Origin of the sequence: Geotalea sp. SG265 (assembly GCF_022808985.1) — a bacterium.
Classification (GTDB): domain Bacteria; phylum Desulfobacterota; class Desulfuromonadia; order Geobacterales; family Geobacteraceae; genus Geotalea.
In genome coordinates, this window is record NZ_JAKZFT010000013.1 from 1 (window position 1) to 57671 (window position 57671).

The window sequence follows — 57671 nt, forward strand, 5'->3', positions numbered from 1 at the left end:
AGTAAAATGGCTGTAGGACATGGTGGGTTCCTTTCCGTAGTGAGTGTTGGTCGCGCTTCACACACTACCAGAAAACCATCATGTCCTGCTTTTTTATCACGTGGTGCACTTACGAATAGAATCTACCGAAGACTAAGGGAAAATATGGGGAGTGTCCCTATTTTTTCCCTATTTTTTCCTAAGTGTTGAGAAAATAACTATAGAGAAAGCTCACAGTTCAGTTCAAAAGCAAGCTAATGTCTGTATTAATATCTTCCATCGATATTTGCCCAACATGCACCTCGATGAAAGTCTTATCAAAGAACAATGTTCCGAAATTTGTCAATTTATCTCTGCTAAAGATGCCATTATTGAACTCGCAGGTACAAGCACAGATATCTGCAGATTTCATTGCATTTTTCTTAATTCAGCCTACCGTTCTTTTTTTGAAGAAATTCAATTTCTGAATAACTATTTCCAGGGAAAGAATATCCCTGTACGATTATCACTTAAAATCAAACTATCTAAACGGGCTACCAATGACCTTCTAATTGTCTCAAACCGGAATGAGAAACTTTGGGCACAGGAATTCATGCGAAATTATTTTTTGCAGTGAGGCCAGCCCCTGTTGGTAGGGCTTCGGTAAGAAAAGTGATGCCAGGCTTGCAACAGTGCATTTAGCTGGAGGAGGCTAACGGATGTTTCGATTACTTGATTTTGTCACCATAACCTCACGCCAATGCGATTGAAAAGCCGGTACTGTCTCAGTTTGTCAGCGTAAATACGAGGAGTGTCTGTAGTTTTCTCTAATTTTTTAGTTTTTCCCATTGGGAGAAGTCAGTGGAGGCAGGCAATGAGAAGACAAATTGAATTTAAAATTGCAGGTCCTGGTTTCAAAAAGGAAATGCCTCTTCAAGATATCCTAGCTGGGCTTCAGGAGTTCCAGACTATCCTCGATAAATCGTACCTTGCTGTAACAAATGGCCATAGAATGTTTGCTAGAGATAGGTTCAATCTAAGTCTGCAAGTAAAGGATTTCAGACGGGGATCTTTTGTAGCTGATCTCCAGTTGCTCTGTCTGGCTGTTGCCCAAACACTACCAAACTTTCCAGGCATCCAGATAAAGGATGTTTGGGACGTAGCAAAAAATTCATATGACTTCCTAAAGTTGCTTGCAACTAAAAGAAGTGAAGGGGTGGAACCTAATATTACTGTCAATGGAGATAATCTTGCGCCTATTATAATTGGCAATAACATAACAATTTCGAATGTCGTCTTTGCGGCTGCTGATAGGTCAGAACCAAATTTTAAAAAGCTAACCTCGCTAATTCGTAAGGACCATATTGACACTATATCTACATTGTCTGCAGACAACTATGGGATAGTTGTCACAGAATCCGATAAGAAATTATTCAATCCAAAAACTATAATTGATAGAAAGATATTTACAATTGAATGTAATATTATTCGTTATGACAAATTTTCGAGAAGGGGAAAGCTTTTTCTTTATGATGGTCAAGAGATTCCGGCAAGAGAGTACCAATTTAAGCAAGTACGTTCTGGCGATTCAAGCCGGCTGATACTGGCTATGGCAAGAGAGAAAGTAGTTGTCGAAATCCATAAAGAGATTGAAATTCATACTTCTGGCGTTGAGCGAATATCCTCTCTGCTTATAATGAATTTTGTTGACATCCCTGATGACCAGATCGAACTCTTTTAAAAGAGCCTGGAGTTCCGGGGACAACATACTTAGAATTCACGGGCCAGCATACTTAATTGAATTGCACCGACCAAGCTTTCCCCGCTGAACCTTCGCTGACACAAAGGAGTTCAACCCAGACAATGTCAAATGCTGTATGTGATTTTTACTGCGAAAAGATCCTATCAGGCCTGCTCGACGTGCCTGTTTACTTTGAGAAAGAGCGGGTTTTTGCCTTTCACCACACAAACCCGCTGTGGGAACACCACGTCGTCCTTCTGCCGAAAAAGCATGTGGAATCGCTGCTGACTCTGGGGGAGGAGGACAACGACCTGCTGCTTGAATTGATGCGGACGGCGAAAATGATTGCAGGAGATTTCATGGCCCGCTTTGGTGCGGCGAGGATCTACACCAACTTGGGCGATTACCAGTCATCCAAGCACCTCCACTGGCACATCGGCAGCGGTACACAGTTGCGGCCCTATTGACCTGCAAAAAACCGTGAAATTGCCTTTATGCAGCCACTAGAAGGTCTTTCCATCTGAAAGGAACAAAAGGGTCAGACCTACACAATATGGAACAAAAGTATGGAACAAAAGGGTCAGACCTACACAATTGACAAAGTAAAATGTGTAGGTCTAGCTTCTGAGAGACCTATGAGACGTGAGGAAATAACTTCTAGCATATTTCTAATACTCTTAAGCTGCTTGATCTATGGTTGTGCCAATGGGCAGTTGCCCGAGCCCGCTGCATGGCCGTGGGAGCACGCAAAGGATTACGCTAATCATCAGACAGGTGATTATTTAAGCTTTCGCGGCAATGTGGCCAATTTCGGTGATCCGCCGAAACCTGTAAAGCCTATCAACCCTGAGTCGCTGCAACCTGGTAAGGATGATGGGAGCGCTGCCCCTGATACACCTGCCAAGATCCATTCATCACAGGTAGAGGCTAAGGGTGGAACCATTTCAGACTCCCACGACGTAAAGGCAAAGCGGGAATACGAGTTTGCGGTGCGGGACGTGAAAGTCGCGCCACCATCCTACCTGCCGTCAGAAACATTTCGATCTGTCCATGAAATCACCGCCTATAACCACAGCAGTTCTCCGGTGTCTGTTATTGTCCGTTTCGATCTGTCATCACAAAATATAGCTGCAGATAAGGCATTGCCGCATTTTGGCGTTGTCCCGCCAAACTCCGAGCAGGTCCTGGTGCGTGTCGGGCCGAAGGTGAAGGGTCAAAGTTATAGTTTCAATTATTCATACTCGTGGAATATTGGCGACTATACCGCTCGTCATAACTGCCCTGAACACTACCGATTTCCCTTTGCCAAAGATGTAGAAGCCTTTGCCACTGTCAGTGCCGATACCAATACCTCGCCCTTTACCCGTTATGCGGTCATTTTTTCTATGCCTGTGAAGACTCCGGTGCGTGCGGCACGAAAGGGTGTTGTCGTCAGAGTAAGGAATGACAACGTCGACATCCTTCATGACGACTCAACCATTGCGAGCTACCGACACCTGGAGAAAATCGCAGATGACATCACGATTGGGAAGATGGTATCAGCTGGGGTCATCCTCGGTATAGTCGGCAGGACGGCTGACAGAAAGGAAGGTTACATCCAGCTTACAGTCTGGCGTCCGGATCTATTATCTACGACCTCGTTAAACACAGTTTCTGAAACTACAGGATTTGATTATGTTTCATTTCCCATGGAGTTTTGTCACAACGATGCTGGAGACTGTCATGTTATTGAGAAAGACCAGATGATTTCGAGCAACAAAGTAGTTGGATCGAAAAAACAAGCCAAGCGCAAGGCAAAGGTACAGAAGTGAATATAAATGGCTGTGGTCACGTCAAGAGAGGCCAAGGGGGCAGCCCTTGAAAAAGGAAAAATCGGAGAAAAATCTCATTTCAAAAGAATGAAAGGGTCAGCCCGCGACACGGGACAAAGTAGGAATATGAAGAAACAGTTTTGCTTCTGGGATGGCGATACGCTGGTGCTTAATGTTCTCGGCACTCCCAATGCCAAACGGGACGCTATCGGCAAGGTGAAGGGGCATCAGCTTTGTGTCAGCGTGACGGCGGTTCCCCGTGCCGGGCGGGCGACCGACCATATGGTGCGGTTTCTGGCCGAAGAGTTTGGCGTCTCCGTCAGCGATATTCAGGTCGTGTTCGGGCGGATGAATGTCAACAAACAGCTGCGGATCAAGGTGCCCAAACGGCTGCCCTCTGTCATTGGGCAGCAGGAGTTATGCTAGGTTCCGCCATGGCTGTCCCGCTTAAGCCGCATCTCTGAGAGGTTTTACTTCTTGCTCGATTCGCTCAGCCAAAGTGATTTCAGCACATTCAAGATCATACTCGGCCTGAAGATTCATCCAGCTTTGGGCGTCTGTGCCGAAGAATCGGGCAAGGCGCAAGGCGGTGTCGGCGGTGATGGCCCGTTTGCCGGCGCAGATTTCATCAATACGGCGTTGTGGCACACCGATGGATTTGGCCAGCCTGTAGCGGGTTATGTTGAGTGGTTTCAGAAAGTCTTCCAGGAGGATTTCTCCGGGGTGTACTGGTGGAAGATCTCGGTTGGTCATGAGAGGGCTCCTTTAATGGTAATCGACGATTTCGACGTCCGTTGCATTGCCGTCTTGCCAGGTAAAGCAGATGCGCCATTGATCGTTGATCCGGATGCTCCACTGGCCGGTGCGGCTCACTGAAAGTTGCTCAAGCCTGTTGCCGGGTGGTACGCGGAGAAAATCGAGGGTGGCGGCGCCATGAATCTGTTTTAGTTTCCGTTGGGCGATACGCTGCACATCCTGTGGCCACTTTCCGGAAAAGCGGCCGTGAAAAAGCTTTTCAGTCTCTTTACAGGCAAACGTCTTGATCATGGGAAAATAGTACTGGGAGACGTTAGTATTGTCAAGCGGTAGTATGTTAAAGAAAAACACCAAAGAGTAGCAACTTCATGTCCAACCGCACCAAACACAAAACCAAGCTCGCCGAGCGTTTCAAGCGCCGCCATGCCCTGCGATTCCATATGTCGCTGATCCTGCTGGCTACGTAATGCCGAAGGGATGGAACTGGCAAAAATGGTCCCGGTGGGGACGGAAGTGGCTATCGGTCTGTAATGGGCCAGATCACGGGATGTAGGCAGCGTTTTACCACTGTGGCTGGCGCTTCTGACAACTCCAAGGGAGTAAGGGGCGAAATAATTAGCTTCATGGCATCAACTTCACCTCCTGTTATTAAATAAATCATTCAAAACGAGGTAACAATGAACCAGAATATTCTGACAATTGTTCTGCTAGCCATGCTGTTTGTTGAAGGCTGCGCTCCGATCCCTAAGACCAGACACGAGTTTGTCACTGCTGTCGCCGGAGGAGCTGCTTTTATGCGGCACGACAGCTTCGTGTCCGACAAGAGCTACGACAGTGTGGTTTCCCTTCTAGCAAAGAAATCGCAGGAATGCCTCAATATTAGCGTGAAGGGCTCGGTAATGAGCGGAAATAACTTGACTGTCAACCGGTCGACCTACCACCCCTCGATTGAACGACACGGCAAGAAAGCGGAGTTCACTCTTAAAGTTAACCATCTGCCGCGGCCGACAAGGGAGCCTGAAGAAGGGCTGTTCCTGATCGCTGCCGATATTGCAAGAAAAGGGAAGCAGGCGCAGGTTGAACTTTACGGCCCGAACATCGGGTATGGTGGGTTGATGGACGCCGTTCATGGGTGGTTGTCCGGTAAAGACTTGCCATGTCCGGCTTTTGACTATTAGCAGAGGGGAAGAAGGGAAGTTGTCCAACCTGCGGCGAGGGTATTGATAACGCCTTTAATACAAGGAGCCGATTTGTTCTGTCCCCAATGCAAAACAGAGTATGTTGAAGGCATCCGTCAATGCGCCGACTGCCGAATTCCCCTCGTCCACCGGCTTCCTGTAAGCCCGCTGAAGGCTGCGGCTACCATCGATCCCCATGCAAGCATGGTCGCTATATTGGAGACCGGCGATTCGTACGAATTTCTCACCGCCGCCGAGGCCTTGCGCGAGACAGGCATACCCTTTACCGGCCAGGAGGAGTTCACCGGTGAGTTCCGGGCTCACAAGGTGGCCCAGGCACCATACCTCTGGACTCTCCTGGTTCCGGAAGACCGGGAAGATGAGGCACGGCATGTGCTTGACGGCGAGAGAGTGTGCGGTCCGGCGGCTATGCACCTGATGATGCCGGACAACCATCCACCAACCTACAGCACGAGGGGAAAGTTGCTCCTCCTGGCAGTATTACTTGTTTTTTTCTGCGGGATGATGTTGCTGTTAAAGCGTTGAGTAAGGAATTAGAATTATGAAGGCAACCTGTTCGACAAATTGATTCACAGGAGGATATATGAGAAAAAGCTCGTTTTTTTATGGCAGTCAACTTTATTAAGCTCGCATTTATTTAACTTTTTAAGAACGTCCCCATGCTCACGTAAAACGAGGAGATAAACCACAACCCATGCCTGATCCCAGCTGTGATTTTTATTGCGAAAAGATCCTCAAAGGCCTGCTCAACGTCCCGATCTACTTCGAGAACGAGCGGGTCTTTGCCTTTCATCACACCAATCCCCTGTGGGAAAACCACGTGGTGCTCCTGCCGAAAAAGCATGTGGAATCGCTCTTGACGCTGGAAGAGGGGGACAACGACCTGCTGCTGGAACTGATGCGGATCGCCAAGTTGATCGCCGGTGACTTCATGGCCCGCTTCGGCGCCGCCCGCGTCTACACCAATCTGGGGGACTACCAGTCATCCAAGCACCTCCATTGGCACATCGGCAGCGGAAAGCAGCTGCGCCCCTATTGATTGCACCTCTCTGAGAACTTAGTACTCCATTCGCCAGGCTTTGACTTGCACCCGAAGCTGGCTACCCTTTAGGTAAGGGATGCTGCGGGCTGAAGTATTAAGGTCGGTTTCCCATCATCTCCCGCAGCAAAGGGGGTAATGATGCGAAAAAGGGCATTGTCTGCAGGGTTGTCTTTGTTGCTGCTGTTGTTCATGTGCGCCGGCAGCGGCTATGGGCAGATATTGGGGGGCAACGGCAAATCTTTTGCCGCAAACGGAGCGAAGGGGGCGGAGCTGGTAGTCGATGCCAGGGTTGCTTTGGCTTCCCTGACAACCATCGGCGACGGGCATCTGGTGAAGATTGCCGATGAGTTCAAGCTCCTGGCGACACGGGATGAGGTTATCTCGGCAGACTGGGACAGGATCAAGGCATTGCTCACCCAGGTTGCCGAGCAGAATGTGCCTGGCATGATGTGGTTTGCGCAGCCTTCGGGCGACTATAAAACCGTCGAGCATGACGGAGTCGAGGGAAATCTCAAATCGCGGCCTTACTTTACACGGGCGCTGGCGGGCAAAACGGTCATCGGCGATCTGGTGGTGAGCAAATCCACCGGGAAAAACGTAGCCGTAGTTGCAGTGCCCGTGCTGAAGGATAAGGATGTGGTCGGGGTGCTGGGATGCTCGGTCTATCTGGACAAGCTGAGCGAACAGGTCAAGGAGGAGATGGCCCTGCCGTCCAACGTGATCTTCTATTCCTTCGATTCCAGACCGCTCATGGCTCTTGACTGGGATACGCGGCTGATCCTGCGGGACCCGGGGGAATTGGGGCCGGAAGTGGATAAAGCTTTCAAGGAGATGCTCAAAAAGGACCAGGGTACGGTTTCGTACACCTTCCGTGGCAAGCCCAGGACGGTCGTTTTTAAAAAATCGCCGGTGACGGACTGGTGGTATGCCGTTGGGGTGGTGCAGGGCGAGTAAAGGGCCAAGTAGATCGGCGGACATAAGAGCAGGGTGGGCTGTCTTCAATCTAAAATGTGAAGGCAGCCTGTCTATCGCCCCCAATGCCGGAGATGCTTCGGGGTAGTCTATTTGTGTCTGGTAAAAGATCCTCTTTCCAGGAGCATTGCGATCTGCTGCAATTTTTGCCTTCGGTCCTGACCGTTATTTTTCGTTCCCCACATGGAATGAAAAATTTTTCCAACCATACTGCTGATCACTCCACTGGAGAAAATACCTCGTTTGCCCATTACTTCCCCCTCTGTCGTGGTTCTTGCTGGAAAAACACCACCTTTTGTCGAAATTGTTGGAATGTCTGTGTATATTATTTCGTCTGTAATTTATAAAACTTAAGATATAAATTCAAATGTCAATAAATTTTCTTAATTATGGTGGTTTTCCTGTTAATTCCCTTTCACCGTGTTAGAACCTGCCTCTCGTCTCCCTTTTTATCCCATCAAATCCTGTGTCTCTGAACTCCCGTCCATTTCCCATGCCCCTGTCTTGACATTGAATCGTGCTGCGGTACATTAAATTAAGTCATTTAAATAAAGTCAAGCTAATTAAAGTTGATCCCCCGCACGGGTTCAGTCCCTGAGGAGTCCTCCAATACCGTTTCTGCATACTCCCCGGTAAGGCGAAATACCTTGGTGATTCATGGCTGGAGGATTGGTTTTGCAAGCGGAGCTTTGGCGCTAAATGACACAGGAATCAGGTATCAGGCAGGACAAACGCTGAAGATGGCCCTTCAGCCGGGAGAATTCCCCGTACAGGACTATGCAAGAACCACTGACAACGTTACGCAGGTCTGGAAAAAGGAATTAGCTCAATGGTCAAAAGGGTCCTCACGTTAATAACCGGGGATGCGATTGCCGCATGTCTTGCCCTGCTCATATCCCATTACTTGAACTATGGTGATCTGCCTACGGGAGAAGAGCTGGTCGAGACTCACCTGGTCAGAGGGGCATTATTCATCTTTACCACCCTCATCTCGTCGTTCCTTCTGGAAATCTACTATCTGAACAGGTTTCTGGGGGGAAAGGAATGCGCCGTCAGGATAGGTACAGCGGTCATTTTTTCCTTCTTCGTCCTGTCGGGGATCTTCCATTTCCAGCCCCTTTACATGTATGGGGGATGGATGCTGGTGGTGGCACTGATCATATTCGGCTGTTTGCAGTTGGGCTGGCATTATCTCTGTTACCTTAGCTCCCGGTTTTCCGCTTTTGCCAGGCGGGTGCTGGTTCTCGGCACCGGCCCTCTGGCGCGGCAGATCGGCAGCCTTATTACCGCCGGTAGTCAGAATTATGTGCTTTCCGGATATGTGGGCTGTGCCAGTGAAAACGTGGAGCTAACGCCAGCAGATATTCCCGTTCTAGCAGAGCCTCTCTATGAAAGGGTGAAAAGCTCGAAGGCGCACAAGATCGTCATCTCCCTGTCGGAACGGAGAGGAATTTTTCCCCTGCAGGAGGTGCTGACCTGCAAATTCAGCGGCATTGAGGTGGTGGATGCTCCTTCATTCTACGAGCAGATGACGGGAAAGCTGCTGCTGGAAAACATCACCCCCAGCTGGTTCATATTTTCCCAGGGATTCAAGGTTACCTTCATCCTGCGCATCATGAAACGGGTAATCGACATCGCCTGCGCAATGCTCATTCTGTTGGTGGTTTTGCCCCTGCTGCCGTTCATCGTGCTCATGATCAAGCTGGATTCTCCCGGGCCTGTCCTCTTTCGCCAACAGCGGGTCGGCGCAAGGGAAAAGAACTTTACCATCTACAAATTCAGGACCATGAGGGCCGATGCGGAAAAGGGGACCGGTGCCGTCTGGGCCAGCATGGACGATCCCCGAATCACCAGGGTCGGTGAGTTTCTCCGCAAGACCAGGATCGATGAGATTCCCCAGCTGTTCAACGTACTGGGTGGCTCCATGAGCCTGGTGGGACCCCGCCCCGAGCGCCCGGAGTTCGTGGAGAAGCTGAAGGAGATTATCCCCTATTACTCCAGCAGGCACTTCGTCAAACCGGGGGTCACCGGCTGGGCGCAGGTCAGCTACCCCTATGGGGCCTCGGTGGAAGATGCAATAGAGAAGCTCAGGTACGACCTTTACTATATCAAGAACCTGACCCTTGTTTTCGACCTGATGATCATTCTGGAGACAATAAAGGTGGTTCTATTCAGGAGAGGTGGACGATGAGAAAAGGATGCATGGTATTGATGGCTTTTGTGTTGACTGTTCTGATGATGCTACCCATGGCTGCGGTTGCCGGCGACTATGTCATAGGGGAGGGGGATGGCCTGGATATCTCCGTATGGGGGGTGCGGGACTTGAACGTGTCGGTGCGGGTGCGGCCGGACGGCAAGATAACCATCCCCGGTTTGGGCGATGTCACGGCCTCGGGGGTGACCCCCAAGGAACTGCAGTCCACCTTGGCGGTCAAGTTCAGATCACTGGTGAAAAATCCCATCGTTACCGTGGCGGTGCGTGAGATCACCAACAGCAAGGTCTACGTCTTCGGCGGGGGGGTGAGTTCGGGGGTCTTTGACCTGAACCGGCGGACGACTTTGCTGCAACTTCTCTGCGCCATCGGCAACTCGGCTCCCGCCGCATCTGCCGCTCCGGCGGGAAGGGGACCCGGGGGGGGAGGCACAGCTGCCAATACCCGTGTCGCCGACTACAAGAGTGCCTATGTTTTGAGAAACGGCGCCAAGATCAAACAGGACTTCCACAAACTGTTCGTGGATGGCGACGTCAGTGAAGACCTGGTTATCGAGAGCAACGATGCCATCTTCATTCCGCAACTCATGGACAAGAATATCTACGTGCTTGGCGCGGTCAATGTGCCCCGAGTTATCGAGTACCGGGAGGGGATGACCGTCATGGAGGCGGTCCTCGAATCGGGGGGATTCACCCGCTTCGCCAAGCTGAACGACACCTCCATTTTGCGGAAGAACGGCAAGAAAGATCTGGCCATCTCCATAAAGGCAAAGGATCTCATCATGGATGGTGACCTTGCCCAGAACGTCAAGCTGAAACCGGGGGATTACATTATCGTCAAGGAGGGGATGTTCTGACAGCTTGTTGAAACTTTGCGGATCCTGCAAATAAACAGAGAAAGTGGAGTTGTCATGTCAAAGACGAGCGATTTCGATTACAAGCGATATCTGAATCTGGTCAGGCAGCATAAAACCTTGTTCCTTGTTGCTGCGCTGGCGGTCATGACCGTCACTGTCATCGTCAGCTATCTCCTGCCGGAAAAATACGAGGCCAAGAGCACGGTCTTCATCGAAAAAACCCTCATCAACGAGCTGGTGAAGGGGTTTGCCGTGACCCCATCCATGGAGGACAAGATCAAGGGGCTGACCTATGCCATGGGCAGCCGGCCCCTGCTGCAGAAGGTGGTGGCCGATCTCAACCTGAACGGGGGCCGCGCCGATGCATTGATCGCTCAATTCCAGAAGGACACGAAGGTGGAGCTCAAGGATAAGGAGGGACTTTTCACCATTTCCTACTCCGGTGAGAATCCGAAGCTGGCCAGGGATTACGTGAATGCCCTGGTGAAGCGCTATATCGAGGAAAATTCCTCCTCGACCCGGGCCGAATCATATGGTGCGAGCAAGTTCCTTTCTGAACAGATAGCGGCCATGAAGGAGAAACTGGACAAGGCTGATGCCGAAGTAAGCAGGTTCAGAATGGAGAAAGGACCGGCTGCCGCGGCCGATCCGGCTGCATTGGAACGGGAGATTTCCATGTCCCAGCAGCGGATCGACGAGATCCAGCTTCGAAAAGCACAGCTGGAAGCAACCCGCAGCCAGCTGAAAAAGCACAACCCGGCCCAGTTACGGTTGCTGGCACTGGAGAAAAGGCTGGAAGAGATGCGCGTTGAGTACACGGACCGCTATCCCGAGGTGATGCGGTTGAAATCGGAAATCGAGTCCCTGCGCGAACAGGCGCTCACTTCATCGGAAGCGAGACCGGGAGGGGCTGAACTGCAGGAACTGGAGCGGGTCGAAGCCGAACTGAGGGTCCTGAGATCCGCCGAGGCGAAGCAGTACGCCGGTATTGCCTCGGCCCGGGCCATGCTGCGCACTATTCCCTCGGCACGGGCTCAATTGGAGCAGCTGGAACGGGAAAAGGCCAGCCAGAAACAGGTCTACGACCAGCTGGTAGCCCGCCATGGGCAGTCCGAATTTTCCAAACGGATGGAGGCGGAGGATAAGGGCACGACCTTCCGGGTCGTAGATCCGGCTGTGTTGCCCATTCAACCCACAAGCCCCAACCGGGTGGCGATCATTCTCATGGGTATTGGCGGGGGCATCGTTGCCGGTTTCGGCCTGGTCCTGCTTCTTGATTATTACGACGAATCGGTGAAGAGCCTGGATGGCCTCAAGGGGCTTGGGCTGCCGGTGCTGGCGGTCATTCCCAAAATGCGGGTTCCTGTTGAAATACAGCAGGAGAAAGCATATGACGCGCGGCTTTATGCCATTTCGGCCTGCTATTTTTCGCTCATACTCATCGTCCTGCTGCTGGAGCTCCTGCAAGTGCCGCTTTTTTCGTCATCAATCGACTCGCTCCAGTTGAAACAATACTTTTCTCAGGCGGTAGGGCAATTCAAGTGACCGTATCGTACCGGGTTCTGAAAACAGGATGAGAACAAGAGGAGAGGTTATATGAGCCGAATCGAAGAAGCGCTGGAAAAAGCTGCAAAGATGCGGGGCACGGAAGGCAAGGCGGTCAAAGGACCCGGCGCACCGCTGGCATTTCCCCAGGCACCCTTGCATGTCTACCAGCACCCCTTGCCCAACGAACGGCTGAAGGTGAAAAATCCGCTGCTGGTAAGCATAACCGCACCCCAGACGTCGGTGGCCGAAGAATACCGCAAGCTGAAGTCGCTTCTGGTGAAGATTACCACAGCCGACCGGTTCAGAAATACCCTCATGGTCACCAGCGCCCTTGCCGGCGAGGGAAAGAGCATCACTGCCATAAACCTGGCCGTGAGCCTGGCCCAGGAATTCGATCATACGGTGCTCCTGGTGGATGCAGACCTTAGAAAGCCCTCGATCCACAAGTATTTCGGTTTCGAGCCGAAGCTGGGGCTCGCCGATTGCCTTGCCCGGGGGGCCGATGTGGGGGATGCCCTGGTCAAGACCGGCATCGGCAAGCTCTCCATCCTCCCTTACGGGAAAAAATCGGAAAGTCCGGGGGAATTGTTTTCGTCGTCGAAAATGAAGAACCTCATGGCCGAGATCAAGGGCCGGTATCCTGACCGATACGTCATCGTCGATACTCCGCCGGTGTTGCTCTTTGCCGAAACGCGCACCATCAGCACTCTGATGGACGGCGTCGTTTTCGTCGTCAAGGAAAGAGCCGCCGATCTCAAAGATGTCAACAATGCACTGGCTGCCCTGGAAAAAAACAGTCTCCTGGGGATCGTCTACAACGAGGCGGTGAACGAAAGCCACAACGGACACTACCACGATTATTACCAGCACAAGCAGTATGCCTGGTGACAATGCCTGAACAGCCGCAGAGACGTCCACAGGGGAGAAGGCATGTACGAATCCTATTTCAAGCTGACCAAAAAGCCGTTCGACCTGTTGCCCAACCCGGACTTCATGTACCTGAGCAAATCCCACAAACGGGCGCTGACCTACCTGAATTACGGCATCAAGGAACGCACCGGCTTCATTCTCCTGACCGGCGAAGTGGGGTCGGGCAAGACCACCATCATCAGGGACCTGATCAAGAAGAATCACGAACGGGTCCTTTTGGGGAAAATCTTCAACACCAGAATCAATTCCGATCAGCTCATTTCCATGATCAACGACGACTTCGGTCTGCCGGTGCACGGCAAGGACAAGATCGAGCTGCTCCGGGACCTGAACGTCTTTCTCATCGAGCAGTACGCCAAGGGAAGCCAGCCGACCCTGGTCATCGACGAGGCCCAGAACCTGAGCGCCTCCCTCCTGGAAGAGGTGCGTCTGCTCTCCAATCTGGAAACGGACAACGCCAAGCTGATGCAGATCATTCTTGTGGGACAGCCGGAGCTGCGCAAAACCCTGGCACGGACGGAGCTTTTGCAGCTCAGGCAGCGGATCAGCATCAACTGCCACTTGCAGCCCCTGACCCGTCCGGAGGTCGAGGAGTACATCCATCACCGGCTGGATGTGGCGGGAGACCGATCGGCCCTGGTCTTCGAAACGGAGGCCCTGGATAATATCTTCAAATACAGCAGGGGAATCCCCCGGCTCATCAATATCGTCTGTGATTTCCTCATGCTTTCAGCCTGTGCGGAAGGTTTGAAGAAACTGGACGGCACCATGGTCGAGGAGATTATTGGCGAGCTTGACTTCGAGAATCAGTACTGGAGGAGTGCCTCCGGCCCCGATCCTGCCCCAGTTGACAGTGGCGGTGCCCCGCGGGCCGAGAAGGACGGAGAACTGGCTTCGGTGCTGCTCGATATAAGGTCGCGACTGGAATCCCTGGAAAAGGAATCGACCAGGTTCAATACCAACCTGATGAACGACATCGGCAACCGGATCAAATCGGTGCAGAACCAGGTTGCTGCCTATCGCGGCGAGACCGACAACAGCATTGGCGAGATCAGGAGCAAGATCGAAAGCCTCATGGAAAAACCGGGCCCTGTCGTGACCCAGCCGGTGGTGCCGAAAGAAGAGAAACCTAACTTTATCCGCCGAATTTTTGGAAACTGAAATGAAAGACAAAGTCATTTATGTCATCAGGCTGTTGCTGCTCTTCTGCCTCTCGCTGATTCCCGTTGCCGGTGCCCACGCCGCTTTCGAGATCCATCCCAGCATCACCGTGGCCCAGGAGTACACGGACAACGTTTTTGAAAACAAGAACCATAAAAAAAGCGACTACATCACGCGGGCCATGCCGGGAATACAGCTCAGGTACGAAGCTCCCATCGGCACCCTGGACGGGGAGTACCGCTATGATTATCGCTATTATCTGCGCCAGTCCCGAAAAAACGACGATACCCATTATGCCAACGTCAATGGGCACTTCGCCCTCATCGACCAGCTTCTTTTTCTGGATGCGGCGGACAATTACCAGCGGGTATCGCTGGATGTGTCGCGGGATGTGACCCAGGAAAGTCTCTTCATCAATCAGACAGACCAGAACAACTTTTTCGTCAACCCCTATTTCTCCTTCAATCTTTCGCCGAGAACCATAGCGCGCGTGGGGTACCGGTATACCTACATCTGGTATAAGCAGCCGGACGACCTGCAACAGTTGACATTGCGGGAGGTGGACGACATCTCCCGGAAGGAGCATACGGGGGTAGGGGAGATTGCCTACGAGTTCGGCAGGAGCGCCAAGGTCAGTGGCGGCTATTCCTTTACACGCACCAATCGGTCTGCCGGAAGTTCCAACCAGCAGGACGCCTACCTTGGGCTGGAAAAGAAATACGGTCCTGACGATGCGTCGGTCATCTCCCTCAGGGGGGGCTGGACGACCATCAACTACCAGCAGGGCAAGCGTTACAACGCGCCATTCTGGGTTGCGGAGATCAAGCACCAGATTGGCAACATTGTCACGACCCTGAATTCCAGGGTGTATTACGGTGAAGACCCTCTGAGGGCCGTCACCCAGGAGACCAGCTACTCGGGTGCTGTGGATTTGCTCCTTCCCAAGGGGTTGATCGGCGGCATGGTCTCCTATGCCCGGTTTACGGACACGGAACTGGACCGGCTGGTAACCCGGCGTGCCACAGCTGCTGTGCGGGGGCGGTACGAGCTGATGAGCCGGCTGACCGCCGACCTTACCGTGGAAGGTTCCCGCTATGACAATAACAGTTTCTTGACCGGGGGAGATACGCTCTCATCCAGCGACAGCGATACCAAACGGCTGTTGGTGGGGACTGCCGTCGTCTATTCCTTCGGCGAAGGAATGAAAGTTTCCGCCCTCTATCGCTACGTCAACTATTTCTCCGGAATCCAGGGAGAAGTAAACCGGATTTCCCTGGAATTCCAAAAGGTTTTCTGAGGTCCAATGCACAACGCCCTGACAATCGATGTGGAGGATTACTTCCAGGTAACGGCATTTTCCCGCCGCGTGAGAATCAGGGAATGGGACAGTTATCCCCTGCGGGTGAGGGAAAATACCTGGAGATTACTGGAACTGTTGGATCGCCGCTCTCTCAGGGCCACGTTCTTCGTCCTGGGCTGGGTGGCCGAGCGCGTGCCCGGCCTGGTGCGGGATATCCAGAGACGCGGCCACGAAATCGCCTGCCATGGCCATAGCCATCAGCTGGTATACGAAATAGGGCGCGAACGTTTCCGCCAGGATATCCGCCGGGCAAAGGCGATCCTGGAGGATATTACCGGTACGGCGGTCTTTGGTTACCGGGCGCCCAGCTATTCCATTACCGCCAGGTCCCTCTGGGCCCTGGAAATACTGGTGGAGGAAGGTTTCACCTTCGATTCGAGCATCTTTCCCATTATCCATGATATCTACGGCATTCCCGGCGGGAACCGCTTCATCCATGACATCGACACCAAATCGGGCAGGCTGCGGGAATTTCCCATCACCACCCTTTCCCTGCAGCTCGGTTCTCAGAAGTGGGCACTGCCGGTGGCAGGGGGGGGCTACTTGAGGCTTTTGCCGGCGCCGCTGGTGGCATGGGCCATCGGGCAGGTTAACAGGAAAGAGCGGCAGCCGGCCGTGGTTTACTTCCATCCATGGGAAATTGACCCGGAACAGCCGCGGATCAGGGCAGGATTCAGATCGACCTTCCGTCATTACCTGCACCTGGAAAAGATGGAGGGGAAGATCGGCTATCTGCTGGACAAGCTTGATTTTACCAGTATGGGTGCGGTCCTGCAGCAGCGTGTGACGGATCGGGGCACCCCTGCCAACATCCAGGCAGGGCAAGTGGTCACCCCATGAGGCGACAAGGATATTATCCATGCCAATGAACGTAGACGTAATCACACAGAGAGAGCCGGCCTGGGATGCCTACGTGATGGGACACTCAGAGGCGACCTGCTATCACCAGTACGGCTGGAAAGAGGTCATCGAGAAGAGTTTCGGTCATGAAGCCTGTTTTTTGGCTGCCAGGAAGAAATCGGGGGCAATCTGCGGGATATTGCCACTGGTGAAGATGCAGAGCGCCCTTTTTGGCAGGCACCTGGTATCGGTTCCCTTCTGCAATTACGGCGGGGTCCTTTGCGACGACCGTACGGTGGAAAGGCGCCTGATCAATGAAGCTGAAGGATTACGTGAGAGGTTCGGCTGCAAGGATGTGGAATTGCGACATTTGGATAAATGCCTCAAGGGAATGGCGACCAAAAGCCACAAGGTGACCATGGTCCTGCCGTTGGCTGAGGATGAGGCGGCACAGTGGAAGGTTCTGGATGCGAAGGTGAGAAACCAGATCCGCAAGGCTGAGAAAAGCCGCCTCAAGGTGATCACCGGCCACTCGGAACTGCTCGATCCCTTTTATCGGGTCTTTTGCCGGAACATGCGGGATCTGGGGACGCCGGTCTACGGCAAGGAGTTTTTCCGCAACGTCCTGGATACTTTTCCTGACACCACCAGGATAGTTTCCGTGCTCCTGGACGGCACGACGGTGGCCTCTGGCATCATGATCCGCTTCAAGGACACGGTGGAGGTACCGTGGGCCTCATCCATCAAGGAATACCGGAATCTTTGTCCCAACAATCTCCTCTATTGGGAAGCGATCCGGATCTCTATCAAGAGGCGGGCCCTCAGGTTCGATTTCGGCCGGTCCACGCCGGGAGAAGGGACCTACCGGTTCAAAAAGCAGTGGGGGGCGGAGCCGGTGCCCCTTTACTGGCAGTACCTGATGGAGGAGGGTACCCCTTTGCCGCAGCTCAACCCTTCAAACCCCAAGTACCGGGCCTTGATCAGGATCTGGCAGCTGTTGCCGCTCCACCTGGCCAATTACATGGGACCGAAAATCGTCCGCGGAATACCCTGAACTGCCATGCGCATAGGCAGATCCATACCACCAGCCGCCGCCCCCCTTACCTTTGCGGACCTCATGGGGGGCATCCGGGGCATCTGCGAAGGTGGGTACCGGATTGAGAGGTTTGAGAAGGAACTGAAGGCACATTTAGGGGTTAAGCACTGTTTCCTCGTTTCTTCGGGAAAGGCGGCTCTGACCCTGATCCTCCAATGCCTGAAGGAGCTCTTTCCCGACAGGGATGAGGTGGTGATCCCTGCCTACACCTGTTACTCGGTACCGGCAGCGGTGATCAGGGCGGGACTGAATATCGTCCTCTGCGACATCGACGACCGCACCCTGGGGATGGACAGCGCAAAGCTCGCATCCCTTCTGGAGAAGCGGCACCCCCTTTGCGTGGTTCCGACTCATCTTTACGGCCTGCCCAGCTCCATGGACAGTATCACCGGCATGGCACGGGATAGTGGGGCGATGGTCGTGGAAGACGCCGCCCAGGCCATGGGTAGCGAAATTGACGGAGTAAAGCTTGGATGCAGTGGAGATGCGGGATTCTTCAGCCTGGGTCGGGGCAAGGCGCTCTCCACTGTCGAGGGGGGGATAATCGTTACCTCCCGGGACGACCTTGCCGCCCAATTGCACCGCCGGATGGAAAAGCTTCCGACTTGTGGGGTGCCGGGAAATATATCGCTCTTCGCCAAGGCGCTGGTCCTGTGCCTTTTTCTCCGGCCGTCCCTCTTCTGGCTGCCGAAAGCCCTGCCGTTTCTGGGGTTGGGAAAGACCATTTATGACCCTGAATTCGACCTTCATGCCATCTCCCCTTTTCAGGCTGGACTGGCCGATGGTTGGCGGGAAAGGATCGGCAGTTTCAGGCGTGTCCGCCGCGAATTTGCACAGCGTTGGCAGAATGTAACCGATTTCAGCCGGTTCTTGAGAAGTTTGCCCGGCCCATATGCATCGGCAGAATTGATCAGGTTTCCCGTGCGCATTGCCGACAGCAGGCGCAGGGAAAAACTGTTGCAGGAGTCGGAACGGCTGGGACTGGGAATAATGGGGGGCTATCCCGCCTCGATCAACAAGATAGGTGAGATTGCCCATCTTTTTTTGGGGGAAGAATATCCGGCGGCCGAAAAAGCTGCCCGGGAGCTGGTGACTTTCCCGGTCCATCCCTTGATGGCGCCTCGGGATGCCGCAGCCATCGAAAAATTCGTCAAGGAATGGTGAACGCTTGAGTGAACCGATGATCGTTCCGGTGCTGATGCTTTCCTATCTCTATCCCCCCACGGTTGCATCGGGGTGTGCCAGAATAAAGCGCTTTGTGGACAACCTGCCCCAGTTCGGCTACGAGCCGCTGGTGCTCACCGTGAAAGGCACGAATCAACAGTCAACGGACCCGGAAAGAAAAATTTTCCGTGCCCGCCGGATCGACTACGACAAGGTGGCCCTGGCCGATGGAGTGGTGCGGAAGATCTTGAAGTTCCTGGGCATGCGCTCCGATTTCCAATTCTTCGATAGGGTGTTCCTCTTTCCCGATGATGCCTGCGGGTTCGTGCCTGCTGCCATCCGCAAGGGGCTGGAGATCTATGAAAAACACCCTTACGACCTGCTGTACGTGACTTGCAAGCCGTTCTCCACGGCTATTGCAGCGGTTGCACTGAAAAAGAGACTCAACCTGCCGCTGGTGGTGGATTTAAGGGATCCTTATGCCTATGATTTCTATGAAAAGGTTCCCGCCTATTACTCGTTCATGAGGAAGAAGGCGGAAGAGTACGTTCTAGGCAACACGGACTGCCTGGTCATAAACACCGATGGGGGCAAGTCGCTCTACCAGCGCTATTACCCCAATCTCACCATACGGGCCATTCACAACGGTTTCGATTTCCGCTCACAGCCAAAACTCCGGCGAAGTGGCAGCATGATCGTCTCCCACGTGGGGCATCTGTACGGGCTTAAACGCAACCCGCAACGGTTATTCTCCGCAATGGCGAGACTGAAGGATTGCAACATCGTCTTTCGCTCCATCGGCGATACCTATAAAGGACTGATGACCATGGCTCAGGAATACGGCATAGAGGACAGGGTGGAGGTTTACGGCAGTGTTGATCACCAGAGGGCGCTGGCTCATGTTGCCGAGTCCGATGCCCTCTTTCTGACCCAGCTGCCCTATTACGACCGTCACTATTCCATTTCCATCGCCAACAAGACCTTCGAATACCTGGAAACCGGCAAGCCGATCATTGCCGATATTCCGGAAGGGGATAACGCCGAGCTTTTGCAGCGATATTCCCGCAACTCCCACATCATTACCGATAAGGACCCGGATAAGATCCACCTGGCCCTGAAAGACCTCTACGAAAAATGGAGCAGCGGCAACTTAAAGCCGCAGGTCAACTCCGAGTTCATCAACCGGTTCAACGGCCATGCCTTGACCCGGCAATTGGCGGATGTCTTCGATTCCGTTCTGGGCGGGTGGATGAGCGAACGCTGCGAAGATGTAGGTTTTCCTGGGCTGAGCGCTTCGAGAACGGGTGAATCATGCCGGTAATAGTCACAAATGCACGAAATAGGATGGCCTACGCCGTCACCAGGAGCCTGGGCAGGAGATACATCCGGGTCTATACCGCCGATTTCCTCCCCGGGTCCATGTCTTCCGCCTCGCGGTACAGCAGCGGCAGTTTTCTCTACCCGTCTCCTTTCAGCCAGCAGAGCGGCTTCGTGGAAACGCTCATCGAAAAGCTCAAACTTCACTGCTGTAACGTGCTTATTCCGGTGGGGGAGGAGACCTATCTCATCGCCAAGCACAAGCAACGGTTTCTGCAGCACACCGGCATGGCGATCCCCGACTACGACCAGATACTCGCCGCCCATAACAAGGACCAGTGGGGAGCCCTGGCGGCACAGCTCAATATTCGCTGTCCGGCAGTTTTTGCAATCGATGACATCAGGCAGGGAAGGGTGGCGGACCTGCCCTTTCCGCTTTTGATAAAGCCAAAGCAGGGTGGGGGAGGGTGGGGCATAGTCCAGGTGGATTCCCCACGGGAACTGGAGGCCCTGCTGGGCCGCCAGGAACATTGGGGGCGTCCATGGGACCGCTTCTTCGTCCAGGAAAAGATTCAGGGCCAGACCCACTGTGTGGCCATGCTATTCCGCCAGGGGGAGTACCGGGCAAGAGTGGGCTACCGGCAGCTGCGCAGCTATCCCATTAAATGTGGCCAGGCCACCCTGAGGATCAGCGTCGAGCACCGGGGGGCGGAAGAGAGCCTGCAGCGGCTGCTTGAGGCGCTGAACTGGCACGGGGTCTGCCAGGCGGACTTCATCATCGAAAATCGCAGTGGAGCGGCGTACCTGATAGACGTCAATCCCCGTTTCTGGGGTTCCCTGGCCCAGGGGATCGCCTGTGGCGTCGATTTTCCCTACATGGTCTACAAGATTGCAGCCAGGGGTGATGTCCCGCCCCAGGACTCGTTCCGAACCGGGGTCATTACCCGCTGGATCGGGGGGGACATGGCCGCCTTCGTGCCGTCTTTAAAAGAGGCTGGAAGCAAGATTGCCTTTTTGAGGGAATACTTCTGGCCACATCGGCGGGCGAGCCATTACGACGACCTGAGCATTTCCGATCCATTACCTTTCATGTACTGGATGGCCGACGCCCTGTACCGCTCGGTGAAAAAGAGGGGGGGCAAATCGAGAAGCCACGAATCGCTGGAGGGGATCTGGGAATGATGGAGAGAGTGCCGCAATTCACCATTGTTGTCCTGACCTACAACAGAAAAGAGGTCCTGGCTGAGCTGCTGCAGCAACTGGACAGGCTGGCTCGCCCGGACGCGGAGGTGGTTGTGGTGGATAACTGCTCCAGCGACGGCACCAATGCGTTTGTCCGTTCGGCCTTTCCCCGGTTCACCCTGGTCCTGCTCGAGGAGAACCGGGGCGCCGTGGGGAGGAACTGGGGCATGGCCATTGCCCGTGGGGAGTACGTCATCACCATCGACGACGACATCCTGGGGCTCGACGGCGACGCCCTGGATACAATCTCCGCCCGTTTCACAGGCAATGCCGCGCTGGGGGCACTCTGCTTCAGGGTCGTCGATCACTATACGGGGCAGGTCTGCAACTGGTGCCATCCCCGGGACCCCGAACTCCATGGCCGATCATCCTTCGAGACCAATGAGATAACCGAGGGGGCGGTTGCCTTTCGCAGGGAGATGCTGGACCGGGTGGGGCTGTATCCGGAGGATTTCTTCATCAGCCACGAGGGGGCCGACCTGGCCGCGAGAATCATAGACAACGGCTTTGAAATTCACTATTCGCCACGGGTTACCGTCAGCCATAAGTATGCCCGGAATGCCCGTCCCGGTTGGCGCCGCTATTATTACGACACCCGGAACGACTTCTGGCTGGCGGTCCGCAACTATCGGCCGGTGGCCATGGCGCTGCATCTCATGCGACGCTTGCCCGCAACATTTGTCTATGCAGTGCGGGACGGTTTTTTCCACTACTGGCTGAAAGCGGTCCGGGACGCCCTGTTGCACCTGCCGGAAATACTGAAACAGCGGCAGCCGATTTCCCGGGAGGCCCACCGGAAACTGCGGCTGCTCAACAGGGAACGCCCGGGCATCGCTTTCTACCTGAAGCGGCGGCTCTTCGCCAGAGTGGTGAAACTATGAGAACTCCCGATCAAGCGGCAGTACCGGTGCTGTTCGTCCTGCCGACCCTGGGCACTGGTGGATCGGAGCGGGTCGTCTTCAACCTCTGCCTCCATGGAGGGCCACAATTCTTTCCTGTTGTTGCCGCATTCCGGGACGGAGCGCTTCGCAAGGAGATGACCGCCGCCGGCATCTGCAGTCATGTGCTCGGCCGCCGCGGTGGAATCGATCTGAGTCTGATTTTGAAACTCGTAAGGCTGATGCGCCAATACCGCATCCGGCTGGTGAACAGCCATCACTTCGTCTCGCTCTTCTATGCCTTCTGGGCCGCCCGCTGGATGGGGCTGCCGATCATGCACACGGAGCACTCCAAGTGGGAGATGGAAGGCAGGACCCCCTTCTGGAACGGCTGGTTCCGGTTTTTCCTGCGGAACATCGAGTTGGTCAATGCCGTATCGGAAGCCTCCTTCGCCCACCTGCAACAAGCGTATCCCGGGAGCACGGCCAGGACCGCCCTGACCCTGAACGGTATCGACATGGACCGTTTTAACCCTTCGGGGGACAGGATGGTACTGAGGGAGTCTTTGGGGCTTAAGGCAGATGATGTCGTTGTGGGGACAGTGGGTAACCTGCGCCGGGAAAAGAACCAGGCCCTCCTCATACGCGCCATTGCCCTGCTCAAGGAGTGGGGCAGGGGCTGCCGGGGGGTGATCGTCGGCGACGGCCCCTGTCGCAAAGATTTGGAGGACTTGGCGGCGGATTTGGAGGTGGGGGAAGAGATCATCTTTCTCGGCACCCGCAACGATGCCCCTTCCCTCTATGCCGCCTTTGACATCTATTGCCTCTGTTCCCGCTACGAAGGTCTTCCCCTGACCTTGCTCGAAGCCATGGCCGCTTCGGTGCCGGTCATAGGAACCCGCGTTCTGGGGATTGCCGATGTGATCAACCATGATGTTAACGGGCTGCTGGTGCCTGACGACAGCTCTTCACATCTGGCTGCGGCCATCGCCGTCCTGGTGAGCGATGCCTCCCTGCGGCAGCGGATTACCGCCCGCGGGTATCGCTTCGTCAGTGAAAATTATCTGCTGGAGAAGTCGGTGAGCCGTTACAAGGAGCTCTTCTGTTCCTTATTACCCTGAGTTTTTAGGAGTGAACATGCATATTCTGACGGTGCTTTTCTGGGTTCTGGTATTCCTCATCCTGTACCCGTACATCATCTACCCGGGAATGCTCTACCTGCTGGGGCGCATTTGCAACAAAAAGACCGTTACCGGCAAAAGGAGACCGGCCGTTTCGATCCTTATTCCGGCCTTCAACGAGCAAGCGGTGATCGGCAAGAAGCTGCAGAACACTCTCATGCTCGACTACCCGCGGGAGCTTCTGCAGATAATCGTCATTTCCGATGCTTCTACGGACGCAACAGACGAAATAGTCCGCAGTCTTGCGGAAGCCGGGATACTGCTGCTGAGAAACAGCACGCAAAAGGGCAAGACCTATGGGCTGAACCGTGCCTGCAGTATGGCCACGGGAGAGATACTGGTTTTTACCGATGCGGATTCCATGTTCGAAATAGACATTCTGGACCGGCTGGTGCGCAATTTTGCGGACAATGAAGTAGCCCTGGTCACCGGCACCACCCGTTATCTGAGCAAGGCGGGTGACGGGAGCATGGTGGCCACCATGGGCAGGTATACCCTCTTCGAGAAATGGATCAAGGAGCAGGAAAGCCGTATCGGCTCCTGTGTGGGGGCGGATGGAGCCGTATTCGCCATGAAGCGGGAATATTACCTCCCCCTGGACGAAAAGGACATCAACGATTTCGTCATTCCCTTGAACGTCGTCCGGCAGGGGAAACGGGTGGTCCTTGACCGGAATGTCTACTGTCTGGAAGAGCATGCCGACGATGAAAACATGGAATTCTCCCGGCAGATCAGGATCACCAACCGGACCATTCGTGCCCTGATCGGCAATCGGGACCTGCTCAATCCATTCAGGCACGGTCTCTTTGCCTGGATGCTCTGGTCCCACAAGATGCTCCGCTTTCTCTTGCCCTGGTTTGCCATTGTCCTCTACGGGGTAATAGTCTCTCTGGCCTTAGCCGGCAGCCTTTTTCATCAGCTGCTGTTCTTTGTGACTGCGGCCCTTGTCGTTTTCTTCCTGGTGATCAAGCCCGGTGGCAATGCGGTTTTCGCCCTGGTGAAATCCTTCGTCCAGATGAATGAGGCCTGTTTCCTGGCATGGCTGAAAGTATTCAGGAAGGAGACCATCGTTGTCTGGGAAAAGCCGAACAATTCCTAACGGAGGTAATGCCGTGGCGACGAATCTTCCATTCATTCTGACCAATCACCCTGGAAGGGAACAAAGTGCCACCTGGTCCAGGGTTTCATTTCAGCCTGGGGCTTCCAACACGTCGAGGCGGGGGCTCCTGGGGGACCTCGGCTATGCCATTGTCCTCTTCTTGAAGCGACGGGGGTTTCCGGTGGTGGTGCTCGGAGGGGGAAGTCGCATCGACATGTTTTACCTGATGCTGCAGCGACTGTGGCCCTTCGGTGCACGGCCGGTGGTGAAGCTCGATTGCCTGTGGTACGAAGCGAAACCATTCAGGCAGTTTTTGAAAGCCTGCCTGCTTCGATGGCTGGATAAGGGGGTAAGTAAATATGTGGTGTGGGCGCACCGGGAGATGGCCGACTACAGCCGTGTATTTCGCTTGCCCAGGGAAAAGTTCTGTTTCGTGCCGTACCATACCACCATCGAGGCCGACAGGTACCCGTCTGTGCAGGGTGATTACATCTTCAGCGGCGGCAACTTCGCCCGCGATTACGCCACTCTTGCCCTGGCGGTGAGGGGATTGGACATTCCGGTCGTCATTGCCTGCAGCAACAACGATGCGCTCAAGGGGATCAATTTCCCGTCGAACGTGCAGGTGGTCGGGGTCAGCCACCATCGCTTCATGGAACTCATGGCAGGTTCCCACATCAACGTGGTCTGTCTGCGAAAAGGGTTGCTTCATTCGGGCGGCCAGCAGACATTCCTCAATGCCATGGCACTGGGAAAACCGGTTATCGTCACCGATCCGGAAGGAGCGCGGGGGTATGTGGAGGATGGGGTGGACGGCCTGCTTGTACCGGCCGGCGATCCGCTCAAGCTGCGGGAGGCCATACTAAAGCTGTTGAACAACCGGCAGCTGGCACTCATCATGGGCCGCAAAGGCAAGTTCAGAGCAAGCAGGCTGGATACCGAGGCGCATCTCGCGGCAATAGCACGACTGGCCAGGGATGTGGCACTGGAATCTAACATGGCCATGGAACCATATAAAAGAAATGCCGATGCCCGGCAGCAGGGAAAATCATTCTGAGGGAAGCGCAGTGAGCCTGCAAAAACTCGTCATACTCTGCTTCATGTACATAAACATCGGCCGTCCCCAGGATGTGCTCGAATTCCTCAAGCCCTTGAGCCTCGGTTGGGTCTTCGGCGGCATGACCATGTTGTTCATCCTGCTGGCATCGGACCGGGGAGGGGAGGAAAAGCCGCCATCCCGGCCGGAAAACAGGCTGATCCTTTATATCCTGTTGTGGATGGTGGTTACAGCACCCTTTTCCAGCCACCTGGGCCATACCGGCCGTAGCATTCTGGAGTTATTGAAAACGATTGTTCTCTACCTGGGATTGCTGCTGTTTTTCAGGTCAAAAGAAGATTTCCGCATGGTAGGCAGAACGCTTCTCTTTTCGGTGCTGACCCTGTCCATATCGGGTGTTTTCACGGGCATCACAGAAAAACGATCAAGCGTCGGCACCTTTTATGATCCCAACGACCTTGCCCTGATCCTCATTGCCTGCATCCCTTTCGTTACCCTCCATATGAAGGGGCAGGGGCTTTCAATAAAAATCATAGCTTTGCTTGCCGGAGTGGCAACGATCATTCAGGTGGTATCGACCCAATCGCGCATGGGTTTCCTGCTGCTGATCCTTGCCGCATTCATGTATGCATTCCGGGAAAGAGCTTCATTGATAACGACGGCGAAACGCGCGGTAATAGTCGGTATCTTCGGCATCCTGTTTCTGAAGGTGGTTACCCCTGAGTACATGCTGAGGATTCAAACTATTTTCGACGCCAATTCCACCGGTTCGGGCAGAACATACATATGGAAAAGAGCTGTCAAGATGGCAAACTCACGGCCTCTGACCGGGGTCGGCTTCGGCGCCTTCAATTCTGCCTATGGACAACGGCTCAGCAGAGGGGATTTCGAGCAGGTAGAAGATAACAAATATAACGTTGCCTGGAAGGCATCCCACAACACCTACCTTAAGATTCTTGTTGAGATGGGATATCCCGCGCTGCTCCTATACCTGCTGTTGGTCTGGCGGATCATGAAAAATCTGAAGAACGTCAAGAGCAGATTCAACGATGCGTTCGACATGGAAACATGTAACAAAGTCAATGCCGTTGAAGGTTCCCTTTACCTCTACCTGGTCGGCTCTTTCTTCCTCGATCAGGACTTCAGCTCTCTCTTTTTTGTTCTTACTTTTCTGAGCATCTTCTTCGTACGGACCGGAGAGACAGCGGACCAGGAGAATGCCGAGCAGGAAGACAATTTCGTTCTCAAGGAAGCCCCTCATGCGTCCAATGCAATTACTTGATCGACGATACCTGAGCAATGCCTGGAAAGGGATCAGAAGCATCATCCTGCCGCGATTCAAGGTGCTTGCATATCATTCTGTCAATGTCCGGTCCGGTGACCCCTATGAGGTAACCGTTGCGGACTTCGCAGCACAGATGCAGTTTCTTGCCGATCGGAACTATGGCGTGATCTCCCTGAGAGGGGCGCTGGAAAGCCTCAAAAACGGCAACGTCGGCGAGAAAAACATCGTTATTACCTTCGACGACGGTTTTAAAAGCCTTACGAATAACGCCTTTCCTGTTCTAAAGGAATATGGCTTCCCTGCTACGGTATTTCTTCCGGTCAAATATGTGGGTGGGATCGACGAGTTTTCATACAGCCAACCGCGTCCCACCATGCCCATTATGGGCTGGAGGGAGATCGAGCGATCACTTGAGCAGGGAATCGACTACGGTTCACATTCCATGACCCACCCAAACCTGCTGAATATGAGCGACAGACAGCTAGATTACGAACTGGGCAAATCCAAATCGATCCTGGAACGGCGGCTCGGATTGACCTTCTTCCCCTTCGCCTATCCCTTCGGTCTTTTCGACCAGACCATCAAGGAAAATGTGAAAAAGGCCGGGTATCACTGCGCCCTCTGTTTCGGCAATGTCCTCAGTAATTCAGCTGTGACCGACCATTTCGAAATGAAGCGGGAAAAGATCCTGCATGGCACTACCTTGAAGGAGTTCGCCAGGATGGTTGATACCAGGAACGATTTCATACGCAAAGTAAAGAGGATGTTTTTCAAACAAGAATAGGGGAGCGGATGATTCAGCGCCGGGAAAGAGAGAAACTGAAGGTTCTTCATATGATCGCTTCTCCCGGCATCGGTGGAGCGGAACGGCTTCTTCTGACCCTGGCGGGAGCACTGGACCGGGAGCGGTTCGAACTGGTCATCGCCATGTACGTCGGCCTGGACCTGGACAGAGATGCACTGTGGAACGAGGCGAAAAAACTTGACGTGCTGCTGGAACCGATAACCATCAGGTCGCCTTTCGATTATCGCCAGCTTGGCAAGATAAAAGCCATAATGTGCAGGCACCGACCCCACATCATTCACACCCATGGTTACAAAACAAACATCCTGGGACTGCTCTTTGCCCGGCTCTTCGGGGCGGCCACCGTTTCCACCGTTCACGGCTGGCTCCATGCCGAACGGGTCATTACCCGAATGCTCGGGCAGATGAATATGCTCTGCCTGCGGCATTTCAGCAGCGTTATCGCCGTTTCCGACGAAATCAGGCTAGGGCTGGAGAAGGGCGGCATTCCCCCGAAGCGCATCCGCGTATTGAAAAATATTCCCACCCTGTCCCAGACCAGCATTGTGGATCGTGAAGCCGTGAAGAAAAAGCTGGGCATTCCTGCCGGGGCCAAGGTTATCGGCTTCGTGGGGCGACTTGAAAGAGTCAAGGGGATAGCCCAGTTCATCCAGGCCGCACTGGCACTGATTTCGGAGGGAGAGAGCGTCCATTTCGTGGTCATCGGCGACGGCTCGGAACGAGCGGCCATGGAAGGGCTGGTCAGTGCCCATGGAGCAGCATCAAATATCCGCTTTCTCGGCTTTCTCACCGATCCTGTGGAAATATTCAGTTCATTGGATGTCTATGTACTTTCGTCTTTGAGCGAAGGGATTCCCCTGACCCTGCTCGAAGCTATGAACATGGGCGTACCTGTTATTGCTACGGCTGTCGGAGGGGTGCCAGAAGTGGTCAAGGATGGAGTGAACGGCATACTAGTGCCGCCGGATGACATTAACGCACTGGTGAAAGCAATAAAGCTGGTCCTGGACTGCAATACCCATAGGGAGAAGATGATTGCGGAAGCGAGAAAAAACATAGGCGAAACCTATGACATGATGACTTGGATAAGGAAAATTGAAGAGATGTATCTGTCGGAAAGCCAATAAGAACCCACCAAACTGAAGGTTACCACCGGTTCAGAATTTCATCCCCCTTAACACCCGGATTGCCCTCTTTGCCCATATCTCACCCCCGGCTCCGCCTTAGGTCCCATCCGCCAAAAAGCAAACCCATGTGTGATTCCTGTCACACCACGCCTGCCGCTTTTACGCCATAAATCGTTCATAGAAAAAGCCATCAGCCGTAACGCACACCTTGCGTGGGAATCGTCGGGGTTGTGATGTCCAGCACAGTTTTTTATCGGTCGATCTCTTAGGCTGGGACCATTGAACCATCGCACGCGTTTATCGAAAACCACTAACCGGTGCTTTAACAGCGGGCATCGAATAGAGGAGATTGCATGAACAAGATTATCAGCTTCGTCATACTTTCCATTTTTTATATGATAACCGCCATCCCTGCCCATGCCGACATCATACTTGCCGACCATTTCGACATGAATCAGGACTGGTCGGGTAGCACCGGTCCTGCAACACAGGGCATAACCTCTACGGACAAGCGAGGCAACGCCTGGTCTTCCATGGGGGTCAATTTCCCGGTGGTCATCGACCAGGCTTCCCGATTCGGTACCGCAGGAAGGGGGCTGCGCTTCCAGGTGGCACCGGGTGACGGCAACACCACCATCGGTGCCGAGATGACCAGCTATCCACAAAAGCCGTGGCAGGGGCGGACTCAGTTTATTGGCTATCGTTCCAAGATTTCCGACAACGGCAACTGGGGAACCAACAGCAAGGTGTTGAAGATGTTGCGTTTCAACATGGAGAACAACGATGTCATTCCAGAACTTCTGGGTGGCAGTTACTCCGTGTTTATCGGCACCAAGAATGCTTTTTCCGACATCTACAAGCCGGACAACAACTGGCACAAGTATCTCTGGGAGTTCGACGCCCAGTCTTCTCCCATAACAGCAGACGGAATAATCAGACTGTGGGTGGACGATGTCTTGGTGTACGAGAATACCAGTGTCCAGTGGACTGCTTACGGCAACATCAAGAACGGCACCCTGTTTCAATATGGAAATATCGATCCTTATGGCTGGAACTTTGCCTATATCCAGGGCAATCTGTCAGGGGACTATAACGGACCGGTCAAATACCTTTACTGGGACGACTACATTGTTGCAACAACCAAGGCAGAAGTGGATTCTTTTCTAGGAACAGGCTCAGTACCAACTGCGCCCGCTGCATAGGATCAGACTGATCCATACTAACAGACAATGTGATTGGGTCTGTTATAATCGTACGAGCAAGGAGTCAGCATGAGAAAAAAGATTATCACATTGTTACTGTCAGTCATCGGCCTGGTTTCTGTCAATTCGGCCAATGCAACGATCATTGTTGCCGACCATTTCGATATGAGCACCGACTGGTCGGGAAGTACCGTGGATTCACTTTCCGGGATAACTTCGACCGACCCCCGTGGCAACAAGTGGGCATCCATCGGCGTTAATTATCCCGTAGAGATCAATCAGGCGGCAGCCCACGGAGATACCGGCCGCGGCCTCAGGTTCCAGGTTGCCCCCGGCAACGGCACCACCACCATCGGCTGCCAGATGGGTGGTTATCCCCAGAGCGCCTGGCAGGGCAGGTCACAGTTCCTCGGCTATTATTCAAAGTTATCCGATAACACCAGCTGGGGATCCAACAGTGCAAAACTGAAGATGTTGCGCTTCAACATGGAAGATAACGACGTCATTCCCGAATTGGACCATGGAACGTACATGGTCTTCATAGGTACGAGTAACGCCTTCACGGGTATTTATACCCCCGACAACAACTGGCATAAGTACCTGTGGGAATTCACCGCCCAGTCCGCTTCCGGCACTGCCGACGGTGTCATCAGGTTATGGGTCGATGATGTCAAGGTCTGGGAAAAGACCAACGTCAAATGGAACAGCTACGGGTCCATCAAGAACGGAACCCTTTTCCAGTACGGCTATGTGACGAGCTGGAACTTCTTCTACATGCAGGGCAATCTTTCCGGCGATTACAACGGCCCGACCAAGTACATGTACTGGGATGACTACATCATAGCCACCACCAAGGCGGAAGTGGACGATTTCATCGGGGCACCCGGCACATCTGCACCGGCACCGATTGAGCCTGCCCCTGCAGCACCGACAACCACCACCGACACCACCGCAACAGCCAATGCCGCCACACCGGCCGCAATAACACTGCTGCAGGAGAATTTCAATGATGCCCTGTTGTCGTCCCGGGGCTGGTTCGACGGTGGATCCACCAATTCCACCGTGGTTACCGATTCAACAAGGGGGAGCGTGCTCCAGTACTCCTACCTGACCGGGAGCAGCACTCCCACAACCGGTGCTTTGCGTAAGAACTTCCCCGAGTCCGATGACATCACCATCACCTACTACATAAAATACGATAGCAATTGGCAATGGACCGGCCTGGGATACGGTCCACACGAAATATACCTGCTCACCAACCTGGATGACAGCTGGATTGGCCCGGCCAAGACCCATACCACCACCTACCTGGAGTCGGTGGAAGGTAAGCAGACCATTGCCTTCCAGGATGCCCTGAACATAGACCAGAGCAAGATAGGCACTTCCCTCTCGGGCATTACCGAAAAACGTGGCGTCTTCGGCTGCAACGGTACCTCCGATTCCTACCCTGCCGGTACCTGCTATGGTGATACGGGCAACAAGATCAACGGCAAAACCTGGACGGCATCCATGCCGGTAATCTCCAACGGCGTATGGCATGCGGTAAAAGTTCACCTGAAGATGAACTCCATCGTCAACGGAGTAGGGGTGGCCGACGGGGTAATGCAGTACTGGCTTGACGGCGTGCCCTACATCGACAACAAGAATATCATGATCCGCACCGGCGCCAACCCCAACATGAAATGGAACACCTTCATGATTGCTCCGTACTTCCATAATGGTGTCAAACAGAACCAGAAATTCTGGATCGATGACGTCCTGGTAACGACGGGAGGCTCCACCGCTCCCGTGCCCCCCGCGGCTCCCACCGGCTTGCGTATCGTCCAGTAACCACATAACCCGAAAGGAATAAGAACGAAAAGAGCTCCCTCGGTCGGCGACCGGGGGAGCTTTTCTCGTTTCCCAATCCGCTGGAATTCCGATCCGGGCTTTTATCATGTTGTTTTTCCCATTGAGGTGAGCCCATTTTTGGTGTAGTGATGGGATGCACGCCCACTCTACTCAAGGAACGGAAAAACATGACAACGAGTAATCCCAAGAAACGCTTTTCCATGATTCGCGAGTTTCAGCTGGCGGACTGGTTCACCCTGGGAAACGCCGTCTGCGGCACCGGTGCAATCTTCTCCATGATGACCTACCTGCAGACGCCGGATGTGGTACACATTTACTTTGCATCGGTCCTGGTTCTTGCCGCAGTGGTCTTCGATTTCCTGGACGGCCGCATTGCCCGGTGGCGCCATAAGAGCTCATTGCTTGGAAAAGAACTGGATTCCCTTGCCGATGTGATTTCCTTCGGGGTGGCGCCGGCAATCATCGGTTACGGCTGCGGTCTTCAGGGGCTCTACGACCGCATCATCCTGGCTTTCTTCGTCGCCTGCGGCGTTTCGCGCCTGGCTCGCTACAATGTCACGGCAGAAGCCCTGTCGGAGGGGGCCGACAAGGTGAAATACTTCGAGGGCACACCCATACCCACGTCCCTGGTCCTTGTCCTTGTGCTGGCATTAGCTGCATCGTCCGGCGCATTGGACGAAAACCTGTGGTTCGGCAAGGTCACCATCCTGGGGTTCACGTTGCACCCCATAGCGTTCATGTTCGCCATCTCGGGTTCCCTGATGATCAGCCGGATCCACGTCCCGAAGCCGTAATCGGCCAGCGACATTCCCAACCCTTGCAAGGCCCTTGACCAGAGGGACTGCTATGATTTTTCTTTCATAACCGCACTGTTGGGACGCTTGACTGCGATAGAGATTACTGCAGGGCCAGTTCCAGATAACGACTGGCGGTCGTCTTCCAGGAAAAAGATCCGGAGACCGCATCATGGAGGTTGTTAGCCATTTTCTCCATAAGTCCGCTGTCGTTGAGCAGGGTGAGTATTGCCAGTGCCAGGGCCTGGGGATTTTCCGGCGGGACAAGAAGGCCGTTTTGCCCTGACCGGATCAATTCGCCGATGCCCCCTGCATCGGTAGCGACGACTGCTTTCCTGACAGCCCCCGCCTCAAGGAGGACGAGGGGGATGCCCCCCTCGTAACGGGAAGGAAGGACCACAAGCTGCGCTTGTTGCAGTAAAGGGGGAATCCGCTCCGGTGCCAGGTCGGTCATCACCGTTACGGCATCGGCGATCCCCATGGCGGCGCTCATCGATTCTATATCGGGAAGGAGGCTGCCGCTACGCCCGACCAACAGCAGCCTGATATCCCGGTGGACCTCCCGGACGCGTTTGAAGGCATGAAGAAGAACGTCCTGCCCCTTGACCTTCTCGAAAGACCCCACATGAGTGATGTATCTGCCCTGCATCCCAGAACCGGCATTTAGACCATCGCGGCAGAGGTATTTGTCCCGGCCGATGCCGTTGTAGATGCAGGTGATCTTTTCCGATATTTCCGGTACGGCCGTGGCGAGCTTCATGGCAAGGGCACGGCTCGGGACTGTGACGGCGTCTCCCCAGCGGAGCACCAGGCGGCTGACGGCTGTGCCGGGGGCTCCGTTTTCCATGGCCAGGACATCGCTGCCGTGGCAGGAGATGACGAAGCGGAAAAGGTCCGGGAACAGCTTCTTCAACAGAGTGAAATGGAAGAGATAGGGGCCGGGGTAGTGGGCATTGACCACATGGATGCGGTCATTTTTCAAGAGCTGGTACAGCTGCAGCAGAGCCGTAGGCGCTCCGGCAAGAAACGACGCGCACTTTTTCGCAAGGTCGCTGCCCGGCAACGGGGGCGCCGGCATCCTGAGATTGAAGGTGGTCCTGCCGTCGAGATGCTGGCGCGACAGCCTCTTACACTCCCAGCGGGGAATCAGGACTGAGGGAACGGCAATATCCTGCTCCTGGAACTCCCGATAAAGATTCCGTACCACCTCGTTGACCCCTCCCACGTGGGAGAGGTCCCATGGGACCACCAGCAGGTAGCGGGGCAGGCGGTTCATTTCCATTTCAGGCTTCATCCAACCTCAGGTAACACCTGCAGGACCTGATCAATCTCGCAGGCATAAACGTTTTGGTAAAGGCGAAAAATGCCCTGCCGCTCGGCCTGAGCCTGAGCGATCTCAGGTACTCCAGCCGTGCGGATTTCATGTCCATGTTCCGGTAAAGGTAATAGCCGTAATGGAAGTGCTGATCGGCAATCTTCCCCTGGTAGATCTTCTTCTCCTCCCGGGTCAGCAGTTTTCCTCCCCGGGCCAGGTTTTTCTCATGTACATACAGTGAGCCCCTGAAAAATCCCCCAAGGTCGTTGGTGATGTTGCTGTCGTGCCGCCGGTAATAGCTGAGCGGCTCCAGTATGCACCCCATTGGGTTGACGAGAGCCAGGCGGAACCACAGGTCGATGTCCTCGCCGATGGTCATATCTTCGGGAAACCAGATTTCCTGGGCATGGAGGGCCGAGCGCCGCACCATGACGTTCTGAATGGCCAGGGTCGTGCAGTGGGCGGACATGAAATTGTAAAAATCTCCGTTGCACAGGTAGACGCCGTCTCTTTCTCGACGGGTATAGGTGTCCAGGTATTCACGAAACTCACCCCTGCTCAGGTAACTGCCGCTATCCACTTCGCCGTTTTGACTGAGGTTCTTCACATCGTGAAATACCAGGTTGAGGTGGGGGTAGTGCCGAAAGACCCGGAGCTGTTTTTCCAGCTTGCGTGGATAAAAGAGATCGTCTGCATCGAGAAAGCTGACGAACTCTCCCGACGCATGACGGATCCCCCGGTTCCTGGCAATGGAGGGCTTGCCCGAATTGGGCTGTGAGATGACCCTGATTCTGTTGTCCTTTTCGGCAAGTCTTTCGACAATGGACAGGGTGCCGTCAGTGGAGCCGTCGTTTACGACGAGCAGCTCCAGATCCCGTTCCGTCTGGCTCAGTACGGACTCCACTGCTTGACGGATGTATCGTTCGCAGTTGAAAGCTGGAATGATGACGGAAACTTTCGGCATGGGGCCTCACGTCATGCTTTCAGGAATGTTTTGCAGCATCTGACAAAAGACCTGGGGAGCATGGTCTTGGCGATGGCGACGACTGTCTTTGGCGAGAACCCGAGTTTCAGTGCGTCAAGATACTCCTTTCGTGCAAGCTTCATTTCGTAGTTGCTGTACAGGAGATAGCCATAGTGCCAGTGATACCCCTGGATTTTTTTCTCATACAGCTTCTTTTCCTCGCGGGTGAGCACGTGCTCGCCCCGCTCCAAATTCCGGCGATGCACCAGGATCGATCCTTTGAGGTAGTTGGCCATGTTGCTGGTGATACTGGTACTGTGCTGCCGGTAGCAGCTCAAAACCTCATCCAGATAGGCAGTACGGTTCGACAATGCCAGCCTGAACCAGAGGTCGGCATCTTCACCGATGGTGGCGTCCTCGGGGAACCAGGTGCTCTGGGCTTCAAGGCACGATCTTGTGGCCATGACCGCCGAGGTGTGAATGGTAAGGAAATAGGCGGAGATGAAGTTGTAGAAATTCTCTCCGCACAGGTAGATGTTTTCTTGTACTTGTGCCATGTAATCTTTCGCCACGTGGGTGAATCGGGCGTTGCCCAGGTAGCTGCCTGGTTCATGGCGGTCGTCTTCGTATAGATGCCGTACGTCGTGGAAGACCAGGTTCAACTCGGGAAACCGCAGAAAAATTTCAAGCTGCTTTTCCAGCTTTCCTGGCATGAAAAGGTCGTCTCCATCCAGGAAACAGACGTATTTGCCCCCGGCATGCCTGAGGCCCACATTTCTTGCAATGGCAGGCTTCCCCGAGTTCGCCTGGGAGATGATCCTGATCCTTTCGTCCCTTTCGGCAAGCGCTTCGGTGACGGATAAAGTACCGTCGGTCGATCCGTCGTTTACGACAATTATTTCAAGGTCTCGTACACTCTGTTTCTGAACAGATTTCAGTGCCTCTTTGATGTAGGATTCACAATTGTAAACCGGGATAACGACAGATATTTTTGGCATAGATATAACCTCATGTGTGCAGATCGGGTTGTCATATGCTGATGCCCTCCGTTATCTTTCAGTGAATTGAATACCTCCATTTCAGGCAATCTGTCTCTTGGAATATGCCTTACACAATCTTATGATGTTGGTCGGCAATAAGCTTTTGAAGAAAGTAACCACAGCCTTCAATGTGACATTCAGCCTCAAGCTGTTGATGATTTCCTTTCTGGCTGCTGCCATTTCATATTTACTGTAGAAAAAATAGGCGAGATGCCAATGCAATGCGCCGATCCTGCTCTTGTACCTGATCCTTTCCGCCTTTGTTAACAGGCTGCATCCCCGCTGATAGTTCCGCTTATGGACCTCTATGGAGCCTTTGAGAAAACCCTCCAGGTTTTTGGTAATGCTCTTGTCATGACGCCGGTAACAGCTCAGGGATTCGTCCAGGTAGGCAAAGCCATAGATCATGGCAAGCCGGAACCATAAATCGATATCTTCACCGATGATCATGAATTCTGGAAACCAGACCAATTGGGAGTCCAGGCAGGCTCTTTTCAGCATGGGCGCCGACATGAGGATGGTTGCGCAATAGGCGGACATGAAATTGTAAAAGTTTTTCCTGCACAGGTAGATGCGGTCCTCCATCATGGAGAGGTAGCCGGCGGCACTGGCGGGAAAATCGGCACGTCCCAGGTAGCTCCCCTCCATGGGGACATGGCGATCGGTCTGCTCCAGGACATCATGGAAGACCAGGTCCACTGTGGGATATTTGCGCAGAACCTCCAGTTCCTTTTCCAGTTTCGTCGGCAGATAAAAATCATCACCATCGAGGAAACAGAGATACTCCCCGGAGGAATGCCTGATGCCCACATTCCTTGCAATCGATGGTTTGCCCGAATTCTCCTGGGAAACGACCTTGATCCTTTCATCCTGCCTGGCCATTGATTCGACCACGGCCAGGGTACGGTCGGTTGAACCGTCATTAACGACTACTATCTCAAAATCCTGCATGGTCTGGGCCTGGACAGAGGATATGGCATCACCAATGAAGGTTTCACAGTTATAAACCGGTATTATCACTGAGATAGCGGGCATTATTTATCCGATGGAATGAAGGAGGGGGCTGATATGGGTAACCCCATGCCAGCTTACCCGTTCTTCGACGCTGAAATAGGCGATGTTCTTCACCCGTGTGAGAAATGTGGCACTGGGATAGTGATACATATGCAAGGATACGGAATACGATCCTCTCAGCAGGTTTATGTCGAAATCAATGGCGCCGTCTGCCGTATCCCCGCTGCTGTCCGCCCTTTTTATTGAATTCAATGGCAAATTATAGTCGCAGATACTTAATCCATCGGACAACCGGTGGATTAGAAAACCCAGCTGGCACTCTTCAAAGGGTTTGTCGCATCTGATCTTGAAGGTGAGCCGGCACTTCTGTTCGGGATAACAAATGGAGACCAGTTCGTTTTTCATGTTCAGCAGTTTGACGTTGGAAATGGAATTCTCCGTTGCCACATCTACTGCCTCTTCCTGGTTGGAGCAGATGTATTCCCTGATGGTTTCGGCCGTGTCGCCGATCGTTCGCAGAGTTCCTTTCTTGATCAAAGCCGTTTTGCTGCAGAGGACGTTGACCGATTCCAGGTTGTGGGAGACGAAGATGATGGCGATGTTCTTGTTCTTGAAGGAGAGCATCTTTTCCAGGCATTTTTCCTGGAACCACATATCCCCCACGCTTAGAACCTCGTCCACCAGCAGTATTTCCGGATCCACATGGGCTGCGATCGAGAAACCGAGACGGGCGTACATGCCAGAGGAGAAGCGCTTGACCGGCGTGTCGATGAATTCGGAGATGCCTGAGAATTCGATGATTTCGTCCATCCTCCTCTTGATCTCTTCCTTCTTCATGCCGAGTATGGAGCCGTTGAGGAAGATGTTCTCCCTGCCGGTCAGATCCTGATGAAATCCGGCGCCCACTTCTATGAGGGCGCTGAGCCTGCCGTTCACGGTGATCTTCCCCGAGGTGGGGCGCAGGATGCCGCTCAAAATCTTCAAGGTGGTGCTTTTGCCGGAACCGTTCGGGCCGATGATTCCCAGCGCTTCACCACGGCGTACCTGGAAAGAGATGTCCTTCAATGCCCAGAACTCCATTCCCGACAGCTCCGAGGACCTGTTGCCGGAAAGGGTATTCCTGAAAACGGCGGGAATGAGGTCCCGCAGGGAATCGTAGCGCTCTCCCTTGATGAATTTCTTCCAGACGTTGTTCAATTCAAGTGCTGTTTCAGACACGATAATCGTTTCCTTTTAGGGTTAAATTCGTTCGGCGAAGAGGAACTCGGACCGGTGGAAGACGAACCAGCTGGCGATAAAGAGGCAGAAGCTGAAGGTTGCCGCATAGCTGAGCCAGAACAGGTCGGGGGGCTGATGCAGGACGACCACGTTATTGATCTGCTCCAGGATGGCCCCCACAGGGTTGGCCAGAAGCAGGCTCGACCATTTGCCGAACAGGGATGCTTCATAAAAAACCGGCGTAAAGAAGATGGCGAATGTCAGGACAACCTCGACGATGTACTTCACGTCCCTGAAGAAAAGATTGGCGCAGGAAAGGACGAATGCAATGCCGGCAGTCAATACGACCAGGAGAAAGAGCAGTATGGGCAGCCACAGAATGTTCAAACTGATGCCTATATTACCGACTGCCAGAATCACGGCCAGGGCGCTGGATGCAATGACAAAGTCGAACAGATTGGCCAGAATCGCTGCAAGGGGAAATATCTCCCGGGGAAAATATATCTTTGAGACAAGGTTCGAGTTGGCGGTAAGGCAGATGGTGGAAAACCTGATCGAGCCGATGAAGAAAGACCAGGGAAGAGCCTTGACGGAAATGGATGCCAGGTCCATGACATTGAACGGTTTGCCGGAGATGAATGAAAAGGCCAGTTTCATGATGATCCCGGCCGCGACAATGAGCATGGGCATGAAAACAGCCCACATGAAGCCCATCACCGACTGTTTATAACGTATTTTTATGTCCCGCCAGGTGAGTATATACAGTAATTCCCGGTAATGAATAAGCTCATTGACCATTTCTTTCATAGATTGTCCTTGTCAGGTTCTAAAAGCGATTGCGGGACTCCACAACGTTCTCTTAAAGCCACATTGAATTGGGACCCGGTTAATGACACATGAGGTAGCTCAGATAATTGACGCCGCACTCATCTCCGATACAGACCCTCGGCAGTTCGAAACAGTCCGAACTCTTGTCAACATGGTCTATTCTGGTGGTCAATACCCCCTGATACTGTGATTCGATGAGAAGGTTTCTATGGGCTTTGGTGAAATCGTTTTCACCGCCGTTGGGATAGGCAAAGAATTTGACCGGGCCGAAATGAGCCAGCTTGGTCTCGATGGTGTTTTTCGACTGGAGGATTTCCGCCTTGGCTTCGTTGTCGGACAGACGAGCCAGAATGGAATGGGACATGCCGTGGGAGCCAATCTCTATCAAGCCGGAATCGCGCATGATCAGGATCTCGTCCCAGTCCAGATGGCCGAAACAGGACTTCAGCAGCGGCGTTTTCAGGTCCTCTTCCCCTATGCCGAAACAATCCATCATGCTTTTTATGGAAGCGGTTATTTCATTGGGATGCAGCGCCTTGAAGCGGTTCACTATCATCCGGTAGGCGACGGCCCTGTCTTGAACGGATTCTACTTTTACATCCACATCTTTCAAATTAATGGTGACCTTATCGAGGAGCGATAATATGGCAGCTATTTTGTCCGACCAGGTATATTCATCGGTATCTACCAAACCTGCCGTTACAAAAATGGTAGCCGGTATTTTGTATTTGAGCAACAGCGGATATGCATTAAAAAAATTATTGTGATAACCGTCGTCGAAAGTTACAACAACGGAATAAGGTTCAAGTTCACCTTTTTGTATCTGATTCTGCAGGCTCTCCAAGCTGATACAGTTGAAGTTGGATGATAAGAACTGCAAATGCTGTTCGAAATATAGATAATCCAGTTGAGTCCAGATGGGGAAGGGAAGATTGCCGCTGTGAATACTGTGATATGTGAGAATAACCGGCTTCATCTCTATCAAAGATTTTTTGATGTTGAACTTGATATTCCTGATCAGGTTTCTCATGTTTGCCTCGATTAAAGAAAATCGGTATCGCCAAGATTGAAATTGAATTTCCATGGAGGGTTCGATTCGTTCAAAATGCCTGCATAGTTCTTTGAGCACATGAAACCGATCGGGCTTTGGTAACATCGGAACCCGAAGTCTCTGAAGACTTCTCCCAAAAGAGGTAAGGCCGCTGTCTGGATGGTAATGATATCCCGGTATTGCCTCAGATAGGCAATCAATTTAAACAGCAATATTCTGATAGACAGCTCGTCTCCCGGAAGGTGAAAGATATCCATAATGAAACAGCGATTTACTTCTATATCTTTCAACACATTGAAAACAATGGTGCACTTGAGTTTCCCATTTACATGTATTGATGCAAATCTGTATTTATTGATTTCGGATTCCTCATAACGCCAGGCAAGAAACTTTCTCTGCTTGATAAAATTAAGCTGGTTCTTTTCGGCATCTAGCGATATCAGTTGCTCAAGATCATGGGGCAATCGCAAATCCACTTTAAATTCATATAATCTTGCCAGCTTAGACAATTTTTTGTGCCTTACATTATTCCAGAGATATTGGCAGAAGAATTTACCCTTTCTTGTAATCCCTGCTTTTCCAGGTGCGCGCAAATACATGTAGTAATTTTTAAGGTTCGAACTCATGTCCACCCAGTTGGCGGCTGTGAAAAAACGCTGGGCATCCTGGGATATGTACGCGCCGAAATTCAGCTGAGAACAAGCCGAAACGGCTTTGAACAACCTGAGAGTCGGCAATCCCCGGTAGGGGTCTTTCACATTGAAATCCACGAGATGCCCGCACGTCATGCGCTTGTTACCGACCCTGAGATAAAAAGGCCAGTATCCCTGCGTGCCGACTACCCTGCCGTCATCTTCCATGATGAAAAAGGGGAGCTCGACGGCATAGGGATGTTTGAGGAATTTCCAACGGAAATGGGGACGGTCCAGGCTTTTGTGCCCTTTGGGAAAGATGGTCTCCCTGAAGGCAAACAAGGCATCTTCGTCGTCCGGAGTGTATCTTCTGACTCTAAGCGCCATTATTCTCCCGTTTGCAACCGCTTTTCGGCTACTGCTGGGCCGGCAATGCCGCAGTCACTTCCTTGGACTCAGTCATCGTTTTCAACAGTTTCTTGTCGATTTTGCCGCTCGGTGACTTGGGTAGAAGGTCATGAAATTCCAGATACTTGGGAACCATGAAGGATTCCAGGTTCCTGCTGCAGTGCTTGAGGACGGTTTCCTGGGTGAGTTCTGCCCCTTTCTCGGTGACGATGAACGCTTTTATGGCCTGACCGAGGATCTCGTCGGGCACGCCTATGACTGCGGCTTCCACGATCCCAGGCAACGAGCAGAGGCAGTTTTCTATCTCCCGGGGACTGACCCTTTCCCCTTTAGTCTTGATCAGGTCGTCTTTTCTGGCGACGAAATAGAGGAATCCTTCCTCATCCATTGTGAAGAGATCGCCGGTATAGAGCAGGGTCTCGCCCCGGTACCTGCCCGGTTTGAAGGTCTTGGCCGTTTCCTCCGGTCTTCTCCAGTAGCCCTGCATTACGTTGGAGCCTCGCACGACCAGTTCGCCCACTTCTTTCGGTCCGACCCGCCGGCCCTCGGCATCCACAATAAAAACTTCCTCGTTGGGTATGGCGATACCCACCGACGACGGCTTTCGTTTCAGCTCCTCCGGAGGTAGGTAGGCGACCCGTTTGCACTCGGTCAGGCCGTACATGGAGAAGATCGTCACATGGGGGAAGAAAGCCTGCAGTTTCTCGATATAGGAGACTGGCAGCGCGGCGGCCGTGTTGGTCATATATCTGAGTGAGCTGAAATCGTAGCGGGAGAGTTTTTCCATTTGCAGCATTATGGCCACCATGGTCGGCACGATGGGAAAGCCGGTGACCTTTTCCTGTACCAGCTGCTCGATTATCTTGTAGGGGAAGGTGAAGGACTTTTCCAGGACGATGGTCCCGCCGAACAGGACAGACATGACTACCTGGTACAGGCCGTAGTCGAAGGAGAGCGGCAGCGTGTTGAGGATGACATCCTCTTCCCGGTTCTGCAGGTATGAGGTGATGCTGGTTGCTGCTGCAACCATATTGTAATGGGTGGATACGACCCCCTTGGGCTCGCCCGTCGACCCGGATGTGTAGATGATGGTGGCGAGATCCACATCGATGCACCGGGGGAGCCTGGTGGGAGTAACGGCAGGTTTACCCTCCACGATCCCTGACCAGAGCACCGCTTCCAGATCGGATCTGCTGGATCGTTCCATCAGGTGCAGGTCCATCTCCCCATCTTCGCACCAGATGAGGTTTCCGAGAGCGTCAGCATCCCCTATGGCTTCATTGACGACGGCAAACTTGCCGGTGTCACCGATCAACGCCTTCGCCTCCGAATCCTTGAGGATGAAGTTGAGCTTTTTGGCCTTCATGTCCGGGTTCAGCATGATGAATACGCCCCCAGCCTTGAGAACGGCAAACAGGGCTATGACCGACTCCGCTGAGTTTTCCAGGAAGATAATCACCCGGTCCTGGCGTTCTATGCCCATTTCCACCAGGGATTCCGCAAGTCTGTCGGATAGGCTGTCCAGTTCCCCGTAGGTAAGCCGCCGGTCGCCGCAAACCAGAGCTGTCTTGTCGGGCCTTCGTGCCGCAGAATTGGTGAGGAATTCATGTACCAGCATTATCTCCTCCTTTGTTGAAAAAACGGGACCGGTTCGCTGCGTTAATCTTCCTTCGATCAGGCTGAGGGTCAGATCGCTATCCATGTGCCTGCGCTGCTGCAGTCTACAGGGGGCATTTTCTTGGTCAGCAGGTATTGGTGCATGTTGTCGATGGAGTCCAAGTTCTCGGGGACAAGTTCTTCATCGCTGACGCGGATGGAGAATTCTCTTTCGAGAAATGCAACCAGTTCGAGGATGCCGGTGGAATCGATGATCTTCTTTTCCAGAAGGGAGGTATCGTCTTTAAGCCCTTCCTCCTCACCGAAAAGAAAATTTTCCACGATGTATTTCCTGATGGTTTCTTTTGTCTTATGCATTGTCATCACCTTTCCTGAAGGGAATTTTTCTGTACCGGCATCTTCATTTTACCGACACTTCCGGCACTTCCTGGACCAACAGGGGCGGAAGGTGCAAATACCGCGTGGTGCTGCGCTTGTTGTCGATCTCCCTGTAGGTCTTCTGTACCTGTTCCACATTGAAGTCCAGCAGGGCTGCCAATTCTTCCGGAGGAACGCTGCTGTTTTTCCCCAGCAGGCACAGATCCATTGAGCGGTAGGGAAGGGAAAAATAGAACTCGTCCTGCTCTTGGGAGAGGGAATAGGTATCCGTGGTCGGTGGCCTCCTCCGTATCTCCTCTGGAATACCAAGATATTCGGCTAGCTGGTAGACCTGGGACTTGTACAGATGGGCGATGGGTTTGATGTCGGCGGCACCGTCACCGAGCTTGACGAAGAAGCCCTGGTCGTATTCAAGGCGGTTGGGGGTCCCGGCGACGGCATAATGGAGACGGTCAGCGTGGTAATATTCGATCATCTTCCGGATGCGTTGCTTGAAGTTGGTGGCGGCAACGATGTGCAGATAAGGTGTCAGCGGCAGGCGCTTCTTGATGGTGCATCCCGATTCCGACTGGGCCACCAGCGAGGGAAGATTGAAGCCGTTGTTCTCGAAGACGCTTGACGTGACGATTTTCGATTTCCACCCTTTGCCGTATTCCGGAATGACCATCCTGACAGCATCGTCGTAAAGCTGATAGAAACCCACCGCTTCCAGTATGCCGGTAATGTTCCGGTGCTCGGATGGCACTCCCAGGTGCTCGATGATCATGGAGCTCAAGGTTTCTGTCTCGCCTGCCGAATGCCTTTCCGGCATCTCCAGGGCGAAAACCCGGTCCTTGCCCAGTGCTCTTACTGCCAGCGCTGCCGTAACACTGCTGTCGATTCCCCCAGATACACCGATGACGATGCCTCTTCTTTTCAGGTCTTCCTTGAGGATAGTGCGCAGTTTCGTGCAGATCCGCTCGACTTCGTGCTCAACGTCTGTTTTCAATGACTCCGCGGAAAAAGTGCCGTGTGTGCTCATCATTGTCTCCAGTAATCGGATTTTTAGGTTAGGTGAGCCGAATGATCTTTTGCGCCTCGAAATCGGTAATATCCACGCTGGGGAAATCCTCCACAAACTGTTGATATATGAGCTGCGTTGAAATAATCCCGGTCAGGGCCATGTTTTCAGTCTCACTTTCACCAAATTTCTGTTTCTTTCTGAACTTGGCTGCCAAAAAGGCCGTTTTGCCCGGATCGAAGAGGCCGGTCTTTTTCAGATACCGGTCAGAGAGCAGATAATCCGCATAGCCGGGCAGATTATGGAAGAATACATCCTGTATGGGCGCCCGGTAAGGGTGCTTCGGGCGCACAGTAATCCGTGGCGGCAGATGGTCGGCAAAGGTTTTTTTCAGAATGTATTTCTCGTTCAATACCTTTATTTTCCATTGGGGAGGAAGTTTCATGGCGAAATCGATGACGCGGTAATCCAGGAACGGCACGCGCATTTCCACCGAATTGGCCATTGCTACCCGATCTCCCTGTGAAGAAAGCAGATAATTTGAGAGGAAGATGCTTGTTTCCAGGTACTGGGCCTTCGCCAGATAATCCCGTCCGTTGAAATTGTCCGGTAGCGCCGCTTTCAGCTCCAGGTCCGGTGAATAGCCCCTGAGGGCGTCGTTGACCTCTTCCGAGAAGAACATGGCGCTCCTGCCGGTGTTCTTCCAGCGTATGCCATGGGAGAAAAAGGGATCGTCCCGTTCTCCGGCTTCGACCGCATAGAATCTCTGCAGGAATGTCCTTTCCCGCCCCGGATTCTGAAAGATGTAGGGGTAAAGCTTTTCCAGCAGAAGTGGACGAAGCCGTGAACCCGGATCGCCGGCCCAGAACCGGCGAATCTTCGCCTCTTTGAAGATGTTGTAGCCGCCGAAGATTTCGTCGGCTCCTTCTCCGGTCAATACGACCTTGAAATCCTTATCCCTAACCACTCCGGAGAGCATGAACAGTGGCACGGGAGCCGTTCTCAGCAGCGGTTTTTCGCAGTGCCAGATCACTTTCGGCAGATTTTCGCGGATATCGCTGTTCCTGATCCGTCTGTTGGTATGCTCCGTCCCGAGAAATCTGACCATTTCCTCCTGAAATAGGGTCTCATCGAAGGGACTTTCGTCGAAACCGACGGAAAAGGTCCGCAGATTATTGTCGAACCTGCGCGATATGAGCGAGGTGATGATGGAGGAGTCCAATCCGCCGCTGAGATAGGCACCAACCGGCACATCGGCCCGCAGCCTTATTCTGACCGCATCCAACAGCAGTTCGCGCAGTTCCTCGCAGGCTTCACCGAAGGTTCCCTGCCACCGTTCCTCTTTGCCGTAAAAGGGGAGGGTCCAGAACGGTTTTTCTTCAACGATTCTGCCATCCCTGAAGATCATGAAATGGCCGGGCTGCAATTCGTGAACACCATTGAACATGGTCCGGTTGCCGATGGTCGTCCAGAAGGTGAAAACCTGTTTCAATGCCTGGAGATCCAACTCCCTCTTTATTGTCTGATCTTGGAATAGGGCCTTTATTTCGGAGGCGAAGATCAGCCGGCTACCCTCAAGGGTATAAAAGAGCGGCCTTATGCCGACCCGGTCCCGTGCCAGGAAAAGTTCCTTCTTTTGGGCATCCCAGATGGCGAAGGCAAATTGGCCGTTGATCATGGAAAGAGCATGGGCGCCGTATTCTTCATACAGGTGTACCAGCACTTCCGTATCCGATGCCGTTTGAAAGACATGTCCCTTCGCCACAAGCAGCGCACGCAATTCGGGATAATTGAAGATCTCACCGTTATAAACGATCCAGAGCCGCCCCTCTTCGTTGCTGATGGGCTGGGTGCCGCCGCCCAGATCGATGATGCTGAGGCGGGCATGTCCCATGACCATCCTGTGGGGATCGACAATGATGCCCGCAGCATCGGGACCCCTGTGTCGTATGGCGGCGATCATTTTTGAGACCAGAGCTTCAGATGAAGGTCCGGGGTTACATATGCCTGCTATTCCGCACATTCAAGATACCTGCTTTTCCAGGAGAAGGACCGCTCGATCAACGGCAGGAACCGGGGTGGGGGCAGCGTTCTTAGCAGCGCCAGAACCAGGTGTTCGAGTTGTCGTTAAATTGAATTTATTAAAGTATTTCCACAAAACCGGAGGTTGTCAACTGTTCCGGATTTTTATGACCAAGGTAGGGAGCCCTTCCATTGTTCGCAAGTGAACGAGCCTGCAAACCCGGTGATTCCTGTCACACACATGAAACGCCCTTTGAGGGTAGTTTAGGAACACAAGCTGAACCATGCCCGGATGGCAGGGGCAGGAAATCGGCAATAGCCGGCAGTTCGGCAATTCATTTGTTAAGGACAAAGGAGTAACCATGAAAAAAAGCCTGTGCCTGTTGTTGTTGGCTGCCTCTTGTTTCGGTACGAGTGCCCATGTGTTCGCCAAGGACGTAACTTTGAGCTGGGACCGTAACTCTGAGACGGACGTGGCCGGCTATAAGCTGTATTACAAAGCCGATTCGTCCACCGGCACCTTCGATGGTTCCGATGCGGTGCAGGGCAAGTCGCCTGTGGATGTGAAGGACCTGACCACCTTCACCCTGAACGGCCTTGATCCGGCCAAGGATTACTATTTCCAGGTGACCGCCTATGATACTGCGGGAGATGAAAGCGCATTTTCCAACATGGTCGAGTCCTACGGGGCGGTACCTGCAACTCCCCCGGCAACTCCCCCTGCAACCGCACCTTCTGGAGATGCCAATGGTGACGGAACGGTGAACATTTCCGATGCGCTCCTGGTGTTGCAGGCAGCGCTGAATCCGGCTTTGCAGACGCCGGCGGTGCTGGCGGCAGGAGACGTCTGGCCGTTGGATGCCAACGGCAAACCCAAGGGGGACGGCGTCATCGATCTGAACGATGCCCGGTTGATCCTGCAGCGAGCTGTAGGGCTGGTCAGCTGGTAAATGACGCGCTGCCATACTTTTTTGGAATAGGGTGTCGGGGTAATCCCGGCACCCTATTTTCATTCTGGGAGGAGCAAAATTATCAACTTCTCGATCATTGAATTTTGTCCCAAATAAACTATCCTATAGGAGTATATTATATAAATTTAATTAATTGGCAAACCGTTGCATTTCTGGAAACAGTCCCAATGCTGCCGTTGTCGTAGTGGGTTCATGGTGGTTCATGGAGTTGACGGGAGAACGGATGGAGAAGCTGCTCGTCATTGAAGATAACGGCGATACCTGCAAAGAGCTGAAATGGAGTATCGGCAAGGAGTACGACCTCATGTTTGCCGGGGACGTCAAGGAAGCGCTCGCGCTTTTTTACCGGTACTGTCCCCGGGTGATCATTCTCGACCTCGGGCTGCCCCCGGACGAAAGAGGAACCAGCGAAGGTTTCCGCTGCCTGGAACAGGTATTGGCCCATGCACCTGCCACCAAGACAATCGTTATGGGCGACAACGGCGACAGAAGCAGTGCCTTTCGGGCCATGAGAACAGGCGCCTTTGACTTTTGCCGGAAACCGATCCGGATGAGCGAACTGAGTGTGATCATTGATAGGGCCTTTCATCTGATTGACATGGAAGAGGAGAACGCACTGCTTCAGACGACTCCGGAACTGAAGGGCTGCGGCTTCAAAGGCATGCTTGGCCATTGCCCCCAGATGGTACAGGTATTTTCCACCATCGAAAAAGTGGCTTCATCGGACATAGCGATTTTCGTAACAGGCGAAAGCGGCACCGGCAAAGAACTGGTTGCAAAGGCTATACACTCCATGAGCCTGAGGAGGAACGGGCCTTTTGTCCCCGTAAACTGCGGCGCAATCCCCGAGAACCTCCTGGAATCCGAACTTTTCGGCACGGAGAGAGGGGCTTTCACCGGTGCCCATGCCAGGATTCTCGGCAAGGCGGAATATGCCCACAGGGGAACGTTTTTCCTGGACGAAATCGGTGAACTGCCGGCGAATCTCCAGGTAAAACTTCTGCGCTTTCTCCAGGAAAAGGTTCTGCAACGGGTCGGGGGAAGGGAAGATATCGCCGTCGATGCCAGGATCATTTCGGCAACCAACATCGACATCGCCAAGGCAATTACAGAGGGGTTGTTCCGCGAGGATCTCTACTACCGGATCTCGGTCATAACGGTCAATCTCCCTCCCTTGCGGGAGCGGGGGGACGACATCCTGCTTCTGGCCAATATATTCCTGAAAAGGGCTGCCAGGGATTTCGGCAAAAAGATCAGAGGATATAGTGCGAGCACTTTAAAGCTCCTGAAAAGCTACAATTGGCCCGGAAATGTGCGGGAGCTGGAAAACAGGGTGCAGCGGGCGGTGCTAATGTCCGATTCTTCCTTGATAGAGCCGGTCGACCTGGGTATTGGCGAAAGCAGCCAGGCGCAAATTATGACACCGCTGGATTCCATGACCCTGAAAGATGCACGGGACCGACTCGAACGCCAGATGATCGTCTCCGCCCTGGGCCGCCAGGAGGGCAACATTGCAAAAACGGCGGAGGCATTGGGTGTCAGCAGGCCGACCCTCTATGACCTGATGAAAAAATACAATCTCAGCAGGATTACATCATAATCCATCCGGAAAGGCAGGATACCGATGACCGGGACCAATGTGGGCAGCAATAATGCCAAGACCTATGCCTTTCTCCGCAGCATTCCCATTTTCGCCCCCCTGACCGACGAGCAACTGGCCAATCTCATGGAAATCATTGAAGAGAAGAAGTTTTTCCGGAATAACGTCATCCTTTGGGAGGAGGATACCCAGAAATACATGTATATCGTTTCCTCGGGCAAGGTGAAGGTCATCCAGACCAGCGAAGACGGCAAGGAGCATATCATCGCCATCCACAAGAAGGGGGAGTTCTTCGGCGAGATGGCCATTCTCGATGGGAAAACCGCTCCGGCAACGGTTATTGCCATGGAAGATTCGGTGATTCAGCTCATTGCGCGGGAAACATTCGAGAAGTTTCTTCTGCAGAACGAAAAGGTCATGACCCAGGTTATTTCTATGCTGTGCCATCGGCTCAGGGAGTCCTGGCTGATGCTGAAGGTGATGAGTTTTTCCAGTGCCGAGCAGCGGGTGCGTGCCGTTCTCGACCAGTTGGGGAAACTGAACGGCATCAGGGACGAGCGGGGCATCATCATCGCCCTGAAACTGATGCACAAGGATATAGCCGGCTACGCCAACGTTTCACGGGAGACGGTAACCCGCCTCTTGAACCGGTTTGCCAAGGAGAGCAAGATCGAGATCCTGGACAACAAGTACATCCTCCTCAAGGAACAGCGCTAGTCTTCCCTGCGAACCTGTCTTTTTCCCCACATCCCCCTTAAAATTGGGTTTAACGATGGCCGGAATCGTGTTATAAGGTTCAAATATTCAAACCTTATGCGGATCTGGAGATATGGACATGAATAAATGGATTGTGGCAGTGCTTATGATTGGGGTCGTTGCCGGATGCGGCATTGAGTGGTTTCCTGAGGATAACGCTACCTCAGGGGACAAAAACAAAGATGTTTCCTTCTCATTTGCAGGAAAAAATAAATGCAGTGTCCCGGCGGGTTCCAACGTAGACTCAGGGCCGATAGAAATCTTCAACCTTCAAACTACAGCTACCATCAGTGTTTCAGGGGCTACAACGAGTAGATATACCATAATTGGCGAGAATAGCCCACGGACCGCTCCAGCTACCATACGCCCAGGTCAGAGTGTCTCGGTGACTCATCAAGCCGCGACCCCCGACGCCACCTCAAAAATAGTCATCACGACATTGAGGATTGCCGGCAAGGAGGCTTCCTTCAAATCGACAACCGATCCTTGTGCACAAGGTACAACGACGTTCGAATGATCTACGGCACCGGTGTCGACATAGTGGACATCTCACGCTTCCAACGCTTCGTGGCCGAAAACAATACACCGCTTCTGCAGCGGGTCTTCACCCCGCGGGAGCTGGACTACTGCTCCGGCAAAAAGCATAGTGCCCAGCACTTCGCCCTGCGCTTCGCAGCCAAGGAGGCATTTCTCAAGGCTTTGGGCATGGGCCTGCGGGGAGGGCTCAGCTGGCAGCATATGGAGGTGGTCAACGATTCCCTGGGCAAGCCGGACCTTGTCCTTTCCAGCAAGGCGGCTGAGCTTTTCGCCGAAGCCGGGCTGCAGAGGATTTTTCTTTCCCTTTCCCATGACGGCAACATGGCCGTGGCCATGCTGGTACTGGAGAAATAGATGAAGGTCGTGACCGGCGAAACCATGCAGCAGATGGATCGGAGAACCATCGACGAATTCGGGATTCCGGGGCTGATCCTCATGGAAAATGCCGGCCGTTGCTGCGCCGAGGCCATAGCTGCGGAATACGGCGGTAAGAAGAGGGCGCTCATTGTCGCCGGCAAGGGAAATAACGGCGGCGACGGCTTTGTCATCGCCCGGCTTCTTGTCCAACAGGGCTGGCAGGTGCAGGTTTTTCTCCTCTGTTCCACCGAAGAGATCGGTGGCGATGCAGCAGTAAACCTGCAGCGTCTCGATCCTCTCCTTGTTACCGTTTGTGCCGGTTCCGGCGATCTCGCCCGGCATGCTTCCGAACTTGCCGATGCCGGGGTGGTGGTGGACGCCATTCTTGGCACCGGATTGAAATCGGAGGTGCGGGGTATTTACGGCGAGGCCATCGATCTGGTCAATTCCTGCCACGCACCGGTTTTTGCCGTGGATATTCCTTCGGGGGTCCATGCCGCAAACGGCAAAATCCTGGGCAAGGCGGTCCGGGCGGACATGACTGTCACCTTCGCTGCCGCCAAGCTGGGTACTATTCTTTATCCCGGGGCAGAGCTGTGCGGCCGGCTCAAGGTGGTGGATATCGGCATGCCGGAACAGGTCCTTGCCGATGCCCCTGGATTCCAATTCATCGACCGTGTGGCGGCTCGCAAACTGGTGCGGCGGCGGGAGCGGCAGGCTCACAAGGGGCACTGCGGCCACTGCCTGATCATTGCCGGATCGACGGGAAAAACGGGCGCTGCGGCAATGGCAGCAAACTCGGCGGTCCGGGGGGGTGCCGGGCTGGTTACGGTAGCCATTCCGGCCAGCCTTAACCCGATTATGGAAATCAAAACCACCGAGGCCATGTCCCTCCCCCTGACCGAGGGAGAATCCGGCTTTCTCGGCGGCGATTCTTTTCCGGAGATCATGACTGCCGCTGTGGGTAAGGACGTTCTTGCCGTCGGCCCGGGACTTTCCCTTGGGGGGGAAACCGGCGATCTGGTGCGGAAAGTCGTTGCTGAAGCCCCGCTGCCGTTGGTTATCGATGCCGATGGGCTGAATGCCGTCGCCGCCCGGCCGGAAATACTTATGGCGCGAAAATCGCTGGTGACAATCCTTACCCCCCACCCGGGGGAGATGGCACGGTTGACGGGACTATCCGTGGCTCAGGTGGAGGAGGATCGGATCGGCATCGCCCGGGAATTCTGCTCAAAATATCAGGTTTTTCTGATCCTGAAGGGGGCGAGGACCATCATCACCTCCCCCGACGGCGAGATCGCCATCAACGGCAGCGGCAATCCCGGCATGGCCTCAGGGGGGATGGGCGATGTGCTGACCGGCGTCGTCACGGCTCTTGTCGCCCAGGGATATGCACCTTTCACCGCCTGCTGCCTCGGAGCCTTTATCCACGGCCTCTCCGGGGATCTGGTTGCTGCTGCAAAAGGGGAGATCGGCATATCGGCGGTTGATGTGCAGGAGTCGCTCCCCTATGCTTTCAATGAACTGCTTTAACATGGGCTTTAACAATCGAGAGGAGACACCATGCTGACTGCCGCCGATGTGATGACCAAAGATACTATCATTACCGTTACGCGGGAAACGACCGTACGGACCCTGGCCGAACTGTTCACCAAGCACAGGGTGAGCAGTTTTCCTGTAGTCGATGAAAACAACAACCTCATCGGCATCGTTACCGAGACCGATTTAATCGAACAGGACAAGAGCCTGCACATTCCCACAGTCATTTCCATCTTCGACTGGGTTCTTTACCTGGAGAGCGAAAAGAAATTCGAAAAAGAACTAAAGAAGATGACCGGCCAGACCGTGGGGGATATCTTCTCCGAAGACGTGACCAGTGTCGCTCCGTCGACTCCATTGAGCGAAGTGGCGGACATCATGACAAAAAGGAAGATTCACGCCGTTCCCGTTGTGGAAGGTAGGAAGCTGGTCGGTGTCGTCAGCCGGATCGATCTTATCCGCAGCATGATCGAGCCGTGACGCGGATAATCGTCAGCAAGAGCGTCCAGGAGACGATTTCTGCGGGAAAACGGCTGGGAGCACTGCTTGGCGCCGGCGATTTCCTGGCCCTGACCGGTGAGCTGGGGGCCGGAAAAACCCAGTTCGCCAAGGGGATTGCCGAAGGATTGGGTGTTGACCCGGCCACGCCCATAACCAGTCCCACTTACACCCTGCTCAACATCTACCCGGGCAGGGTGCCCTTTTATCATTTCGACCTGTACCGATTGCAGGGTAGTGAGGACCTGCTCGACCTGGGATTCGAGGAATATTTCCACGGCGACGGCGTCTGTCTTGTGGAATGGGCCGAGCGCCTGGAGGAGACGCTGCCGGAGGATCATCTCCTCATAACGATGTCTCATGACGGCGATGACTGCAGGACGCTCTCCTTTACCCCATCCGGGAGCAGGGGAGAGGAGTTGGCAGGGCTCCTCATGTCCGACCATAAATGAAAAAATGTTTTGACCCGGCGATTTATTCTTGGTAATAAGAATGTTCCGCATAAATAGGGGCAACTAGCTCATTAAGATAGTGAAGGAGGACTTGCATGGCACTGGTGGTCCAAAAGTACGGCGGCAGTTCAATGGGAACGATAGAGCGAATCCGCAATGTTGCCAAGAGGGTCGCTAAAACATACGATGCAGGCAACGACATGGTGGTCGTCGTTTCTGCAATGCAAGGCGAGACGAACAAGTTGGTTGCCCTGGCCAATGACATCAGCGAATTCCCGGACAATAGGGAGTATGACGTTCTTGTGGCCTCGGGGGAGCAGGTTTCCATCGCCCTTCTGGCCATGTGCCTCAAATCCATGGGCTACAAGGCCAAGTCCTATCATGGCTGGCAGATTCCCATTATTACGGACAGCGCTTTCAGCAAGGCTCGCATCGAAAAGATCGACGACGCAAAGATCCGCTCCGACATCAAGGGCGGCACCATTCTTGTGGTGGCCGGATTTCAGGGGGTAGACAGCGACGGGAACGTTACCACCCTTGGGCGCGGCGGCTCGGATACGTCAGCGGTGGCCATGGCTGCGGCGCTAAAGGCCGATGTCTGTGAGATATTTACCGATGTGGATGGCGTTTACACCACGGATCCCAACATCTGCGAAGATGCCAGGAAGATCGAAAAGGTTTCCTACGACGAGATGCTCGAACTGGCAAGCTTGGGAGCCAAGGTTCTCCAGATACGCTCCGTGGAGTTCGCCAAGAAATACAATGTGGATGTGCACGTGCGCTCCAGCTTCAACGATAATCCAGGAACCATGGTTACCAAGGAGGATAAAGATATGGAAGCAGTTCTCGTTTCAGGAATCGCCTACGACAAAAACGAGGCCAAGATTGCCGTGATGCAGGTGCCTGACAAGCCGGGCATTGCTGCCAAGATACTGTCCCCCCTCTCCGAAGCCAACATCTCGGTGGATATGATCGTGCAGAATGTCAGTGCCGCCGATCTCACCGATTTCACCTTTACCGTGACCAAGGCCGATTTCAAGAAGGCCCTGGCTATCACCAAGGAAGCCGCCAAAGGGATCGACGCGAAAGAGGTCGTCACCGACGAGAATATCAGCAAGGTCTCCGTGGTCGGCGTCGGCATGAGAAGCCATGCGGGTGTGGCGACGAAAATGTTCCAGACCCTGGCCAAGGAGGGGATCAATATCCAGATGATTTCCACCTCCGAAATCAAGGTTTCGGTGATTATCGATGGCAAATACACGGAGCTGGCGGTCCGGGTGCTCCACGACATTTTCGGCTTGTCCGGGAAAGCTGCATAATCCGCAAGCCAGTCGTCATAATAATGACATAACCGAAAAGGCACGGAAATGCAGAGATTACATCGATGTTTTCTGTGCCTTTTTGTTTTGCCGAAGTTCAATCAACATTTCAAAAAGGTGAGCACATGAGTCTGGTTAAAATCTACGACACCACCCTTCGAGATGGTACCCAAGCTGAAGATGTCTCCTTCCTCGTTGAGGACAAAGTCCGCATCGCCCATAAACTGGATGAATTCGGTGTCCACTATATCGAGGGGGGGTGGCCCGGCAGCAACCCCAAGGATGTGGCCTTCTTCAAGGACATTAAAAAGGAAAAGCTGTCCCAGGCCAAGATTGCCGCCTTCGGTTCCACCAGGCGCGCCAAGATAACCCCCGACAAAGACCAGAACATCATCACCCTCATTCAGGCACAGCCGGATGTGGTCACCATCTTCGGCAAGACCTGGGATTTCCACGTGCGCGAGGCGCTGCGCATTTCCCTGGACGAAAACCTGGACCTGATCTTCGACTCCCTTGAGTATCTCAAGGCCCATACGCCGGAAGTTTTCTACGACGCGGAGCATTTCTTCGATGGCTACAAGGCCAATCCAGATTATGCCATCAAGACTCTCAAGGCTGCGGAAGCGGCAAAGGTGGACTGCATCGTCCTCTGCGACACCAACGGCGGCACCATGCCCTTCGATCTGGCGGAGATCGTCAAGGATGTGAAGAAGCACATCAAGACTCCTCTCGGCATACACGCCCACAACGATTCCGAGTGTGCCGTTGCCAACTCCCTCACGGCCGTATCCCTGGGAATCGTTCAGGTGCAGGGGACCATTAACGGCTTCGGCGAGCGCTGCGGCAATGCCAATCTCTGCTCCATCGTTCCTGCCCTGCAGCTGAAGATGAAAAAGGAATGCGTTTCGCCGGAGCAGTTGAAAAAACTGCGCGAACTATCCCGGTTTGTATATGAACTGGCCAATTTTTCGCCGAGCAAACATCAGCCCTACGTGGGAAACTCCGCTTTTGCCCACAAGGGTGGTGTCCACGTCAGTGCAATACAGCGGCATCCGGAGACCTACGAGCACCTGCGGCCGGAACTGGTCGGCAACAGCACCAGGGTGCTGGTATCCGATCTTTCTGGCAGGGCCAACATCCTGGCCAAAGCGGAAGAGTTCCAGATCAACCTGGACAGCAAAGACCCCGTGACCCTGGAAATTCTCGACAATATCAAGGAGATGGAGAACAGGGGCTATCAATTCGAAGGGGCGGAGGCATCCTTCGAGCTGCTCATGAAACGAGCCCTTGGCAGCCACAAAAAATTCTTCTCGGTGATCGGTTTTCGGGTCATGGATGAAAAGCGCCACGAAGACCAGAAGATGATCTCCGAAGCGACGATTATGGTCAAGGTGGGGGGCAAGGTCGAACATACTGCGGCGGAAGGAAACGGACCGGTCAACGCCCTGGACAACGCCATCCGCAAGGCGCTGGAGAAGTTCTACCCGCGGCTCAAAGAGGTCAAGCTGCTGGATTACAAGGTCAGAGTTTTACCCGCAGGGCAGGGTACGGCATCTGCCATCCGCGTCCTCATCGAGTCCGGTGACAAGCAGAACCGCTGGGGCACCGTCGGTGTGTCCGATAACGTCATCGATGCTTCCTACCAAGCCCTCATCGACTGCATCGAGTTCAAACTGCACAAGGACGAGGAGCAGGAGGCGCCCAGGAAGTGATGGACAGAAGCCAACGCTTCATCGTCTGGCTTTTTGCACTTTTTCTTATTTCACCCCTTATCTATAAAGGCCACTGCTCCCGGACCGAAACCGGGTCGGCAGTGGCCTTTCGTTCTTTATCCACCGGCAGAACCATTGTCAGGGTGAAGGGTGATGTGCCGAAACCGGGCATCTATCGATTACCTGACGGTGCCACCGTCGGGACCGTCATAAATATGACGATGCCTGGACAGGCACTTCAAGGTGGCATTGAAGCGCAATTACCCGTAGTGCTGCGGCCCGGCATGGTTCTGGATGTGACACGAACAGACCGAAAAAATTACGCGTTAACGGTTAGTTACATGAAGGCCAAGGAAAGAATGATCCTGGGAATCCCCCTTGATCTCCAGCTCATGAATGAGGAGGACTGGGATGCCTTGCCGGGGATCGGTGCCAAAACGGCCAAGGCTATTATTTTTTATCGTCAAAAATATGGCGATTTTCAATCTATCCAGGACCTGGAAAGGGTAAAGGGGATGTCTGGAGGGAAAATAATGAAGATAAGGCAATTTTTTTCTGACTAAATAACTATATAAAATTGTAAAAGATTTTTACTGTCTGTTCGGCGGTTTGCCTTTCGTTACGGATCCAACCGCTATTCGTGGCATGCATGATGAATAATACCAGGGACACTTTGCTTATCAACTCAACTCTCTGGAGGTTATTACTATGCAATGTCCCAAGTGTAAAGGTCGCATGTTCGCCGAGAAATACTATGACTTCGTAAGGTCTTTCGATGCCTGGAAATGCACCTGCTGCGGAGAGGTTCTGGATCCGACCATTCTGGCAAACAGGGCACGGAACCACAACAGCTTTTTAGGGTGACGACAATAGAATATCGGGTATTCTGAAAGGGGCCGTTTCCGGCCCCTTTTTTGTGTGCTTTTACCCTCTAAGGGTATTGTATCGGAACCGCCTTCGGCTACAATTGAAGGAATCCGTTCCCATGGGAGAATTCATGTCCATACCAGCCACTTTTCCCAGCCTCAAAGAGTATGTGGACGAGATGTTGAGGTGGGCGACGGGAAAAGGCAAGATTCTCATAGTCGTTCACGACAATCCCGACCCCGATTGCTTTGCTTCGGCACTGGCCCTCAATCATCTCTTTGTCATGAAGTTGAACAGAGAGGCGGTCCTTTCATTTTCCGGTATGATCGGCCGAAGTGAAAACCTGGCCATGGCCAAGGAGCTGCAAATACCCCTTACCCCCCTGGCCATTCTCGATATTCGCGATTTCCAGGTAATCTGCATGGTGGACACTCAGCCGGGAGTGGGCAATAATTCGTTGCCCCCCGAAATATCGGTGGATATCCTCATCGACCATCATCCTATCAGGGAAACCAGCAATACCTGCCGCTTTGTGGATATACGCCCGGACTACGGCGTGACGGCGACCATCCTCTACGAATATCTGATGGCTGAAAATGTTCCCATCGGCACCAAGCTTGCGACTGCTCTGTTTTATGCCATCAAATCAGAAACCCAGGACTTGGGCCGTGAAGCGAACCGGCCCGATCGGGAGGCCTACCACCGGCTTTTTCCCCTTACCAACAAGCTGCTTCTTTATGAGATCTGTCACCCGAAACTTCCCGTTGAATACTTTCTGTCCCTGAATAACGCCCTCAAGCATACCAGGATCTACGGTGAAGTGCTGGTGACCAACCTGCGTTCGGTCGTTTTCCCGGAAATTGTCGCCGAACTTGCCGATTTCCTGCTCAGGCTGGAAAAAATAAAGACGGTGCTTTGCATAGGGCATTACAATAAGGAAATGATTCTCTCCATGCGCACCATACGCCACGATACCAATGTGGGAGAGATCATAAAAAAGCTGGTGGAAGGAATGGGCACAGCCGGTGGTCACGGCATGATGGCGGGGGGCAAGGTGGATAATGTCTCAGATTCGCCGGAAGAGATGCTGA

General features: G+C 53.5%; 55 protein-coding genes (1 of these 55 running past the window's edge). 41 read left to right on the forward strand and 14 right to left on the reverse strand.

Annotated elements, in window-relative coordinates; genetic code table 11:
- The first annotated feature begins 832 nt into the window (after positions 1-832).
- From ML541_RS14155 to ML541_RS14170, 4 genes are all read left to right on the forward strand, one after another.
- Entirely contained in the window at positions 833-1699 is an 867-nt protein-coding gene (locus ML541_RS14155; protein ID WP_243373805.1) for a hypothetical protein, read from the forward strand.
- 122 nt (positions 1700-1821) lie between these two features.
- A complete protein-coding gene (locus tag ML541_RS14160) occupies positions 1822-2166 on the forward strand; it encodes an HIT domain-containing protein (RefSeq protein WP_243373812.1) in 345 nt (114 codons plus the stop codon).
- A 168-nt stretch (positions 2167-2334) separates the two neighbouring features.
- Positions 2335-3510, forward strand: coding sequence for a peptidoglycan DD-metalloendopeptidase family protein (locus ML541_RS14165; RefSeq protein ID WP_243373815.1), 1176 nt, complete (start codon positions 2335-2337; stop codon positions 3508-3510).
- Between the two features lie 126 nt (positions 3511-3636).
- Positions 3637-3936, forward strand: a complete 300-nt coding sequence (locus tag ML541_RS14170; RefSeq protein ID WP_347710808.1) for a DUF167 domain-containing protein — start codon at positions 3637-3639, stop codon at positions 3934-3936.
- A 21-nt stretch (positions 3937-3957) separates the two neighbouring features.
- On the opposite strand, the gene ML541_RS14175 is transcribed toward ML541_RS14170, so the two are convergent.
- Complete coding sequence (locus tag ML541_RS14175; RefSeq protein WP_243373823.1) at positions 3958-4263, reverse strand: HigA family addiction module antitoxin; 306 nt, start codon at positions 4261-4263, stop codon at positions 3958-3960.
- Positions 4264-4275: 12 nt separating this feature from the next.
- A complete protein-coding gene (locus ML541_RS14180) occupies positions 4276-4557 on the reverse strand; it encodes a type II toxin-antitoxin system RelE/ParE family toxin (RefSeq protein ID WP_243374005.1) in 282 nt (93 codons plus the stop codon).
- Between the two features lie 386 nt (positions 4558-4943).
- Here ML541_RS14180 and ML541_RS14185 point away from each other — a divergent pair, with 386 nt between their 5' ends.
- The 25 genes from ML541_RS14185 (at position 4944) to pssA (ending at position 32485) form a co-directional block, all read left to right on the forward strand.
- Positions 4944-5444, forward strand: a complete 501-nt coding sequence (locus tag ML541_RS14185; protein ID WP_243373825.1) for a hypothetical protein — start codon at positions 4944-4946, stop codon at positions 5442-5444.
- A gap of 72 nt (positions 5445-5516) precedes the next feature.
- Positions 5517-5990 carry a hypothetical protein gene (locus ML541_RS14190; protein ID WP_243373827.1) on the forward strand — a complete coding sequence of 158 codons (474 nt, stop codon included), beginning with the start codon at positions 5517-5519 and terminating at the stop codon, positions 5988-5990.
- 169 nt (positions 5991-6159) lie between these two features.
- Positions 6160-6504, forward strand: a complete 345-nt coding sequence (locus tag ML541_RS14195; RefSeq protein WP_243373829.1) for an HIT domain-containing protein — start codon at positions 6160-6162, stop codon at positions 6502-6504.
- Positions 6505-6645: 141 nt separating this feature from the next.
- Positions 6646-7461 carry a cache domain-containing protein gene (locus tag ML541_RS14200; RefSeq protein ID WP_243373832.1) on the forward strand — a complete coding sequence of 272 codons (816 nt, stop codon included), beginning with the start codon at positions 6646-6648 and terminating at the stop codon, positions 7459-7461.
- An 847-nt stretch (positions 7462-8308) separates the two neighbouring features.
- Positions 8309-9670 carry a TIGR03013 family XrtA/PEP-CTERM system glycosyltransferase gene (locus ML541_RS14205; RefSeq protein ID WP_243373833.1) on the forward strand — a complete coding sequence of 454 codons (1362 nt, stop codon included), beginning with the start codon at positions 8309-8311 and terminating at the stop codon, positions 9668-9670.
- Positions 9667-10548, forward strand: a complete 882-nt coding sequence (locus ML541_RS14210) for a polysaccharide biosynthesis/export family protein (protein ID WP_243373834.1) — start codon at positions 9667-9669, stop codon at positions 10546-10548. The genes ML541_RS14205 and ML541_RS14210 overlap by 4 nt, the downstream gene beginning before the upstream one ends.
- Before the next feature lie 54 nt (positions 10549-10602).
- On the forward strand, positions 10603-12093 hold the full coding sequence (locus tag ML541_RS14215; protein WP_243373835.1) for an XrtA system polysaccharide chain length determinant: 1491 nt from the start codon (positions 10603-10605) through the stop codon (positions 12091-12093).
- 51 nt (positions 12094-12144) lie between these two features.
- Complete coding sequence (locus tag ML541_RS14220; protein WP_243373837.1) at positions 12145-12984, forward strand: XrtA-associated tyrosine autokinase; 840 nt, start codon at positions 12145-12147, stop codon at positions 12982-12984.
- Between the two features lie 42 nt (positions 12985-13026).
- Entirely contained in the window at positions 13027-14187 is a 1161-nt protein-coding gene (locus ML541_RS14225) for an XrtA/PEP-CTERM system-associated ATPase (RefSeq protein ID WP_243373838.1), read from the forward strand.
- A 1-nt stretch (position 14188) separates the two neighbouring features.
- Complete coding sequence (locus tag ML541_RS14230) at positions 14189-15484, forward strand: TIGR03016 family PEP-CTERM system-associated outer membrane protein (RefSeq protein WP_243373840.1); 1296 nt, start codon at positions 14189-14191, stop codon at positions 15482-15484.
- A gap of 6 nt (positions 15485-15490) precedes the next feature.
- Positions 15491-16387 (forward strand): XrtA system polysaccharide deacetylase, encoded by an 897-nt coding sequence (locus tag ML541_RS14235; protein ID WP_243373842.1) that lies wholly within the window; start codon positions 15491-15493, stop codon positions 16385-16387.
- 19 nt (positions 16388-16406) lie between these two features.
- Positions 16407-17441, forward strand: coding sequence for a FemAB family XrtA/PEP-CTERM system-associated protein (locus ML541_RS14240; RefSeq protein WP_243373844.1), 1035 nt, complete (start codon positions 16407-16409; stop codon positions 17439-17441).
- Between the two features lie 6 nt (positions 17442-17447).
- Positions 17448-18647: a DegT/DnrJ/EryC1/StrS family aminotransferase gene (locus tag ML541_RS14245; RefSeq protein ID WP_243373847.1), complete on the forward strand. Its 1200-nt coding sequence runs from the start codon at positions 17448-17450 to the stop codon at positions 18645-18647.
- A 4-nt stretch (positions 18648-18651) separates the two neighbouring features.
- On the forward strand, positions 18652-19968 hold the full coding sequence (locus tag ML541_RS14250) for a glycosyltransferase (RefSeq protein WP_243373849.1): 1317 nt from the start codon (positions 18652-18654) through the stop codon (positions 19966-19968).
- Positions 19969-19991: 23 nt separating this feature from the next.
- Entirely contained in the window at positions 19992-21146 is a 1155-nt protein-coding gene (locus tag ML541_RS14255) for an ATP-grasp domain-containing protein (RefSeq protein ID WP_243373850.1), read from the forward strand.
- Positions 21143-22087 (forward strand): glycosyltransferase, encoded by a 945-nt coding sequence (locus ML541_RS14260; RefSeq protein ID WP_243373852.1) that lies wholly within the window; start codon positions 21143-21145, stop codon positions 22085-22087. Before ML541_RS14255 ends, ML541_RS14260 begins: the two co-directional genes overlap by 4 nt.
- A complete protein-coding gene (locus ML541_RS14265) occupies positions 22084-23205 on the forward strand; it encodes a glycosyltransferase (RefSeq protein ID WP_243373854.1) in 1122 nt (373 codons plus the stop codon). Before ML541_RS14260 ends, ML541_RS14265 begins: the two co-directional genes overlap by 4 nt.
- Positions 23206-23221: 16 nt before the next feature.
- A complete protein-coding gene (locus ML541_RS14270) occupies positions 23222-24364 on the forward strand; it encodes a glycosyltransferase family 2 protein (protein WP_243373855.1) in 1143 nt (380 codons plus the stop codon).
- 13 nt (positions 24365-24377) lie between these two features.
- Positions 24378-25421 (forward strand): glycosyltransferase, encoded by a 1044-nt coding sequence (locus ML541_RS19000; RefSeq protein WP_243373857.1) that lies wholly within the window; start codon positions 24378-24380, stop codon positions 25419-25421.
- A 10-nt stretch (positions 25422-25431) separates the two neighbouring features.
- A complete protein-coding gene (locus tag ML541_RS14280; protein ID WP_243373858.1) occupies positions 25432-26703 on the forward strand; it encodes an O-antigen ligase family protein in 1272 nt (423 codons plus the stop codon).
- The gene (locus ML541_RS14285) at positions 26681-27490 is read left to right on the forward strand and encodes a polysaccharide deacetylase family protein (protein WP_243373860.1); all 810 of its coding nucleotides are present in this window, start codon (positions 26681-26683) and stop codon (positions 27488-27490) included. The genes ML541_RS14280 and ML541_RS14285 overlap by 23 nt, the downstream gene beginning before the upstream one ends.
- 8 nt (positions 27491-27498) lie before the next feature.
- Positions 27499-28638 carry a glycosyltransferase gene (locus ML541_RS14290; protein ID WP_243373862.1) on the forward strand — a complete coding sequence of 380 codons (1140 nt, stop codon included), beginning with the start codon at positions 27499-27501 and terminating at the stop codon, positions 28636-28638.
- Between the two features lie 353 nt (positions 28639-28991).
- On the forward strand, positions 28992-29840 hold the full coding sequence (locus ML541_RS14295) for a hypothetical protein (protein ID WP_243373863.1): 849 nt from the start codon (positions 28992-28994) through the stop codon (positions 29838-29840).
- Positions 29841-29909: 69 nt separating this feature from the next.
- On the forward strand, positions 29910-31670 hold the full coding sequence (locus ML541_RS14300) for a hypothetical protein (protein ID WP_243373865.1): 1761 nt from the start codon (positions 29910-29912) through the stop codon (positions 31668-31670).
- Between the two features lie 188 nt (positions 31671-31858).
- The gene (pssA, locus tag ML541_RS14305) at positions 31859-32485 is read left to right on the forward strand and encodes a CDP-diacylglycerol--serine O-phosphatidyltransferase (protein ID WP_243373867.1); all 627 of its coding nucleotides are present in this window, start codon (positions 31859-31861) and stop codon (positions 32483-32485) included.
- 103 nt (positions 32486-32588) lie between these two features.
- Here the strand turns inward: pssA and ML541_RS14310 are convergent, their stop codons facing one another.
- The 12 genes from ML541_RS14310 to asnB form a co-directional block, all read right to left on the reverse strand.
- Positions 32589-33779, reverse strand: coding sequence for a glycosyltransferase family 4 protein (locus ML541_RS14310; RefSeq protein ID WP_243373869.1), 1191 nt, complete (start codon positions 33777-33779; stop codon positions 32589-32591).
- Positions 33769-34764 (reverse strand): glycosyltransferase, encoded by a 996-nt coding sequence (locus tag ML541_RS14315; RefSeq protein WP_243373871.1) that lies wholly within the window; start codon positions 34762-34764, stop codon positions 33769-33771. The genes ML541_RS14310 and ML541_RS14315 overlap by 11 nt, the downstream gene beginning before the upstream one ends.
- 11 nt (positions 34765-34775) lie before the next feature.
- Positions 34776-35762, reverse strand: a complete 987-nt coding sequence (locus tag ML541_RS14320; RefSeq protein WP_243373873.1) for a glycosyltransferase family A protein — start codon at positions 35760-35762, stop codon at positions 34776-34778.
- 81 nt (positions 35763-35843) lie between these two features.
- Positions 35844-36839, reverse strand: a complete 996-nt coding sequence (locus ML541_RS14325) for a glycosyltransferase family 2 protein (protein ID WP_243373875.1) — start codon at positions 36837-36839, stop codon at positions 35844-35846.
- A gap of 3 nt (positions 36840-36842) precedes the next feature.
- Complete coding sequence (locus ML541_RS14330; protein WP_243373877.1) at positions 36843-38036, reverse strand: ABC transporter ATP-binding protein; 1194 nt, start codon at positions 38034-38036, stop codon at positions 36843-36845.
- Positions 38037-38057: 21 nt separating this feature from the next.
- Positions 38058-38843 carry an ABC transporter permease gene (locus ML541_RS14335; RefSeq protein ID WP_243373879.1) on the reverse strand — a complete coding sequence of 262 codons (786 nt, stop codon included), beginning with the start codon at positions 38841-38843 and terminating at the stop codon, positions 38058-38060.
- 79 nt (positions 38844-38922) lie between these two features.
- Positions 38923-39894, reverse strand: coding sequence for a polysaccharide deacetylase family protein (locus tag ML541_RS14340; protein WP_243373881.1), 972 nt, complete (start codon positions 39892-39894; stop codon positions 38923-38925).
- Between the two features lie 11 nt (positions 39895-39905).
- Positions 39906-40934 (reverse strand): GNAT family N-acetyltransferase, encoded by a 1029-nt coding sequence (locus ML541_RS14345; RefSeq protein ID WP_243373883.1) that lies wholly within the window; start codon positions 40932-40934, stop codon positions 39906-39908.
- A 28-nt stretch (positions 40935-40962) separates the two neighbouring features.
- Complete coding sequence (locus tag ML541_RS14350) at positions 40963-42573, reverse strand: AMP-binding protein (RefSeq protein ID WP_243373885.1); 1611 nt, start codon at positions 42571-42573, stop codon at positions 40963-40965.
- Positions 42574-42641: 68 nt separating this feature from the next.
- Positions 42642-42929 (reverse strand): acyl carrier protein, encoded by a 288-nt coding sequence (locus tag ML541_RS14355; protein WP_243373887.1) that lies wholly within the window; start codon positions 42927-42929, stop codon positions 42642-42644.
- A 43-nt stretch (positions 42930-42972) separates the two neighbouring features.
- Complete coding sequence (gene nadE, locus ML541_RS14360; RefSeq protein ID WP_243373889.1) at positions 42973-43971, reverse strand: NAD(+) synthase; 999 nt, start codon at positions 43969-43971, stop codon at positions 42973-42975.
- A gap of 28 nt (positions 43972-43999) precedes the next feature.
- Positions 44000-45973: an asparagine synthase (glutamine-hydrolyzing) gene (asnB, locus tag ML541_RS14365; protein ID WP_243373891.1), complete on the reverse strand. Its 1974-nt coding sequence runs from the start codon at positions 45971-45973 to the stop codon at positions 44000-44002.
- A 361-nt stretch (positions 45974-46334) separates the two neighbouring features.
- On the opposite strand from asnB, the gene ML541_RS14370 reads away from it, so the two are divergent.
- The 12 genes from ML541_RS14370 to ML541_RS14425 form a co-directional block, all read left to right on the forward strand.
- A complete protein-coding gene (locus ML541_RS14370; RefSeq protein ID WP_243373893.1) occupies positions 46335-46922 on the forward strand; it encodes a fibronectin type III domain-containing protein in 588 nt (195 codons plus the stop codon).
- A 244-nt stretch (positions 46923-47166) separates the two neighbouring features.
- Positions 47167-48543, forward strand: coding sequence for a PEP-CTERM-box response regulator transcription factor (prsR, locus tag ML541_RS14375; RefSeq protein ID WP_243373894.1), 1377 nt, complete (start codon positions 47167-47169; stop codon positions 48541-48543).
- A 24-nt stretch (positions 48544-48567) separates the two neighbouring features.
- Positions 48568-49260: a Crp/Fnr family transcriptional regulator gene (locus ML541_RS14380; RefSeq protein ID WP_243373895.1), complete on the forward strand. Its 693-nt coding sequence runs from the start codon at positions 48568-48570 to the stop codon at positions 49258-49260.
- A 118-nt stretch (positions 49261-49378) separates the two neighbouring features.
- Positions 49379-49816, forward strand: coding sequence for a hypothetical protein (locus tag ML541_RS14385; RefSeq protein WP_243373896.1), 438 nt, complete (start codon positions 49379-49381; stop codon positions 49814-49816).
- Complete coding sequence (locus ML541_RS14390) at positions 49813-50190, forward strand: holo-[acyl-carrier-protein] synthase (RefSeq protein WP_243373897.1); 378 nt, start codon at positions 49813-49815, stop codon at positions 50188-50190. The genes ML541_RS14385 and ML541_RS14390 overlap by 4 nt, the downstream gene beginning before the upstream one ends.
- Complete coding sequence (locus ML541_RS14395) at positions 50191-51726, forward strand: NAD(P)H-hydrate dehydratase (RefSeq protein ID WP_243373898.1); 1536 nt, start codon at positions 50191-50193, stop codon at positions 51724-51726. It abuts the gene before it with no gap.
- Between the two features lie 30 nt (positions 51727-51756).
- The gene (locus ML541_RS14400; RefSeq protein ID WP_243373899.1) at positions 51757-52212 is read left to right on the forward strand and encodes a CBS domain-containing protein; all 456 of its coding nucleotides are present in this window, start codon (positions 51757-51759) and stop codon (positions 52210-52212) included.
- Positions 52209-52682, forward strand: a complete 474-nt coding sequence (tsaE, locus tag ML541_RS14405) for a tRNA (adenosine(37)-N6)-threonylcarbamoyltransferase complex ATPase subunit type 1 TsaE (RefSeq protein WP_243373901.1) — start codon at positions 52209-52211, stop codon at positions 52680-52682. The genes ML541_RS14400 and tsaE overlap by 4 nt, the downstream gene beginning before the upstream one ends.
- Before the next feature lie 95 nt (positions 52683-52777).
- On the forward strand, positions 52778-54001 hold the full coding sequence (locus tag ML541_RS14410) for an aspartate kinase (RefSeq protein WP_243373902.1): 1224 nt from the start codon (positions 52778-52780) through the stop codon (positions 53999-54001).
- A gap of 125 nt (positions 54002-54126) precedes the next feature.
- Positions 54127-55713 (forward strand): citramalate synthase, encoded by a 1587-nt coding sequence (gene cimA, locus ML541_RS14415; protein WP_243373903.1) that lies wholly within the window; start codon positions 54127-54129, stop codon positions 55711-55713.
- A gap of 155 nt (positions 55714-55868) precedes the next feature.
- On the forward strand, positions 55869-56276 hold the full coding sequence (locus ML541_RS19005) for a helix-hairpin-helix domain-containing protein (protein WP_243373904.1): 408 nt from the start codon (positions 55869-55871) through the stop codon (positions 56274-56276).
- A gap of 434 nt (positions 56277-56710) precedes the next feature.
- Positions 56711-57671, forward strand: partial view of a DHH family phosphoesterase gene (locus ML541_RS14425; protein WP_243373905.1) — the 5' portion only. 113 nt of this gene lie beyond the right edge of the window; only the first 961 of its 1074 coding nucleotides appear in the window; its start codon is at positions 56711-56713; its stop codon lies off the right edge, out of view.

Coding starts and splice junctions, on each gene's coding strand:
- ML541_RS14155 (WP_243373805.1), top strand. CDS start 833: ATGAGAAGACAAATTGAATTTAAAATTGCAGGTCCTGGTTTCAAAAAG.
- ML541_RS14160 (WP_243373812.1), top strand. CDS start 1,822: ATGTCAAATGCTGTATGTGATTTTTACTGCGAAAAGATCCTATCAGGC.
- ML541_RS14165 (WP_243373815.1), top strand. CDS start 2,335: ATGAGACGTGAGGAAATAACTTCTAGCATATTTCTAATACTCTTAAGC.
- ML541_RS14170 (WP_347710808.1), top strand. CDS start 3,637: ATGAAGAAACAGTTTTGCTTCTGGGATGGCGATACGCTGGTGCTTAAT.
- ML541_RS14175 (WP_243373823.1), bottom strand. CDS start 4,263: ATGACCAACCGAGATCTTCCACCAGTACACCCCGGAGAAATCCTCCTG.
- ML541_RS14180 (WP_243374005.1), bottom strand. CDS start 4,557: ATGATCAAGACGTTTGCCTGTAAAGAGACTGAAAAGCTTTTTCACGGC.
- ML541_RS14185 (WP_243373825.1), top strand. CDS start 4,944: ATGAACCAGAATATTCTGACAATTGTTCTGCTAGCCATGCTGTTTGTT.
- ML541_RS14195 (WP_243373829.1), top strand. CDS start 6,160: ATGCCTGATCCCAGCTGTGATTTTTATTGCGAAAAGATCCTCAAAGGC.
- ML541_RS14200 (WP_243373832.1), top strand. CDS start 6,646: ATGCGAAAAAGGGCATTGTCTGCAGGGTTGTCTTTGTTGCTGCTGTTG.
- ML541_RS14205 (WP_243373833.1), top strand. CDS start 8,309: ATGGTCAAAAGGGTCCTCACGTTAATAACCGGGGATGCGATTGCCGCA.
- ML541_RS14210 (WP_243373834.1), top strand. CDS start 9,667: ATGAGAAAAGGATGCATGGTATTGATGGCTTTTGTGTTGACTGTTCTG.
- ML541_RS14215 (WP_243373835.1), top strand. CDS start 10,603: ATGTCAAAGACGAGCGATTTCGATTACAAGCGATATCTGAATCTGGTC.
- ML541_RS14220 (WP_243373837.1), top strand. CDS start 12,145: ATGAGCCGAATCGAAGAAGCGCTGGAAAAAGCTGCAAAGATGCGGGGC.
- ML541_RS14225 (WP_243373838.1), top strand. CDS start 13,027: ATGTACGAATCCTATTTCAAGCTGACCAAAAAGCCGTTCGACCTGTTG.
- ML541_RS14230 (WP_243373840.1), top strand. CDS start 14,189: ATGAAAGACAAAGTCATTTATGTCATCAGGCTGTTGCTGCTCTTCTGC.
- ML541_RS14235 (WP_243373842.1), top strand. CDS start 15,491: ATGCACAACGCCCTGACAATCGATGTGGAGGATTACTTCCAGGTAACG.
- ML541_RS14240 (WP_243373844.1), top strand. CDS start 16,407: ATGCCAATGAACGTAGACGTAATCACACAGAGAGAGCCGGCCTGGGAT.
- ML541_RS14245 (WP_243373847.1), top strand. CDS start 17,448: ATGCGCATAGGCAGATCCATACCACCAGCCGCCGCCCCCCTTACCTTT.
- ML541_RS14255 (WP_243373850.1), top strand. CDS start 19,992: ATGGCCTACGCCGTCACCAGGAGCCTGGGCAGGAGATACATCCGGGTC.
- ML541_RS14260 (WP_243373852.1), top strand. CDS start 21,143: ATGATGGAGAGAGTGCCGCAATTCACCATTGTTGTCCTGACCTACAAC.
- ML541_RS14265 (WP_243373854.1), top strand. CDS start 22,084: ATGAGAACTCCCGATCAAGCGGCAGTACCGGTGCTGTTCGTCCTGCCG.
- ML541_RS14270 (WP_243373855.1), top strand. CDS start 23,222: ATGCATATTCTGACGGTGCTTTTCTGGGTTCTGGTATTCCTCATCCTG.
- ML541_RS14285 (WP_243373860.1), top strand. CDS start 26,681: ATGCGTCCAATGCAATTACTTGATCGACGATACCTGAGCAATGCCTGG.
- ML541_RS14290 (WP_243373862.1), top strand. CDS start 27,499: ATGATTCAGCGCCGGGAAAGAGAGAAACTGAAGGTTCTTCATATGATC.
- ML541_RS14295 (WP_243373863.1), top strand. CDS start 28,992: ATGAACAAGATTATCAGCTTCGTCATACTTTCCATTTTTTATATGATA.
- ML541_RS14300 (WP_243373865.1), top strand. CDS start 29,910: ATGAGAAAAAAGATTATCACATTGTTACTGTCAGTCATCGGCCTGGTT.
- pssA (WP_243373867.1), top strand. CDS start 31,859: ATGACAACGAGTAATCCCAAGAAACGCTTTTCCATGATTCGCGAGTTT.
- ML541_RS14310 (WP_243373869.1), bottom strand. CDS start 33,779: ATGAAGCCTGAAATGGAAATGAACCGCCTGCCCCGCTACCTGCTGGTG.
- ML541_RS14315 (WP_243373871.1), bottom strand. CDS start 34,764: ATGCCGAAAGTTTCCGTCATCATTCCAGCTTTCAACTGCGAACGATAC.
- ML541_RS14320 (WP_243373873.1), bottom strand. CDS start 35,762: ATGCCAAAAATATCTGTCGTTATCCCGGTTTACAATTGTGAATCCTAC.
- ML541_RS14325 (WP_243373875.1), bottom strand. CDS start 36,839: ATGCCCGCTATCTCAGTGATAATACCGGTTTATAACTGTGAAACCTTC.
- ML541_RS14335 (WP_243373879.1), bottom strand. CDS start 38,843: ATGAAAGAAATGGTCAATGAGCTTATTCATTACCGGGAATTACTGTAT.
- ML541_RS14340 (WP_243373881.1), bottom strand. CDS start 39,894: ATGAGAAACCTGATCAGGAATATCAAGTTCAACATCAAAAAATCTTTG.
- ML541_RS14345 (WP_243373883.1), bottom strand. CDS start 40,934: ATGGCGCTTAGAGTCAGAAGATACACTCCGGACGACGAAGATGCCTTG.
- ML541_RS14350 (WP_243373885.1), bottom strand. CDS start 42,573: ATGCTGGTACATGAATTCCTCACCAATTCTGCGGCACGAAGGCCCGAC.
- ML541_RS14355 (WP_243373887.1), bottom strand. CDS start 42,929: ATGCATAAGACAAAAGAAACCATCAGGAAATACATCGTGGAAAATTTT.
- nadE (WP_243373889.1), bottom strand. CDS start 43,971: ATGAGCACACACGGCACTTTTTCCGCGGAGTCATTGAAAACAGACGTT.
- asnB (WP_243373891.1), bottom strand. CDS start 45,973: ATGTGCGGAATAGCAGGCATATGTAACCCCGGACCTTCATCTGAAGCT.
- ML541_RS14370 (WP_243373893.1), top strand. CDS start 46,335: ATGAAAAAAAGCCTGTGCCTGTTGTTGTTGGCTGCCTCTTGTTTCGGT.
- prsR (WP_243373894.1), top strand. CDS start 47,167: ATGGAGAAGCTGCTCGTCATTGAAGATAACGGCGATACCTGCAAAGAG.
- ML541_RS14380 (WP_243373895.1), top strand. CDS start 48,568: ATGACCGGGACCAATGTGGGCAGCAATAATGCCAAGACCTATGCCTTT.
- ML541_RS14385 (WP_243373896.1), top strand. CDS start 49,379: ATGAATAAATGGATTGTGGCAGTGCTTATGATTGGGGTCGTTGCCGGA.
- ML541_RS14390 (WP_243373897.1), top strand. CDS start 49,813: ATGATCTACGGCACCGGTGTCGACATAGTGGACATCTCACGCTTCCAA.
- ML541_RS14395 (WP_243373898.1), top strand. CDS start 50,191: ATGAAGGTCGTGACCGGCGAAACCATGCAGCAGATGGATCGGAGAACC.
- ML541_RS14400 (WP_243373899.1), top strand. CDS start 51,757: ATGCTGACTGCCGCCGATGTGATGACCAAAGATACTATCATTACCGTT.
- ML541_RS14410 (WP_243373902.1), top strand. CDS start 52,778: ATGGCACTGGTGGTCCAAAAGTACGGCGGCAGTTCAATGGGAACGATA.
- cimA (WP_243373903.1), top strand. CDS start 54,127: ATGAGTCTGGTTAAAATCTACGACACCACCCTTCGAGATGGTACCCAA.